Here is a 57,671-nt window from a genome sequence, read left to right as displayed (position 1 = left end):
GGACGGGAGCGCAGCAGGAACGGAAGTAATTATAGAAATACCTGTTTCCTATTTTTGATTAGGTTTTCATTAACCCCCTCCGCCATTTTACCCTTTTTACTGCCCTGTCCCACTACTGGCACTTCCCAAGCCAGTTCCTGACTTTAGCGGAAACGGAAAAAAAACGGCAAACAGACGGCAGACAATCGAAAAAAAATAATTTGTATATTAGGAAAAAATATCCTATGGCCATCGATAAGAATAATAGGAATGCACTTACCCGCTACTATAGCGGCAAATTCGGGGACCAGTTCGTTCTGAAAGTTACCAGGAGCGGGAATTCAATGCTCACCAAATATGCTGACCGGAGCGGGGTTGTTCTTTCCGTAACACAAAAAGCCCGTAACCGTCTTTTCCGTGAAGCGGTGGCTTATGCAAAGGCGCTTATCGCAGATCCGGTACGCAGGAAGGAACTCCTGCTTCGCCTCAGTAAAAACAAGAAAACCCGTACCCAGTCTGCATATAACGCCGCGATCAGGCAATATATGAAGGAGAATTCCCCGAAAGTTAAACTGAAGAAAATCGCAAAGATCCTTCAAAACTACCTCGATACGTTTACTGTCTCAGAACGACAACTGGAAGCAGTCAGTTACATGCTGAATGATGAACTCATGACTAATGCCTTGTACCAGGAAATAAACAAAGTGTCGAAACCTACTGCTACCCGCGACCTGAAGGAAATGGTAGGCAAGGGCATCATCCAGGCCACTGGAAGGGGAGCGGGTGCAAAGTATTCACTGATCCCACTACCAGGGGAAGTCGGGGAATAATTGGCTCACCGACCCCGAAAAATTGGCTCAGGAAGGTAAATAATTGGCTCAGCAACGAATAATTGGCTCATAGCCGGGCATAAGCGCTCATCGTATATTAAGCCTATTTTAATGTCGATTCTACGAGTGCAATTGTAGGTTTGCCCCCATGGTAAATGTTGCGACTATATTGATTGTAGGAGAGGACGAGCCAGATATGCCTGATTTCAGGCAGTCACTTGAAAAGATGAAATTGATCTGTCACCTTGAAACAGTCAGGAGCGGGAACGATGCATTTGACCTGCTTCGCGAAAAAACCAAGACCGCGGCAAATTTGCCCGACATTATACTGGTGGAAAACAACCTGCAGGAGGCGGGCGGACTTGAATTCATTTCCAGGCTCCGGAACGAAGATGCATTCAGGCACCTGAAATGCTACCTGATCGCGTCTCCCTCGGATACCGTGGACCGTCAGACGGCTGCGAATCTCGGTGTATCCGGCTACCTGCCTAAACCCCTGAAGCTTAACAGGCACCAAAGCATGGATTCCTTTAACCTGATGATCGACCTGATGAACCTTCAGTCCCGGTCTTAAAGTACTGCCGCAATTCTATCTGCCCATCGCGCATAATCGGCTCCTGATGGATGTAACCCGTCTGCCGCAAGAAGTAATGGATTTTCTGCTGCCTCCCTGGTTCCCGCAGTTATGTCAACATACCTGGCATTCGCCATGGCTGCTATGTTGCGGTTGATCCCGTTAAATGTATCGATCTCCAGGGCGATCAGTTTCCGGTTCTTGCCCGCTGCAAATGGTGTAACCCCCCAGTCGGGGATAGAAACGACAACCACCCTTTCCGGCCGGTTGCCCGCACAATTGATTGCTGTGGCCATCAACGCACGAAATTCAATTTCATAAGCTTCGGTTGTATATCCCCGGTACTGGTTGTTCACTCCTGCAAGCAGGGTAACAAGATCGTATTCAGGCAACAGCTGTGTTTGCCCTATCCCCCTGATCAGCTCACCTGTAGTCCAACCGGTTTTTGCGATAATCTCTGGCGCAGAAAAGGGATAACCTGCGTTCCGGAGACGCTGTACCAGCTGGTAAGGAAAGCTTTCGTATATAGGCACCTGTTCGCCAATGGTATAGGAATCGCCAAGGGCCAGGTAACTGTTCACCTGCATGATTGATTTTTTAATTTATAGACGGGGCAAAGTCGACAAAATAGGAGACAAGGTTGACTTCCGTGGCAAGCTCCAGTTTCTTTCTCAGGCGGTACCGTGCAATCTCCACGCCACGTACAGAGATGTTCATGAGTTGCGCAATTTCCTTTGTGGTAAGGTTCATCCGCAGGTAGGCACATAACTTCAGGTCCGTAGCAGATAATTGCGGATGCTTTTCCTTAACCAGTTTCAGGAAATCACTGTGCACATTGTCGAAGTGACCGGAGAACTGGTCCCAGTCCTTGTCCACTTTCGCTTCATCTGTCAGCAACCTGAAAATCTTTTTCGTTTCTTCCTGCTCCTTGTCAACGTCCAGCTTTTTCAACAACTTCGTTAACTCTGATTTAATGCTGTTCAGCATCTCTGACTTCTGTACCAGGTGCATGGCAGTTGATGCCAGCTCGCTGTTTTTGAGCTTGATGTCAACCTCCAGCTTCTCATTGCGTAATTTAATGATCTCTTTCTCATTTTTATCGAGTTCCAGCTGGTGCAGGTACAACATCTGTTTTTGTTCCTGCTCATATTTCTGCTGCTGTTCGATAAACTTGTTTACCAGTCGACGATAGATGAAGTAAAACAGCAGGCCGGTAATAAGCACATAAATTGTTCTCGCTATCCAGTGACGGTACCAGGGTGGACTGATGGTAAATGAAAGACAGCTCACCGCCGATTCCCTGCCGAGGTTATTTCTTGCTTTCACATGAAAGGTGTACGTTCCCTCACGCAGGTTGGTAAATTCCTTTGTATGATTATTGGTCCACGGTGACCATCCCTGGTCATATCCTTCCAGCATGAAACTATATTCCACATTATTCGGCTGTCCATATAACAGGCCGGCATAGTTGATCCGGAGTGAATTGAAATCGTAAGCGATTGTCCGCCCCTGCATGCTGTCACTGAGCGCAAATCCACCAAAAAAGATACTGTCTTGTGCGCCGTTGCTGCAGGTTACCGAGCTTATCCTTACCCTAAGCGGATGCCGGCCCGCTTTGTATGCCTGGTAATCGATCAGGTAAAATCCTTTGTCGCCGCCGATCAGGATATTGTTCCGGTCCACAGGGTAGATATGTTCAAATCCCCTGACGAATTTGTTTCGAAGCTCAGGGAAATAAATGACTGCAGGCTGCTCACCCTGCATATCAAGCACACCCACTTCCTTTCCTTGCGTGAACCAGATATTCCCTTCTTCATCTTCACGCAGGTAGCTGATCTGCTTACATTTAAAATAGGGTTGCAGCAGCGTGCTGGGAAGGAATTTCCCTGTGGCACTATCATATTCAAGAAGGCCATCTTCGGTAGCAAGTGTTATGCGGCCCTTGACCCGGAAGATGGCATTGTTCAGTTCACTATTCACCCCGTCTTCCCTGCCGAATTTTTTTATAACGGTTTCATTGTTGTCATTGCTGGCAAGTCTGAAAACTCCCTTCAGCGGGTGCGATGTAAACAATGTTCCCGGTTGTTCCACCACAATGAAACGGGAACTTTCCGTAAAGCCGGTTAGTCGTCCTGCAGGCTCGACCCGGTTCCTGGTAAATGTGAGCCGAAAGATACCGGCATAGTTTCCGCCGGCAATTGTGGAACTGGGAAATACTGACTGCATGGGCCAGAAATTCCAGAATCCCTCTGTTCTCTCCGTGAACAGGGGAACAGCCTTTTCATTCTCCACGAGGAAGCCGCCTTCATGATGTGCCATGAACAGGCGATTATTGATATTGGCCAGTCCCCATACCTGCCCGGAAGAAGCTTTAACCTTTTTGAAATCTCCTTTTACAAGGCTCAGGTCGGAATAGCTGTCGACCGGGATACTGAATAAGCCCGTTGATGTACCCAGGTACAGGTTGTTGTGAAAGCGGATCGCCGCATAACCTGAGCCGGGATTGTTGCGGTCGGGACTGATATGCCGGATGGCGTTGTTGATCGTAATGCAATCAATGCCATCATCAAGGCCGAGCCAGAGATTGTTCCTGTCGTCCAGGAATACACTCCGGATATTCGTGTTTTGCAAGCCTTCCTTCAGGCCAAACTGTTGCAACAGTTCTCCTTTGTTGTCGATAACGAACAGTCCGCCCATGCTGGTTGCGAGTGCAATCCGGTTATTGCGGATCTCTACTGCCTTATAAATGTTGCCTGCGGCTGCTAAGTCGAGTCCCGGACTATTCCATGCCGTTACGCGGCTTCCCCGAAGCAGGAAGCAGCCATGGTTAAATGTGGTGATTAAAGTGGAATCAGCATTCAGGGTGACCATGTCTGTTATCAGGCAGTCCATCGGAAGGTCCCCCGGCGCCAGGAAGGTTTCCCAGTTCCCATTGACAAACCGCAGCAATCCCTGTTCAAGATCCTGGGCATAGGCGACCTGGTTACTTTGACCCATGAACCGCCAGTGGGAGCGGGGATGGTAGATATTGAACCGGTTCCCTGTCAGCACTATTATTTTAGCTGCCGAGCGAAAAAATACTTTATCGCCGATGATCGCAATGTTCCAGATATCGGAGAGGTTACGTTCGGCTTTGGGCAACTTTGGTACAAACGAATGATACAGCAGCTGGCCCGAAGCATCGGCGTCGAAGTACCCGAACTCATCTTCTCCGCCTGCATAGATCCTGCCGTGTTCATCGCTCGCCACAGAACGAAGCTTCGATCGGTTCGGGAGGGCGATGGTATGCCAGTTTACGCCATCAAAACTCAGCAGGCCTTCGTTGTTGGCAAAGAACATGGTACCATCCTCATGCTGGGTCATATGCCAGTTCTGGCTTCCCGCCAGGTATTGCTGACGGCTATAGTTGGTGATATCAGGCAGGCTGATAGCATTTTGCGCGCATACAGGAACAGAGCCCAGGCAACCGGATATAACCAGGAATACAAGCAAGCGAATCATCACAACAAAATACTGTGAAATGTGATAATAACGATTGATGTAGGGAAAAAAATTCTATGCTTGTTTTGTTGTAGTAATGACGTAGTGATCGTTCCGGCCGGATGTTTAGATTTGTTTTCCACTAAAATGTAACTATGAAAGGACTCAGCCGACTGGCGTTCGCCGTACTCTGCCTGGCACTTTTTTCTCTGCCCGGCCTGGCCCAAAAGAATAAGTTTGTCGGGGTGAAAGGAAAGGAAGTCGTTTACCCCGACGGCCGCCCGTTCATAATGCGCGGCACCAACCTGGGTAACTGGCTGGTCCCGGAAGGATATATGTTCGGGTTTAAATCCACCAACTCACCCCGCAATATCGACGAGGCCATATCTGAACTGGTTGGGCCCGATGAAGCACGCAGGTTTTGGCAGGGATTCCTTAAGGAATATATCCGGTATGACGATATCCGCTATCTCAAATCAACCGGGATGAATTCGATCCGCATCCCTTTTCATTATAAATTATTTACAAACGAACATTACCTCGGCGGAAATGACCCCGAACGCGGGTTCAGGTTACTGGATTCACTGATTGAATGGTGCCGGCGCGAGCAACTGTACCTGTTACTTGACATGCATTGCGCGCCTGGTGGACAAACCGGCGACAACATTGATGACAGCTACGGTTATCCATTCCTGTTTGACAGCAGGGAGAGCCGGGAACTGACGATCGGGATCTGGAAACGCATTGCAGCGCGTTATAGTAATGAACCAGTGATCATGGGTTACGACCTGCTGAACGAACCCATCGCCCATTATTTCGACAGCAGCCATTTCAACCCGTTGCTGGAACCGTTTTACGAAGAGATTACGAAGGCGGTGAGGTCGGTAGATAAAAATCACCTGGTCTTCCTCGGCGGCGCTCAATGGGATTCGAATTTTGGCCCCTTTGGAAAACCATTCGACGACAAACTGGTGTACACTTTCCATAAATACTGGACCGATACCACCCAGGATGTGATCCAGCAATACCTGGATTTTCGCGACAGGCATAATGTACCTATCTATGTTGGGGAGACGGGAGAAAATACCGACGAATGGGTTGGCGCGTTCAGGCGATTGATGGAAAAGCACCGGATCGGCTGGCATTTCTGGCCGTATAAAAAAATGAAGAACACGAGGGGTATCGTCGACTATCCACAGCCCGAAGGCTTTGAACAAATCATTGAGTACACCGAAAAACCACGCAGTAGTTTCGAACAGGTAAGAAAAGCGGCTCCGGCAGATCGCCAGAAGATCCTGCAAATATTAAATGAGGTATTAAGATTGTGCCGCTATGAAAATTGCCGTCCTAATAAGGGATATATCGAAGCCCTCGGACTCACGGCAAAGCCAATCTAGTTTTCGCGCCAGTTATCGCGTTCATCGGGGCTGAATTTCCAGGGAGCGAAGTTGTTCTCCACATTGCTGAACATGGCGTTCCACTCCTGTGGTGAATTGCTTTCTTCCATTACGAGCGAACGGCGAAGTTCGAGGATGATCTCGAGCGGGTTGATGCTGACAGGACAGGCATCTACACAGGCATTGCAGGCTGTACATGCGCGAAGTTCTTCCACACTGATATAATTGTGAAGGAGGGTCTTGCCATCTGGCTCGAATTTGCCATTGGTATTGATAACCCGGCCAACTTCTTCGATCCGGTCGCGCGTATCCATCATGATCTTGCGGGGCGAAAGTTTCTTTCCCGTGAGGTTTGCAGGACAAGCTGCAGTGCATCGACCGCATTCTGTACAACTATAGGCGTCAAGCAGGTTGCGCCAGGTAAGGTCCTGCACATCTTTGGCGCCAAAGGAAGGCGTTTCACCGGCCTCTGTCGGTGCAAGCTCGGGCTGCATGGCATAAAGCACTTCGTTCTGGATCGCCGGCATGTTTTTCATTTTTCCCGGCGGATCAAGTCTTGTATAATATGCATTCGGAAACGCGAGCAGGATATGCAGGTGCTTCGAGTATGGCAGGTAGTTGAGGAAGATGAAAATCCCGGTGATGTGCAGCCACCAGCAGGTTCTTTCGAGGGCAATCAATGCGTTGTCAGACATTCCTGCGATCAGCGGTTTGATCGATTGCGAAATGGCGAAATCTCCGGTCAGGTGATTGGTATAATGGGTCACGCCCCTTTCCTGCAACGTGGTGTCTGCTGCGTTCAATGTAAGGAAAAGCAACATCAGGATGATCTCGGTGATCAGGATATAATTCGCATCACTCCTTGGCCAGCCGTCGAGTTCACGCATCATAAAACGGCGCAGCTTAATGATATTTCTCCGCGCAAGGAAAACGACGCATACGATCAGCACACCCAATGCCAGCCATTCAAATGCATTGATCAGGAACGTGTAAAATGAACCTGGCATGCCTGCAAAAATTCGGTGAGTGCCAAAGATCCCATCCAGGATAATTTCAAGGACTTCTATATTAATAATGATAAAGCCTGCATAGATCACGAAGTGCATCACCGCAACCAGCGGGTTCGCAAACATCTTTTTCTGTCCGAATGCAAGCAGCAACATGTTGTTCCACCTCATTCCCGGGTTGTCATTGTATAATGCATCTTTTCCGAAAAGGATATTTCTCCGGATCTCCAGGATCTTTTTCCTGAAAAACCAGATCGCAGCTACAGTTAACAATACAAAAGCGGCTTGTTGCACATATTGCATAGAGCGTGAGATTGTGCGACTAAATTAAGCGTTTTCAGATTGGCTCAATGTTTTGTTGTAATTTTTCGGCTTCAATTCGCTGTATGAATACGGAAAGAAAGTATATACTGGACAGGCAGACTGCTGCTATGAAGCTCGAAAGAATGGCATATGAAATGGCGGAACAACTCGTTGGTGAGAAAGAACCGATCATCCTGGCGGGCATTAAAGATAATGGCGTCGTAATGGCGCGCGCACTTGCGAAACTGGTGAAATCCATTGCAGGAATTGATTCCCAGATCATCGAAGTCGGACTGGATAAACGCAACCCGGGTCCGGTTGAGCTGAATGGTCATTCTGATTTCAGCGGCCGCACAGTTGTGATGGTTGATGATGTTACCAATAGCGGTAAGACGCTGTTATACGCATTGCGTCCTTTCCTGGACGGCTACCCGAAAAAGATCCAGATCCTCACATTGATTGAACGCACACATAAGGCATTCCCGGTTAAAGCGGATTATGTGGGCGTAAGTATAGCAACCACATTACAGGACCATATTTATGTGGAAGTGGAAGGAGATGATTTATCGGGGGCGTACATGGAGTGAAGTCGCCTTACTGGTGAATAGCGTGCAGGCGGAATTTTCCATCCGAGTTATATTCTAAAGCAGGTGCGGGGATCTTGATGGCGTTAAGAGCAAAGAAGACGGTACGCAGGAATTTACTGCGGGTAGGGATCCGGGTGAGGTCGACATCGGCCGACAGGTAGAACCGCCTGGTCCGTGGAATGTCGGTACGGTCTACTTCGGTGCCATCGGCTTCCGTCCATTTGTTTTCCATACCACCGAGCATAAGGTCACTGCTGTAACCCAGGGAAACATTGAGCCAGCGCGGGATCTTACTTTGGGGGAAGAAGCTGCGTAGGTTGGCACTTAGCCAGTATGCCTGGCTGTTATAGTCCTTCAGGATCCTTTCCATACTTCCTTCTCCAAATAGTTCGTTCCTCCTGGCGACCAGGTCGCTGGGGTAGTTATAGGGCCAATAGCCCATTTTTATTTGGATCCGCTGTTCTTTCCAGCCGAGTTCCTGCGCGATAAATGCACCTGCACCCGTTAGATTGGCTGCCATATCCCACCAGCTAAAGCCCCACTTCTCTGAGAAGCCATCCTGGATCTCAATAATACTCTGGAAGGCCACAGCGCTGCCGCCGCCGAGCCAGACTGAAGTCTTGGGATTGAGCCCGGCCCATTTCCAGGTCGCTGCAGAAGCCCGGGAAAGCTGGTAAGTGGTCCACACATGTCCCGCCTTATCCATCTGGTTCCATTCCTTTCCGTCGTTGAAGGTGTGAAAGGATTGCTTGTCGTAATCGGAATACCAGGCTTTATCGAGGGCGATGTATGAGACGGTCCAGACCGCTGCATGTCCACCTGCCACCAGCCAGACCTTTTTTTTGTTCGGACGCGGAATGGAGTCCTGCGCATCCACACGGCATGAAAGGACGATGCAAAGAAATAAGACTGTAAGGTAACGGGCTATGTTCAACAATAATGGTTTGAGAATGACAAAAATACGTTTTGCACAAACAATCAAATTCGCAAACTGAAAATGTATAACTTCAACGCCGATATAAACCTGAAATTATGGATGCAGCAATTCAAGAAAAAGTGAACCAGTGGCTGGAAGGCAATTACGATGCCGAAACAATAGCAACGATCCGTGAACTGGCCGCGTCGAACCCCGGCGAACTGGCAGAATCGTTCTACCGCAGCCTGGAATTTGGTACCGGCGGTCTGCGTGGAATCATGGGTGTGGGCAGCAACCGGATGAACAAGTATACGGTGGGAATGGCTACGCAGGGCTTCGCCAATTACCTGAAGAAATCATACCCCGCCGGCACGGAGATCAAAATAGCGATTGCGCACGATAGCCGGAACAACAGCCGTTTCTTTGCAGAAACCACGGCAAATGTTTTTGCCGCAAACGGGATCAAAGTATTCCTTTTTGAAGCACTCCGGCCGACACCTGAACTGAGCTTTACCATCCGCCACCTCCAGTGTCATGGCGGAGTGGTTTGTACTGCTTCACATAATCCCAAAGAATATAACGGTTATAAAGCATACTGGAGTGATGGCGGTCAGCTCGTACCACCGCACGATGTAAATGTGATCCTGGAAGTAGAAAAGATCTCATCCGTTGATGAAGTGAAATGGTCAGGCGGAGATCAGAACATTACGATCATCGGCAAGGAAATGGATGAAGCTTTCCTTAAGATGTTGCAGGGATTAAGTGTTTATCCCGACGTGATCAAACGCCAGCATGACCTTAAAATAGTATATACCCCGATACACGGTACAGGTATTACCCTGGTTCCTGAGGTCCTGAAGCGTTACGGCTTTACCAACGTTCATATCGTGGAAGAACAAAGTGTTCCTGATGGCAATTTCCCTACCGTGAATTACCCCAACCCGGAAGAAGCGGATGCAATGGCCCTGGGCCTGAAGCTGGCAAAGGAACTGGATGCCGATATCCTGCTTGGTACGGATCCGGACAGCGACAGGGTAGGCATTGGCGTGAAGGACAATAAAGGTAACTGGGTGTTGATGAATGGCAACCAGACTGCGGTGCTCGCATTCAACTATATGATTGAAGCGCGCAAGGCAAAAGGCATTGCACAGCCGAATGATATGGTGGTAAAGACTATTGTTACTACCGAGATGATCGATGAGATCGCCCGCCGGAATGACATCAATTGTTATAATGTACTTACGGGTTTTAAATGGATCGCAGAACTGATCAAGGAAAAGGAAGAAAAAGAGCATTATGTGATCGGTGGTGAAGAGAGCTACGGCCTGATGATAGGATCACAGATCCGCGATAAAGATGCGATAGGCGCAGTTGCCATACTTTGTGAAATGGCCGCCTATGAAAAGGATAAAGGACGCAGCCTGTTCCAGAAGCTGCTTGATCTTTATGTGGAAAATGGTTTTTATAAAGAACACCTGATTTCCATTACCAAAAAAGGAATGGATGGCCAGCAGCAGATCGCAGCAATGATGGAAGGATACAGGTCCGCACCTCCTGCATCGATCAATGGCTCTGCGGTTGTTCAATTGCTGGATTATGAAACCCAGCAGGGAAGAAACCTGCAGACCGGCGGGGAATGGAAAATTCAACTTCCCAAAAGCAATGTGCTGCAATTCATCCTGCAGGATGGCAGCAAGATCTCGGCGCGACCCAGCGGCACCGAACCGAAAATCAAGTTTTATTTCAGTGTGTTCAGCAGCCTGGCGGATGCCGCATCATTTGAAACGGCACAGGCTGAGCTTGAGGCGCGGATCAAAGGAATTATTGCCGACATGAAATTATAGGGCATCATCTTTTCCCTATATTGCGGCCGATTATGAGAAAGTTCGAGGACACATACAGGCACAAGGGGTTAAGAAAGAAACTGGTTGATCATTTGCGGAGCAAGGGAATAACGGATGAACGGGTTCTCGAAGCCATTAATAATATACCGCGCCATTATTTCCTTGATTCCGCCTTTGACGAGAAGGCTTACGAAGACAAGGCATTCCCAATCGCAGTGGGTCAGACCATTTCACAGCCATATACGGTGGCCTACCAGAGCCAGCTGCTCGAGGTGAAGCCGTTCGACAAGGTACTGGAGATCGGAACCGGCAGCGCCTACCAGGCATGCGTGCTCGCTGAAATGGGTGCGCAGGTCTTTACGATCGAACGACAGAAGGCTTTGTTCGATCATAACAAGCAATTTGTGCACCTGCGAAAATACCCGAACATCAAATACTTCTATGGCGACGGGTTTGAAGGACTACCCACTTTCGCGCCATTCGATAAAGTGATCATTACAGCAGCCGCACCATACATTCCCGAAAAGCTCATAGGCCAGATGAAGGCCGGTGCCAAGATGGTGATTCCCTTAGGTGAAGGGGCTGTGCAACGGATGATCAGGCTTACCAAACGTGCCGATGGCAGCTGCCTCGAAGAAGTCTTCGCCAATTTTTCCTTCGTCCCCATGCTCGGAGGCAGAGAAGGAATGTGAAATGTATGATTTATAGAAATTCAATCACCCTCTTCACTACTTTGTTTTCCCTGTAGATCTTACGATGACCAAGTTCTTTGGTGATCATGAATTCTATGTTGGGTAGTGATTTTTTGATGATAGGTTTTACATCGTCAAGCGGGGTTACGTCGTCGTCTTCGTCGTGGATCCACAGGATCGAAGCATGTAAGTGTTTAAGTGCCCTTGCAATCGAGTAATGAGATGCGCTGACGCCGCCGCGTTCCACTATGATCTTTTCGAATTCTTCCCGCACTTTTCCGTCAAGCTGCAGCATTTTAAAAAGTGAATCAATCGCAGTAACTGTTTCTGTGGCCGGTGCGATCAATGCAATCCTGACATTATTGTCATGCGTCACAGCTTCCATGAAATGGGTAATGGCGAGTCCACCGAATGAATGCGCCATAAAGCTTTCGATTGGACCGAACTCCTTATAAACAGCAGCTATGGTTTTCACATACAACGGAAGGTTGATCTGGCTGCCCTCAGAAGCGCCATGCGCCGGGGCATCCGCGGCGATCACTTCGTAGCCCTTCTTCATCAGCGGAACGATATAACGGTCAAAGTTCCACGAAGATGATTCGAAACCATGGAGGATCATCACCTTCCTGGTTCCACCTTTATTCCACCTGTACACGGCGACCCTGTTTCCTTCCACCTGCACATAATTGCGGTCTGCCTTATCGAAGACCGGCGGGACCTTCTTTTTTGATTTCCTGAATGGAGTGCAGAAGATCTCAAATGCCTGTTCAGCAGCTTTGCGGTTCGAAAACACCGAAGTGAAATTCAATTTTGCCCGCAGATAATTGATGGCCAGCTTTTGTGCTAATTTCATGGCATCAAATTTAATGCATGAAAATCGTATTGATCGGAACCGGAAATATAGCCCGGGTGCTGGGAGCGGAGTTGAAGGGGGCCGGACACGAGATCATGGAAGTTTATGGAAGAACGGCTGAACATGCCCGCGAGCTGGCTTCCGGGCTGGAAACAGTTTCCATAACAGATGTCAATGCCATTACAAAGGATGCAGACCTGTATATCGTTGCGGTTACGGATACTGCACTCGGGCAATTGAATGAATCACTGAGACTTCCCGGGAAATGGGTCGTTCATACAGCAGGTGCTGCACCTGCCAGTGCATTGGCGAAGGTGACTGAACTTAACGGTGTGCTTTACCCGTTGCAGAGCATCCGGGGACAGCTTCCTTCCACAAAAAAGATTCCATTCCTGTTAAATGCAGTAAACCCGGAAGGGCTTGATATCCTGATTTCGCTTTCCACTTCACTTGGTTCATCCTGGCAGCAATGCACTGATGAACAAAGATTGCACATGCACCTGGCTGCAGTGTGGGTGAATAATTTTCCCAACCTGATGTATTCGATCGCATTCGGGATCTGCAGGGAAAAGGAACTGGACTTCGGACTACTTCAGCCCCTGATTGCCGAAACTGCTGCGCGGGTCCACAACAGTGATCCCTGGTTATGGCAGACAGGGCCTGCCATCCGCAATGACACAGTCACCATTTCACGGCACCTTGAACTGATGGAGGAAAAAGAATTGAAGGAATTATATGTTGCGCTAACGAACGAAATAAAGCGTCGCCAGTAAGTGCACACTCGCAGTTCATTCGATCGGTTGTATTATGTCCGTTCTTACTTCGTACATTGATTTTTTTGTAGTGGGGTCATCCACATATACATCATAAGGCGCGCCTTTGGCTTTGTTGCCACTGGATTTCAGCCACTCACGGATATGGTCATGGGCCAGGTAGGATTTTTCATATGGGCCATAATAGTGTACTACCACTGACCTGGTTGGCGGAACATTGCGGAAACGGATCCTGCCTGAAGTTGTTTTGGGTAACCTGTTAACGGCAATGGCGGCTTCCAGCACATAGGGTTCTTTACCGGTGTAGTACCACGATAATGGCATGCCGGTTAAATCAAGCTGCTGGTTTTTAACCAGCTCGCCGATCTCACCATAGGCCTGCTGCAGTGTCGGGCCAACATCCGCCATAGTTCTCGCCGTATCCATAATGGTAAGGACCTGCATAGCCGGTGCCGTGATCTCTTCGAGTGATAATTTTGGTTCCGCCGGTTTCAGTGTCCCGTTCTCTATCTTTTCCTTCAACTGCTTCAGGCCATTTTCGAAATCCGGACCAAGCATCCGGTCGAAGAACAAACCAAACCACCTGTTCAAGGGGTTATGTCCCATGTTGGCATCCATTCTCCAGGTTACTTCCGTTACACCGTTCTTCGGTGAAAGCTCCCAGCCGCCTACAGATGGTTCATCAAATCCTTCAAAAAGCAGGCTGGTAGTGACAGTCTTGCCCGGTATGGATTCAGTGATGGTCAGTTGTCCTTCCCCAACTTCACGGTGGTTGCTTTTCCATTTGTACCAGGCGCCTTTTCCTTCCGTTACTGGTGCATACTGAACCTGCATGTAAGGGTCTTTCTGGTTCCATGGCATCCAGGAATTATATGTTTTCAGATCGTTCAGAACACCATAAACCGTGCTTGCGGGTGCATTGATCGTTATGGAGCGGGATACGAACGCATTTCCGGGCAGGAAGGCACCTATTATGGCAAGTGCCAGGATGATACCACCGATCCAGAGGATGATCCGCAAGGCTTTTTTCATGTATTGAAAATAATAAAATCCCTTAAAACTGCCGCTTTGGCCTATTTTTGCAACCCAAAAGGAAAAACAACCCCCAAAAAGAAAAGATGTATTCGATCACGTTTAAGTTTGAGCAGAAGGGACTTGAGCCTGTAACCCTTGAAAATATCGAAGCAGATCAGAGTTTGCTGGAAGTAGCCCTGCATAATAATATCGAATTGCACCATAACTGTGGTGCGGTTTGCGCCTGCAGCACCTGCCACCTTTATGTTGAACAGGGGGAAGACCTGGTTGAAGAGATCAGCGATCGCGAAGAGGATTTCATCGACAGGGCGGTGAATCCACGACTGAATTCAAGACTGGGTTGCCAGTGTATCCTGTTGCCTGGTAAAAACGGGCATGTTGAAGTTACCCTTCCTGACCAGACCCAATTCCTCGGTGAATAATTTCTAAAAGCATTTCAAATTCATATATGGCGCATTTTGAACCACCCATCCACTGGAAAGATTATGAAGATATCGCGTTGAAGCTTTATGAGCGTTTCGGCGATGAGTTCAATGAAGGTAAAATTTACCGGATCAGGTTCACAGAGTTGATTGAATGGGTGTTGCAGATCCCTAATTTCGAAGGAAAGCGTGAGGAATGCAATGAAGGGCACCTGGAAATGATCCAGAGTTCCTGGGTTTACGAATGGCGCGATAACCAAAAATAAACTTCCGTCCCATGGTCCTGAACCTCTTTAAAGACATAGATACTTTTGTGTTCGATGTCGACGGTGTGCTTACTGATGGCAGCCTGCTTTTGCTCGACGATGGACAGCAGGTCAGGAGAATGAATATAAAGGATGGCTATGCGCTCCAGCTTGCCATCAAAAAAGGATATCGTATCCTGGTTATTTCCGGGGGAGCATCCGAAGCGGTTCGCACGAGGCTCAATAAGCTGGGAATAATGGATGTTTACCTGAAGGTAACAGACAAAATAGAAGTGCTGGAACAGTACAGGGTAGCAAACGGTCTCCAGTGGCCGCAGATCCTTTTCATGGGCGATGATATTCCTGACTATGGTGTGATGCAACTTGCCGGTATGCCATGCGCACCTTCAGATGCCGCACCGGAGATCAAACGCCTGGCGAAGTATATCAGTCCCGTTAAAGGCGGCGAGGGCTGCGTTCGCGATGTAATTGAGAAAGTAATGAAGCTGCGGGGCGACTGGGCCATAGATACTTCCGTTCCAAGCAAATAAGAATTACATATTTTAGCGCATCAATACAACGGAGTGAAACTTATTGGTGCATTTTTCAGGCTCATCAGGTGGCCTAATCTTTTCTTTATTATAATTACGCAGGTGCTGTTCTATTACTGCATCCTGCTGCCATCGATGGGCGGCGTAGTGAAGCTGGATCCCGTTCATTTCTCCCTGTTGATCCTGTCGTCAGTACTTATTGCCGCGGCAGGTTATATCATCAACGATTATTTTGACCTGAATATTGACCAGGTGAATAAACCTGACTCTATTGTTATACAAAGGGTCATCCGGCGCCGATGGGCAATCGCCTGGCACCTGCTGCTATCATTAGCCGGCGTACTGCTTGCATTTTACCTGTCGTGGAAACTCCGCAACCCGATCATCGGCTTTGCCAATTTCGGTTGTGCATTGCTGCTATGGCTGTATTCCACCACGTTTAAAAGACAATTGCTGATTGGCAATGTGCTTATTTCATTGCTCACAGCCTGGGTCATTCTTGTAATTTATTTCGCAGAACTGAGTGTTACCAGGATGGGTGAACCTGCCTACAGGAACAGCATGAATACCGTGTTCAAATTCACCATTATCTACAGCAGCTTTGCTTTTATTATTTCCCTCGTAAGGGAAGTTGTGAAGGACCTGGAAGACCGGATCGGGGATGAGCGATATGGCTGCCGGACCATGCCTATAGTGTGGGGTGTGCCTGCAACCAGGATGTTTGTGGGAGTATGGATGTTTGTGATGGGGGCCGCACTGCTGATCATGCAGGTATATGGACTGCTGAAAGGGTGGTGGATGGGAGCCGTATTCTGCCTCTTCACGGTTATTGTTCCCCTCGTTACCACAATGCTGAAATTAAGGCAATCCAATACCCCGGACGAGTTTCACCGCCTTAGCAGCAACATCAAGTGGATAATGCTGGCCGGCATCCTTTCGATGGTGTTCTTTAAATTTTATTTGTGATGGAAAGAATAGTCCTTGCTTCCCAGAGTCCGCGGCGCAAACAATTGCTTGAATGGGCGGAAGTTCCTTTCGATGTTATTGTAAGGCCCACAGATGAGTCGTATCCGCCTGGCCTGGATATCAGCGAAGTGCCGGTACATATTGCACGCGGTAAGGCACAGCTGGTCAGGGAAGAGTTAAGTCACGACCGGCTGGTACTTGCAGCAGATACCATTGTTGTGCTGGGCGACCGGATCATCGGGAAGCCGGTCGATCGCGATGATGCCATCCGGATCCTCAGTGATTTATCTGGTCAGCAACATAAAGTGATCACTGGCGTGGTAATGATCAAGGGCAGCCAGGAAGTCGCCTTTTCAGATACCACGGCAGTGGATTTTCACGAACTTACTGCTGACCAGATCGCGTTTTATGTAGACAAATACAAGCCCTACGACAAGGCGGGTGCCTATGCGATCCAGGAATGGATCGGGGTGGTAGGCATCCGGACAATTAAAGGGGATTTTTATAACGTTATGGGACTGCCGGTCAGCAGGGTGGTGCAGACTCTCGAAAGCTGGTCCTGATTTCCAGGTGATTTCACGCTTGACATCGGCAGTCGCGCACTAGTATTTTGCGAAAAAGATGCAGGAGCGGTTGTTGCAGTTCATCTGGAAGGAAAAGTATTTCAATACGGCTGATCTTGTGACGGAGTCCCGCGAAAAACTGGTAATCCAGGATGCCGGTACCTTCAACCCTCACCAGGGGCCTGACTTTCTCGACGCGCGGATAAGGTTAGGTGATACAACATGGGCGGGGAATATCGAACTGCATATCAAAAGTTCAGAATGGAACCGTCATCGGCATAATGATGATCCCAACTACCGTAATGTGATCCTTCATGTCGTCTGGGAAGACGATGAGCGTCGGTTGTCGGAAATAATTCCGACTCTTGTGCTTGCGCCACGGGTATCTTCGGTCATGCTAGACCGTTATAAGTTGCTTATGGATCAACGCAATGTCATTGCCTGTGAGGGGAGTATCGGTGAGGTTCCCGAGGGGATATGGTCAGCCTGGAAAGAGGAGCTGCTCGGGGCCCGTTTGAAGCGGAAATCCAAACTGATCCTGGAACTGCTGAAAGAGAGCGGGAGTAACTGGGAAGAGTGTTCCTGGTGGTGGCTGGCCCGCAACTTCGGCGGAACGGTAAATGCGCAGTTTTTTGAGCAGGTGGCGAGGTCTGTACCGGTAAAGTCTCTCGCCCGCCATCGCAACCAGGTTATCCAGCTGGAAGCCATACTACTCGGGCAGGCAAATTTCCTGAAGCCGGCCAACGCAGATCCATATGTGCAGTTGCTGCAAAGGGAATACAGGCATTTGCAGCATAAGTACGGGCTGGTGCCGGTACATGGACAAGCCCAGTTGCTGAGAATGAGGCCTGCTGGTTTCCCGACGGTGAGGCTTGCCCAGCTCGCCATGCTCCTCCATAAGCTGCCATCATTACATCATTTGCTGGTTGAGGTCGAAACGATAAGGGAAATGGAACAGATGCTGGAGATCACGGCCAACGATTTCTGGCATTATCATTACACGCTCGGGGAGGCAGCGCCTTACCAGCCTAAACATTTAGGCAGCGACATGCGGACCTACCTGATCATTAACGGTATTATCCCCCTCGTATACACGTTAGGTGAGCGGCTGGACCATAGCGGCATGAAGCAAAAAGCAGCGCGGTGGATGCATAGTCTTCCCCCGGAAAGAAATAGCCTGGTAAGAAGCTGGGAGCGTGTAGGCCAGGTCTGCGAATCTGCAGCCGGCACCCAGGCACTGACGGAATTGAAGAAAAACTATTGTGGTGTGAAGAGATGCCTCGATTGCAGGTTAGGCCATCACCTGCTGAACAGGTGATGGCTTGTTGGAATTACCATTCGTATACAATGCTCACCTCTGTATCTGGTGAAAGACTTTTAAATACGGGGCAATTGTTTCCGATCCTTTCAAGAATGGTCTGATCTTTTTCACTAAGGTTTAACGTTTTCGGAAACCTCAGGATAACATCGATCTTTCCGATCCTGCGGGGATCACTTACCATGTGCTTCTGGATGTCTATGGTCGCACCTGCCAGGTCGATGTCCATATCCTGTGCTTTAATACCCATAGTAGTGATGGCACAGGTTCCCAGGGCAACGCATACCATGTCCGTAGGGGAGAATCTTTCACCTCTGCCACGGTTATCAGTAGGCGCATCTGTTTCAACCACTGTTCCACTCTGATTGTGTGTTGCTTTGCAACGGAGTTGTCCTTCATAAACAACGGATGCTGTCATGCTGTTATTTTTGCTAAATTTACGGCAGCTGCTCTAAAATCATTACCGTGAAAAAAATACTGCTATTGTCACTCGGTTTGTCGATCGCCTTTCTGGGATGGTCACAATCCAATCCGGCCCCTCCAAAAAAAGACAAGAAATCCGAAAAGAAACAGCGGATAAATGCACTTGTAAAAATGGAAGAAGAGGGCGAGCTGATCTTCAATAAACATAATCTCTTTGGTATCAAACTCAATACAGATGGTTACGGGATCTCATTTGAAAAGGGGAAATTCATAACTCCGCGCAGGACCCGGATCATCCAGATCGAACTCAATGAAAAGAAACATCCTAAAGAGGACAAGGATGCAGGAAGTATAGATTTTTTCGGTAATGTGAACCAGTTCGTATTTGGCAAGGCCAATAATTTTTACCAGCTTAAGGGAGCTTATGGCCAGCAGTACCTGATCGGCGGAAAATCCAATAAAAACGGCGTTGCAGTATCTGCGTTGTGGGCAGGTGGTATTTCCCTCGGAATGGAGAAGCCGTATTACGTAGATGTGCAGGATCGGGATACCGAGGAACGCACCAGGAAAAAATTCACTGAAATTGAGGATATAAACAAGTATAACTACCTGGGGGCCTCAGGTTTTACCGTGGGATGGGGAGAAGTTAAATTTAACCCCGGAGCCCATCTCAAAACCGCACTCCGCTTTGATTATGGCCGTTTTAACGAAGTGGCGTCTGCAATTGAAGCCGGTGTGAATATTGAATATTACGCAAGTGAAGTGGAGCAGATGATCCAGAATAATCAGCACAGGCTCTTTTTCAATGCGTATGTGTCTCTGCTTTTTGGTAAGCGGAAGTAACGTAATTTTGTCCATTATGCATGAATTACCAGTAGTATCAGCAGTAAAGGAAAGTGAGTCAAAAATAAAGAAGCCGTCCTGGCTACGGGTGAAACTTCCAACAGGAGAAAACTACAAGCACGTAAGGGGACTGGTCGATACACACAAGCTGCACACCATCTGTGAGAGCGGTAACTGTCCGAATATGGGTGAGTGCTGGGGAGCAGGAACTGCGACCTTCATGATCCTGGGAAATGTATGTACCCGGAGCTGCGGATTTTGTGCCGTTGCTACCGGTCGTCCTGAACCGGTTGACTGGGATGAACCACAGCGGGTTGCTGAGGCTATTTACCTGATGAAAGTAAAGCACGCGGTGATCACATCCGTTGACCGTGATGAACTGAAGGATGGAGGTTCCACTATCTGGCACAATACCATCAAAGCGGTTAAGTTGCTCAATCCCGACACCACACTGGAAACACTGATTCCTGACTTCAAAGGTTATAAGGACCAGATCCAGGCAATTATTGATGCCGCTCCGGAAGTCGTTTCCCACAATATTGAAACAGTTGAAAGACTTACCAAAAGGGTTCGTATCCAGGCAAAGTACTGGCGCAGCATGGAAGTGCTTCGTACCCTGAAGGAAGGAGGGATGAGGGTGAAAAGCGGGATCATGCTTGGACTTGGCGAAAAGAAGGAAGAAGTGATCAGGACGCTGGAAGATCTGCGTGACAATGGAGTTGACGTGGTAACGATCGGTCAATATCTTCAGCCAACCAAGAAGCACCTACCGGTTGACAGGTTTGTACACCCCGACGAATTTGCTGAATACCGTGAAGCAGGTTATAACCTTGGTATTGACTACGTGGAAAGCGGTCCGCTTGTACGTTCGTCATACCATTCCGAAAAGCATGTTATTCCTGGTTATGGTAAGGCAGCCTGGGAACAGGAGAAACTGAATATGGTATTGTAATAATAGAGCAATCATATGAATAAAAAGCTGAAGGCCTTCACAGGCCTTTTCTTATTGCCCCTGTTTTGTGCAGCACAACTATCCTGGGAGAACGCAGAATCCGTAACCGGTCCTCTGCCGGAAGGGATCCATGTCTACCACACCAGCACTCCTGTTAACGGAAAACCATTCAAGGCCTGGTATGCAGAAATAGATCTAAGGAACAGTTCCCTTGAATGTGATACCGACACGAGTTATAAAAGACGATTGACTCCCGGAGATTTTTACAACAAGTCCGGGCAACCTGCCATCGTCCTGAATGCAACATTCTTTTCCTTTGGCACGAACCAGAACCTGAACCTGGTGATGAAGAAAGGAAGGCTGATCAGTTACAATTCAACCGGTGTTAAAGGAAAAGGTGAAGACAGTATGATGTACCTGCATTCGTTTCCTTCTGCAATTGGCATTGATAAGAAACGCAGGGCAGATATTGCCTGGACATTCACGGACAGCAACAGCCGAAAACCGTTGGCAACACAACTGGCGGTACCTCCAGTAAAAACAGAAAGCAGGAATATAGATCGGGAACTCGCAGTTACGGGCACAACAATCGTTGGCGGAAGACCGCTCTCATTGCTTGAAAAATGGAACATGAAAACTGCCATCGGTGGAGGACCGGTACTGGTTCAGGATGGCAGGGTGTATATCACAAACAACGAGGAAATTAAATTTACCGGCAAAGCGATCAATGACGCGCACCCCAGGACTGCCATGGGTTATACCAAAGAGGGAAAACTGATTGTACTTGCAGTCGAAGGCCGGAATCCCGGTACAGCTGAAGGCGCCACACTTACTGAACTTGCAGAAATTTTTGTAGCACTCAACTGTGTTGAAGCGCTTAACCTGGATGGAGGAGGCAGCAGTTGCCTGCTTGTCAATGGGAAGGAAACAATTAAGCCATCAGATAAAACGGGTCAGCGGCCTGTGCCTGCAGTGTTCGTAGTTAGAACCAGGCACTCAAGTCGCCAGGTCAATAAGTAAATTCAAAAGGCACTCTTTACGGAGTGCCTTTTGAATTTAAGTTTGAATTTTGACTTTTTACAAGCTTGCATGCGATTGTTTCATTTCCCAAACCAGTGCACTTGCACCAAGGATCGCTGCGTCTGCTTCATGGAGGTCGCTCTTGATCACTTTCACCTTATTTTTAAAGATGGGCAGAAGGTTCTTCTCCATGTGCTCGATCGTGGGTTCAAAAATCAGTTTACCCGCCTTGATGAGACCACCGAAGAGGATAATTGCCTCAGGGGAAGAGAACATCACGAAATTGGCAAGTGATTCACCCAGGATCTGGCCGGTGAACTTGTAAACTTCCTGTGAAATTTCATCACCCTGCATGGCGCAGTCGAATACATTTTTGCTGGTGAGCTCTTCAAGTTGATATTTCCGCAGGATACTCTGTTTTTCAGGTTCCTTCTGGAGCATTTCCCTTGCGGTCACTGCAACGCCCGTAGCAGATGCATAGGCCTCAAGAGAACCGTAAAGATCGGTAGACCAGTGTTTCCTGCCACCCGGACGAATGATTGTGTGCCCGAGCTCGCCTGCAAATCCATCGTGACCATAAATGATCTGGCCATTGGCAACAATGCCGCTTCCAACTCCTGTTCCAAGCGTAATGGTAATGAAATCACGCATTCCTTTTGCAGCACCGTATTGCATTTCGCCGACAGCTGCAGCGTTCGCATCATTGGTGAGTGCTGTAGGCAGGTTCATCCTTTCAGAGACCATGTCAGCCAAAGGAACAATACCTTCCCAACGCAGGTTTGGTGCGTATTCAATGGTTCCCGTGTAATAGTTCCCGTTAGGCGCTCCGATTCCGATACCCTTGATCAGTTCATCACCGCCAACTTTATCGATCATGAGGTTAAGGCGCACACACATGGCATCAACAAATGCCTGCGGTGTTTCATATTCTGGGGTTGACAAAGCTTCATACTGCAAAACTTCTCCCCGGCGGTTCACAATCCCGCATTTCGTGTTGGTGCCACCAATATCAACACCAATCGCATACTCAAGTGGTATCTTACTCATACTTATCTGTTCCTGGTAAATAAAATTATTAGTGTCCGCCTGCGATCTCCTGGTCAAAATCAAGTCCCTGAGCTTTCAGTACGCTTCTTTGTTTTAGTGCAAGGTATGCAAGGAATGCAAAACATCCGGCAGCAACCAGGTAAGACCTATGCAGGTCGCCTGTCATGTCGCCAATAGTGCCCTGTAATGGTGGAATAACGGCACCGCCGAGGATCATCATGATCAGGAATGCGGATCCCTGGCTGGTATACTTACCAAGTCCGGCAACACTGAGGGAGAAGATACATGGCCACATAACGGAGCAGCACAATCCACCCGCCATCAATGCATACACGGAAACAATACCCGTGGTGAATACGCCGACCAGCATTGCCACTGTGGCCAGAACGGCCATGGTGAGGAGCGTCTTTACCGGCTTTTCCTGGCCATAAAAGAATGCCATGATCATCAGTACGATCACGCCTGCATATGCATAAAGATCTTTTATTTCATTGCCTTTCAAATGGTTGGCAAGCAATACTACGGCGAAAGCGATGAACGGAACCACAATTGTTGCGATGACCCTGCCCTGGCGTGAGAGGTTAAATACGCCGATGGCACCTGTCCAGCGACCGATCATCAGGCTTCCCCAGTAAAGGGAAATGAAATGCGAGATTTCGCTTTCGTCGAGCCCGGCTGCATTGAAATATCCGGGTACCTTTAAGAGTGCACCAAAGTTGTTATCGATAGTAACCTCCACCCCAACATACACGAAGATGCCGAGCATACCATAGATCAGCTGCTGGTAGCGCATAGCACCCCAGCCATGTGGTTCTTTAACGGCCGCGGAGTTTGAATAAAAAAGGATACCTACAACCAACGCAATCGTGATAAGTAATAAAGGTAGTTTGTCAAGCTCCGTAAACTGTCCGATCAGGATCACGGCAAGGATGCCACCTGTCATCAACAATAAAGCTCCCTGGGCCTTGTTCGCCTTTTCGAAATGTTCTTCGTCCTTACCTGCAGGCAGCTTGGAGAAAGTGAAAAACAGGGCAACAGCTGCAAATACGGCAGCAACTATAATATAAAGTGTATTGATATTGGTGATGGTCGCATCTTCTGCCCGTCCCTTTGCTGATCCAAACAGGAATACGCTTACGATAATGGGACCTAATGTAGTTCCCAGCGAATTGATACCGCCGCCGAGGTTAAGGCGGTGTGAGCCGGTTGAAGGATCGCCAAGGGAAATGGCGAAAGGCTGCGCCGCTGTTTGCTGAAGTGAAAACCCGAGTGCAACAACAAAGAGTGAAGCGAGGATTGCCCCAAAGGAATTGGCGTTGGCAGAAGGAATGATCAGCAATGCGCCAAGTACTGAGATCCACAGTCCATATATAATACCCTTCTTATAACCTATCTTATTGAGGATATCGCTGCCCGTGATGTTCGAGATAATAAATAACAACAGCGAGCCGATAAAATATGCCCCGTAAAATGCTGAACCGATCAGCTGGCTCTGGAACTGGTTCAGGTGGAAGTGTGATTTACAGAAAGGGATCAGGATGCTGTTGGATGCAGCAATGAATCCCCAGAAAAAGAATACGATGACAAGCGTGGCAAGGGCGCCTGTGTTAGTTGGCTGTTTTGTCTGCGACATAAGCGATCCAAGGGGTTTTAAATAATTAAAGCATAGTTATGCGAACCGTTGCTCAATCAGTGAAAATATGAAGGAATTCCGTTTGACTGAAATTTTTTAAGACATAATACTGCACAATACAATTTCTTATTATATTCAATTGCAATTTTTTCTATGGAAATTCTTCACGTATCTGCTGAATGTTATCCTGTTGCAAAGGCTGGCGGATTGGGGGATGTGGTAGGCGCACTTCCAAAATACCTGGCGGAAGCCGGGCACATAGCCAAGGTGGTAATGCCGATGTACAGGACGAAATTTTTATATGAGAACAAGTGGGACGTTGTTCACAAAGGAAGCGCCTATCTTGGGAATACCTGGTTCGACTACACGGTAATAAAAGAAACTACCAATAAGCTGGGTTTTGACCTGTACCTGCTGGATATCAACGGCCTGCTCGACAGGGAAAAGATCTATTCCTACCCTGATGATGTAGAACGGTTCACGTCGTTCCAGATCGCGGTGGTGGACTGGCTGAGTTCCTGGCAACACCATCCCGATATCATCCATGTTCACGATCACCATACGGCGCTGATCCCCTTCATGATCAAATACTGTTACCAGTACCAGATGCTCGCCGATATTCCAACGGTGATCACTATCCATAATGCGCAGTACCAGGGATGGATGGACTGGGACAGGTCCGATTATATTCCGCACTGGGACGGCTGGAGATGGGGAATGCTGGATTGGAACAATAACATAAACCCGCTTGCAGCAGGAATCCGTAGTGCGTGGAAAGTGACTACGGTCAGCTGGAGCTACCTGCACGAACTGCGGCAGGAAAGCAACGGCCTGGAAGCCCTTTTCGAGTATGAAAAGGGGAAAAGTGTGGGTATCCTTAACGGGATTGACACCAAAGTGTGGGACCCGGCGACTGACAGCTACCTCACTGATCATTATACAATTGACACCCTGGCCGCTGGAAAAAGGTCCAACAAGGAGGCCATTTGCAAAGAATTCGGTCTCAATCCTGACAAGCCACTGTTCGTTTTTATCGGCAGGCTGGTGGGAGAGAAGGCGGCAGACCTTCTGCCCGCAGCGATTGGCGATTCTTTATACTATATTGACCAGCGGATGAATTTTCTTGTGCTGGGCAGTGGCGAAGCTCATGTGGAGCAACAACTCGACGATATGCGCAGTTACTGGATGGGGTACTACAACTCGAAAATCGGTTATAACGAAAAACTCAGTCACCAGATGTACGCGGGTGCAGACTTCCTGCTTATGCCCAGCCGGGTTGAACCCTGCGGTCTCAACCAGATGTATTCCATGCGTTACGGAACCGTGCCGGTTGTGCGAAGAACAGGCGGGTTGAGAGATACGGTTATTGATTTTGGTGAACCAGGTGGCTATGGCATTTGTTTCAACAATGCATCTGTCGGTGATATTACGCATGCTGTTTACCGTGGGGTTGAGTTGTACGAGGACCAGATGCATTTTGATAACATCCGGCGACAGCTGATGGAGAAGGACTTCAGCTGGGATACCAGCACAAACCAATATCTGGATGTTTATAAATCTTTATTAACTTAATACAGCCTACACTAATCCAAAACCATCGATATGTCTATAAGTAAAGAGATTCTTGCCGTTATCCTGGGAGGTGGTGCCGGTACCCGTTTATACCCGCTTACTGCCAGCAGAAGTAAGCCGGCAGTACCTATTGCCGGAAAATACAGGCTGGTGGATATTCCTATTTCCAACTGTATCAATTCCAGCATCAACCGGATGTTTGTGCTGACCCAGTTCAATTCGGCCTCGCTGAACCGGCATATCAAGAACACCTACCATTTCAGCGCTTTCAGCGCTGCTTTTGTGGATATCCTCGCAGCAGAACAGACGCCTGATAACCCGACATGGTTCCAGGGCACTGCAGACGCGGTTCGCCAGAGCCTCAGGCACATTAACCCGTTCGACAGTGAATATGTGCTGATCCTTTCCGGTGACCAGCTTTACCAGATGGATTTCAGCGCTATGCTTGATAACCATAAAAAACACGGCGCAGATATCTCAATTGCTACTATTCCTGTAGCCGACCGCGAAGCTCCCGAGTTCGGCATCCTGAAAACTTCGGGTGCATTTATTTCCTCATTCATTGAAAAGCCGAAAAAGGACCAGTTGCCTGACTGGATCAGCGATACTGGCGATGAAATGCGTGCTAAAGGCCGCAACTACCTGGCTTCGATGGGGATCTATATTTTTAACCGGAAGCTGTTGTTCGAGCTGCTGGAGGACGAAAAGAAAGACGCCACCGATTTCGGTAAGGAGATCATCCCGGAATCGATCGATAAATACAAGGTCTGCAGTTACCAGTATGATGGTTACTGGACGGATATCGGGAACATCTATTCATTCTTCGAATCGAATCTTGACCTGACAGCAGATATTCCCGACTTCAACCTGTTTGATAACAATAATGCGATCTATACCCGTGCGAGGATGTTGCCACCGGCCAAAATCAGCGGATCCACACTGGAGAAAACAGTGATCGCAGAAGGGTCGATCATCAATGCATCACGAGTGGAAAAAACTGTTGTAGGCATCCGCTCGCGCATCGGTCATGGTACAACTGTAGTAAACAGTTACCTGATGGGGAATGACTATTTCGAGACGATCGCAGAAATGAATCATGCCCGTCAGCATGGGCAGCCAACCCTGGGTATCGGCGACCGCTGTTACATCAAAAATGCCATCGTGGATAAGAACGTCCGTATTGGTGATGACGTGCGGATCAATGGGGGAAGCCACCTCGAAAACGCCGATCATGCGCTGTATACGGTGAAAGACGGAATTGTGGTGGTGAAGAAAGGAGCGGTGATTCCGAATGGATTCGTGATATAATGTGGCAGGACTACAATAAGTGGTCTGGTCAATAAGTGAATAGGTCAATAAGTGAATGAGCAAGTCTTAGCCTTATTGACCTATTCCTGTATAAAGTCATTTCACTTCCATGCACCTGTTCACCCATTGACTTATTCACTTATTGAAGTATCCTGGGCAACTACCAGATTTTTTATTTACTTTAGTTCCTGTGTACTTTGTACACATTGATAACCAGCTATAAACTGCTTTTACAAACGATTGCTATGGCCTCTACTTCAGTTCTCACTGCGCCAGAAATTGCTGTTCCCAAAGCTCGATTATCATTCTGGCAGATATGGAATATGTGTTTTGGATTTTTCGGAATTCAGTTTGGCTGGTCGCTCCAGATGAATAATATGAGCGCCATTTATGAATATTTAGGGGCAAGTCCTGAAGATATTCCCGGACTCTGGCTGGCAGCACCAATGACAGGATTGCTTGTTCAGCCAATTATTGGTTACCTGAGTGACCGAACCTGGCATCCCCGCCTGGGTAGAAGACGACCTTTTTTTCTGATCGGAGCAATATTGAGTTCAATCGCGCTGTTTTTCATGCCCAATTCGCCGGTTATTTGGATGGCAGCCGGTTTGCTTTGGATACTTGACACCAGCATTAACATCAGCATGGAGCCATTCCGTGCTTTTGTTGCCGACAATCTTGATGAAAAACAACGCCCATTCGGTTTTGCCATGCAAAGCATGTTTATCGGGCTCGCATCTTTTGTAGCGGGATACCTTCCTTCATTATTAGTTAAGTGGTTTGGTTTCTCCCGCGAAAAAACTGGAGGAAGCATACCAGAAAATATTCAGTGGTCATTCTACATTGGTGGATTTGTATTCTTCTTTGCGGTTTTATACACAGTGATTTTCAGTAAGGAATATCCTCCTGCGGATATTACAGGTTGGAAACAGAAAGCAAAAGAAAGCAATAAAGGATTTGGTGGGGGACTCAGGGAAATAACTCATTCCATTAAAAATATGCCGCTGCAGATGAAACGGCTCGCAATTGTAAACTTTCTTACCTGGCCGGGATTGTTCCTGATGTGGTTCTATTACAGCACAGGGGTGGCTGCAGATATTTTCAAAGGCGATCCAATAAATGACAGCGAAACTTATACAAGGGGCCTTGAACACGCCAATACTACTTCCGCCATTCTTAACCTCGTTACATTTTTATTTTCGTTTACATTGCCTTTCTGGGTAAATGTTGCTGGAAAAAAATGGACGCACGTTGCCTGTTTGCTTGTTGGTGGTGCAGGTTTGATCTGGGTAAACCATATCAGCGATCCACGATTACTTTTTGCGGCAATGAGTATGGTTGGAATTGCCTGGGCTTCAATATTGTCGATGCCTTATTCGATGTTAGCTAATCACCTGCCTGCTGACAAGATCGGGATCTATATGGGGATATTTAATTTTTTTATCGTATTACCGGAAATCATCGCTTCATTATTCTTTGGGAAAATTATGATCCATTTCCTCAATAATGACAGGTTACTTGCAGTCCAGATCGGTGGATTCCTGCTCATTCTGGCTGCAATTGTTTGCATTTTCGTGGTCAAGGAAGTAGTGGATGATAAGAAACCTGTACTGTCTTAACGATACCAGAAAAATATGTTCAAAAAATTTATTGCGTTTTCATTTCTTATGACGATTACACTGGCTGTTTTTTGTCAGGAAGTGAATGTATATCCCTCCAACTGGTGGGTTGGGATGAAGAACCCGAAAGTACAGCTGATGCTGCATGGTACCGGCATCGGGAAAAATACAATAAGCATAACTCCATATACAGGTGTACGGCTCGAAAAAGTCCACAAACCTGAGAATGCCAACTATGTATTTCTTGACCTGGTTATCAGCAACACGGCAAAGCCGGGAAATCTTGAAATAAAAGTATCATCCGGGAATAACATTAAGTTTCCCCTGAAAGCACGACGCCCAGGGAAAGGCTCGGCTTATGCACAGGGAGTTACTTCTGCCGACCTGGTTTACCTGGCAATCCCCGACAGGTTCAGTAATGGTGACCCTTCCAACGATCGCATTCCCGGGCTAAGGGACCAATCACTGAACCGCGATTCCATCTTTCACCGGCATGGTGGCGACCTGAAAGGCGTTTTGAATCACCTGGACTACCTGCAGGACATGGGCGTTACGGCGTTATGGCTTTTACCGGTTTGGGAAAATAATATGCCTGACAGGACAGAACATGGATATGCCATTACCAACCATTACCGCATTGAACCACGGCTGGGGACAAACGAAGATTATGCAGCCCTGGCAGATGCCCTGCATAGTAAAGGGATGAAGCTTATCCAGGATGCTGTATATAACCATACCGGGCTTTACCACTTCTTTGTCCAGGATAAGCCAATGAAAGACTGGCTGCATGAATGGCCTGCGTATACCAATACGAATTATAAGGACCAGGTGTTGTTTGATCCCTATGCCGCTAAAACTGACAGGAAGAAAATGCTGGACGGATGGTTCACCCCGATGATGCCCGACCTGAACCATGGCAATCCTTTTTTGGCGAATTTCCTGATTCAACATGCCATCTGGAGCGTGGAAGAATTCGGGATCGACGGTTACCGCATTGACACCTACATGTATAATGACCTGGAGTTTATGAACCGCTGCAACAAAGCGCTCCTGGATGAATATCCCAGGCTCAGCATCTTCGGTGAAACATGGGTGCATGGTGTTCCAAACCAGAGTTATTTCTGTGAGAACAATCTCCAGGTTCCTTTTAAAAGCAATCTCCCGGCAACAACGGACTTCCAATTGCTATTTTACGGAATCCAGGAATCACTGACCAAGCCATTCGGTTGGACGGAAGGCGTAAACAAATTATACACGACGACTGCGCAGGATTTTATGTACAAGGACCCAATGCGGCAGGTCATCTTCCTGGATAATCACGACCTGGCCAGGTTCTATTCTGTAGTTGGGGAAGACACGGCGAAGTACAAGGTGGCTTTTTCCTGGTTGCTCACGTTCCGGGGCGTTCCGCAGATGTATTATGGCAATGAGATCCTGATGACAGGATTTACCAATCCTGATGGCTGGGTGCGCCTCGATTTCAAAGGAGGATGGCCTGGTGATCCCGAAAATAAATTCACAGGCCAGGGCCGCTCCGAAAAAGAGAATGCCATTTTCAATCACATTCGCAATCTCGCCCAGTTCAGGAAACGCTCATCGGCCATCAAGTCGGGACAGCTGACCCAATTTGTTCCTGAGGATGGCGTTTACGTTTATTTCCGGCATGATAATAAACAAACAGTGATGTGTATCATGAATACAAATCCGGCGGAAAAGCAGGTTGACCCTGCACGATTTGCCGAACGCACGAAAGGATTCAAAAAAGGAAGGGACATTCCAACTGGTGACCTCATGGATCTGCAGCAAAAGATCAGCCTGCGTCCAATGAGTATGCTGGTGATGAACCTTGAATAAATTTTTAAAGCATCGACCACCAGATAAATTTCTTTCCACGTTTCCCCCAATCCGTAAACGATGACGTAAGCACCGGTTCAAGCTCGGTGCTTTTTACTTTTTTGCCTTTGCTGTTATTGACAGTAAAGCTGGCCGGCGGCGGTTCGTTCAGTTCCACTTTGGTTGCGAACCAGGTAGAATAAAGCCTGGGGACAGCAAGGCCCAGGATCATGCCGGGCAGGCCGCCAAAAGACTCAGGACCGGCGCTTACGGGAATCTCTTCGGTATAAAATGCAACCACATAAACGGAGTCGCAGATCACACCCACAGCCTTGCGGCATTCGAATCCCGCGATGACACGTGTCTCATTACTGATCTTCCATTTTACCTTGGTCGTGGTATCAGTGACAACAAACGTCTCTTCAAAAACTTTTTTCCTGCTGGTATAAACCTGGCTGTTAATGTCGGTAAGTACGATGTTCTGTTTGGCAGGACCGATCATCCACGGTTCTACCTTGACATCCGATTCGCGTCCGGGCTGGTAAATTGCTTTCTCCTTGTTGAATGAGAGGTTAAAATAGCTGTTATGAAAACGTGGTTGTTTCGCGATAAAATCCTTGAACCAGTCGCTCTGTTCATCATCGGATTCGAACTGCCTGTGTATATTTATTTTCCGCTCGTATTCTATGTTTCCGCTGAAAATAAATATTTGCTGTGCCGAAAGCTTTGCCCCGGCTATGAGTATTAATGCAAGAATGAAAGTTTTTTTCATTACGATTATTTTGATCCGGGGTTACGGCTGAAGTTCCAGGTAAAGCTCAGCAGCCAGTAACGGCGAAGGTTGATATAGGTGTTTTCAGAAATAATGTTGGAAGTGGCATTTCTCCTGAATCCGACATTCTGATTAAGGATATCATTAATGGAGAACCGTAGTTCACCGCTATTATTCTTCCAGAATTTTTTGGCAAGCGAGGCGTTCCATAACCATACATTGCGGTCTTCGCCAAATACATCGGTTTTCTGGCGCCAGCTGTATGTCATGTTGGTATTCGCTTCCAGCTTGTACGGAAGTTTATAGATGCTTCCAGAGAATTCATTGTCGATGGTCCAGTATTTTGTTATGAGGTCAGGATTGATACTGGATTTGCTTTTTGTACGTGATGGAGAAGTTTCCAGCGAAAGGCTGTAAACTTTGTCTTTCTCTTTCCACAGGGAAAAGTTAGCGCCGACAGTTGAATAGGTACTCGTATTCTTTTGACCGTTCACGAAATTGTTATTCTTTCCCCCATTGGCATTAAGGCCCGTATTCACATTCAGTTTTAATTTTTTGAACTGCCGCCAGTAACCGGTATAGATCCAGTAATTCATGTTGCCGTCTACGTTTACTGAGCGGTAATAACGTTTGCCTGCTGTATCAGTCACGTTCTGGGAAATGGCATTGTCAACAAGGTTGAGGCCGCCATTGAAATAAAGGTTCCGTCCATTTAATACTTTATAGTCATTGTAAAATGCATTTATCGAGTGGCGGAATTCCTGCTTCAGGTCAGGGTTACCTAACTGGATATTCCTGGTATCAGTATTGTCAACAACGGGCTGGATCTGCTGGATGGATGGTTGCCTGGTGCTTCCGTTGTAATTGACGGTGAGTCCGCGTTGCGCTCCCATCTTGAACCGGATATTTGCTTTCGGGAAGAAGTTCACAAAATTGTAGCGGGTGGTGCTGTCCCTTACCAGGTCCTCCTGCAGGAAACGGGCGTTCGTAATGTTTGAACCAACCGTTGCATTTATTTTGTCACTGTTAAACCTGAAATTCAGTCCACCGCTGTGCGTGTTGAAGTCATATGAATAGTTGTTGCTGTAAAGACTGTCGAGCTGGTCGTACTTGCCACCACTTTCATCCTTGTTGTAAGAACTTCTCAGAGCCTTGCTGTTATTGAGGCGGTAACCGTAATTAAGTTCGACAAACCATTTTTTACTCAGTGGCTCGGTGTAAGAAATCTTACCGCCGAGTACGTTGCTTTGCTGGTAATTATCCTTCTTCTGGTCGGTGGTGTCGGAACGACTGAGGCCGCCGGTGAAGTCGTAGTCGTTGTTGATTGCCTTCAGCAGTCCGTTCGTTTCATTGCTGTTGTATTTCTGGTCGAAGCTCACCGACATGGTACGTCCTTTTTTGGCAAATCGCTTCCGCCAGATGGCATTGACGCTCATGAGCTGCTTTTCTCCCGTAGAATATAGACTGCGGCGGGTATTGTTCACCATTTGTCCTTCTTCATTTAACGATTGCTGCAGGAAATCTGATTCGTTCTGTGCACTTGCCTGGCTGCCCTTGACTGTGATTTTGAGGTTTTGAAATGAATCCAGTTTCAGGTCATAGAACCCACTGAGCTGGTGACGGGTATTCTGTGTGAATGTTTTCCGGAGGTCTTTGGTATAATAAAGGGTATCCGGAAAGATATACTGGGTTGTTGTGGTTCCTTCGTTATTGATATCCTGCTTGTAAAACTGGTAGTTGCCGTTTATATGTTTGTTGTCATTTGACCATTTATTGGAAAAATGCGCGCCGGCTGTCCAGGCCTTAGGCAATCCCTCACCGCGGTAAGTTCCTCCCCAGGTATTGAACTCATCAGATTCGTTGTACGAAAAGAAATAACCTTCCTCCTCATTGAATTCCATGTTACTGCCGCCTCCGAATTTGTTGTTGTCCTCCCAGTTGAGTCCAGCCTTCCCTGTATTAGCCATGGTGCCGTAAACAGCCGCCTTTCGTTTGCCTTTGAACATGTTAACCATTGCCTCGTTTTCATAGCTGGATGGCAGTCCCCCTGCGATTTTTGCCTTACCGAAATATCCCTTCTTGCGGTCTTCCTTCAGTGACAGGTTAATGGTCTTTTGTTTTTCGCCATCGTCAATTCCCGTAAATGCAGCCTGGTCACTTTTTTTATCAAAGACCTGTACTTTATCAATGGCATCCGCCCTGAGGTTCTGCGTCACCACTGCGGGGTCGTCACTGAAAAATTCCTCGCCATCGACAAGCACTTTCTGGACTTTTTCACCCTGGGCAGTGATCTCGCCTTTTTTATTTACCTGCAGTCCAGGTAATTTTTTCAGTAATTCTTCCACATTTGCGCCTTCCCTGACAGCAAAACTGTCTGCTTTAAATTCGAGGGTATCACCCTTCATCCGGATGGCACCGATCTTCTGGGATACGATCACTTCCTCGAGAAGGACTGATTTTTTGATCAGGTTAATGCGCCCGAGATCCAGCTCCGGAGAGGTCTCACTGACCTGGTCAACGAAATCGGCGAATTTGGGATAAGTGACCATCAACAAATGGGGTTTTCCCCTGTTTGAAGTGATGCTGAATTTTCCACTGGCATCAGTGCGCGTGTGTTGAAGTAAGACGGAGTCCTTAGTGAGCAGGGCTATTACAGCATTTGCCAATGGTTTTCTCTCCGATGTGTCTACGACTTGGCCCTTGATGGTTACCGACTGCGCATGAAGCGTTACGGCCAGCAGGAGGCTACAGATAAGGTTTAACAGTTTTCTCATATATCAGTTGCCTGAAGGAGATGTAAAATCAAAATAATTCAACGAAGTGCAAAACCATTCATCCCTAATATATTGTTAATGCATTAATTTTAATATAATATACCACCTATGTCTACTTCATCACCCGGCACATATGAATCCCAGCACTTCATTGACACGACCAAGAAAGTGTGGAACTATTCGTTGCTTACGGATGAGGATATCCGCAATTTCCAGCAGGGAACTCACTATACCTTGTACCGTAAGTTTGGTTCACATTCCATCCAGGTGATGGAACAATGGGGGATGTACTTTGCCGTGTGGGCACCCAACGCAACGAGCGTATCGGTGAAAGGCAACTTCAATGACTGGAAGAACTTTGATTATGAATTGTTTCCCCGGTGGGATAACAGTGGAGTATGGGAAGGATTCATTCCCGGCTTCAAGCTGGGGGAAGTATATAAATACCACATTAAAGGGTTTATGGGAATCGAGGTTGACAAGGGAGACCCCTTTGCCAATTTCTGGGAGAAGCGCCCGCTGACTGCTTCTATAACATGGGACCTTTACTATGAGTGGAAGGACCAGGAATGGATGGGCAGCCGGAAAAAGCATAATGCCCTCGATGCACCCTGGAGTGTTTACGAAGTCCACCTGGCAAGCTGGATGCGACCCGACCCGAATGATGAGGAGTCGTATAATAGTTATGGAGAGATTACAGAGCGAATGGTCCCATACGTGAAAGAGATGGGATTTACCCACGTTGAATTCATGCCGGTAATGGAGCACCCTTTCGATGGCAGCTGGGGATACCAGGGGACAGGTTACTTTGCACCCACTTCAAGATTCGGGTCGCCGCAGGATTTCAAAGCGATGGTGGACGCTTTCCATGATGCTGGTATCGGCGTGATCCTTGACTGGGTGCCTTCACATTTTCCGTACGATTCGCATGGTCTCTTCATGTTTGACGGTACTCATACTTACGAATATGCGGATATGCGTAAGGGATATCACCCGGACTGGAACTCCTATATTTTCAACTATAAAAGGGGAGAAGTTAAATCATTTCTCATCAGCAGTGCCCGTTACTGGCTCGATGAATACCATATAGACGGAATGCGGGTTGACGCCGTAAGCTCCATGCTGAAACTGAATTACTCTCGTGGCGAAGGCCAGTGGGAACCAAATGAATTCGGTGGTGACGGCAACCTGGAAGCCATTGCTTTCGTGAAAGACCTCAATGAAACAATTTTCCGCGACTTCCCTGACGTGCAAACAATAGCCGAAGAAGCGACTGACTGGCCAGGCATTTCGAAACCGACTTTCGAGGGCGGACTGGGATTTGGAATGAAATGGATGATGGGCTGGATGCACGACACGCTTCGCTACTATAAGCAGGATCCCATTTACCGGCAGTTCCAGCAGAATACTTTCACCTTCAGTATGATGTATTTCTTTGATGAAAATTTCATGCTGCCATTGAGCCATGATGAGGTGGTGCATGGAAAGAGCCCGATGATCTATAAAATGCCGGGTGACGAATGGCAGAAATATGCCAACCTGCGACTGTTGTATTCTTATATGTTCACCCACCCCGGCGGCAAGCTGCTGTTCATGGGAAATGAATTTGCTTCAACCCAGGAGTGGAATTATAAAAGTGAATTGCCCTGGGACCTGCTGAAACATGAAAGTCACAGCGGGATGAAAGAATGCGTAAAGGATCTCTGCCACCTGCTTCGCGGCCAGCCTGCCTTATATGAAAAGCAATTTGACCCGGCCGGCTTCGAATGGGTTGACCTCAATCACCGTGCAGAATCAGTGATTTGTTACCGGCGTAAAGGGAATAATCCGGAAGAAGACCTGCTGATCATCCTCAATATGACACCAGAAGTCAGGCGCGACTGGAAAGTTGTTACACATGGTAAAAAAGAGTGGAAGGAGGTTTTCAACAGCAATGATTCCCGATACTGGGGGACAGGTGATGTTTTTAACCCCACAATCACGGTTCATGCCCAGGAGAAAAACAACGACATGTATGAAATAAACGTACACCTGCCGTCGTTAGGAGCTGTTGTATTGCGTTGACAAATCCGTTATCTATGAAACAGCTGTTGATGATCGCCCTGGGGTGTAGTTTCTTCTATTGTGGCAATGCCCAGACCGAAACAGTAAAAGACTATCTCAAAAAAGGGGAGGAGGCGTTGTCCCGCTCCCAGGTTCTTCCCGCCTACCAGTATTACAAACTTGCAGTTGAAAAAGATGCAGCCAACCCGGATGCATTGAAAGGCATGGCCCGTACCGCTGATGAACTGCGTTATGTTGTAGTTGCCCGCGAAACATATAAGAAATTGCTGGACATCACGCCACGTGATACAGCCGCGCTTGGGCGACTGGTGCAATTGAATTTCGCTACCCGCCAATACCAGGAGACCATCGACCTGGGAAAACAGGTTGAAGCAATGGGCGCCGGTTCCAACAACAATTATTATATCGCAAAATCCTTCTTCGAACTGGGGCAGTTTCAAAGCGCCCTTATGTATATTGAAAAATCCTGGAAGAAAGACAGTTCGCAGGCAGAACTGCCATTTCTTGCAGCACGCAGTTATATTGAGCTGAACGATTACAGGAAGGCGACGGTTGCCTATGAAAAGGCACTTCGGCTGGCCCCTTCAAATGTAAGCTGGATGTATGAGGCGGCCATGACGTATTCGGCGATTCCGGATGAAGCGAAAGCTGTGTTGTGGTTTGAGAAGGCACTTGCAGGCGGACTTGAAATGACTCCGGATGTGGCCAGGAGTCTTGCCGAATCCTATATGGGTGTACAGTCTTATGGTAAAGCACTGCAACTCCTGAATGAATTGCTGGAACAGCTGCCACGTGATCTCGAACTGTTGTACATTGCAGGTGAAGCTAACTTCCGGTCAGGAAAAACCGACGAAGCCATCAGTACTTTTGAAAAAATGCTTGCAATAGATCGGAACCAGGCAAGGGCGGTATATATGATCGGGATTGCGTTAATTAAAAAAGGCGACCGCAGCAAGGGTGAACCCATGTGTGAAAAGGCCATTGCCATGGATCCTTCATTGGCATCACTCAAGCACAAACAAAATAGCCTCAGGCAATAATCACATCTTTTCCGGTACCCGGATTCCCAGGAGTTTCATGCCGGAGGAAATAGTATTGGAAGTCATAACGGCAATGGCAAGTCGAAGTTGTCTTTTCTCTTCCGATTCTGCCCTGATGACAGAAAGCTCTGTCAGGAATGAATTGAAAGTTTTAGCCAGGTTATAGATGTAGTTGGCAACTGACGATGGACTATGCTCCTTTGCAGCCTGCTCAATTATTGTCGGGAATTGTTCGAGCGAAACTACCATCTCCCTTTCAAGAGGCAGCAGGGTAGCGCCTGCGATCTGTAATGACAATTTCGAAAGATCTTCCGGCAGGGCCGATTTCCTGAGGATAGATTTCGTCCTGGCATAACTGTACTGGACAAATGGTCCTGTATAGCCATGAAAATCGATCGATTCTTCGGGATTGAAGACCATCCGCTTTTTAGGATCAACACGCAGGAGGTAGAATTTCAATGCCCCTAATCCAATGGTATCGTAAAGGGATTTCAGTTCTTCCCCGGTAAAGCCTTCCACTTTTCCCAGTTCACGGGTATGTTGTTCTGCGATTGCAACCATTTCATCAACCAGGTCATCAGCATCCACAACAGTACCTTCCCGGCTTTTCATTTTCCCGGTCGGCAGTTCCACCATGCCGTAAGAAAGATGGTAGATACCGTCGGCTTTGGGTAAGCCGAGTTTTTCTGCGATCAGCTTCAGTACTTTGAAATGATAGTTCTGCTCATCACCAACCACGTAAATGCTCTGGTCGATTTTATACTCTTCATACTTCTGCTGGGCGAGCCCGATATCCTGGGTTATGTAAACGGAAGTACCATCGCGGCGCTGCACCAGTTTTTCATCGAGTCCGTCAGCCGTCAGGTCGATCCACACGCTTCCGTCTTCCTTTTGGGTAAAGACGCCCTTTTCGAGTCCTTCCTGCACTGTCTTCTTTCCAAGCAGGTAGGTATTGCTTTCATAATATACGATTTCGAAATTGCTGCCGATTCGCTTGTAGGTTTCATCGAAGCCAGCATATACCCAGCTGTTCATTTTCTTCCAGAGTGAAATAACCGTTGGGTCACCCGCTTCCCAGTCAACCAGCATCTGCTGCGCGGCCTTCATGATCGGCGCTTCCTTCTCAGCTTCTTCCTTCGACAATCCACTTGCCATCAGCTGGTCCAGCTCGGCTTTATATGCGTCGTTGAATTTTACGTAATATTCGCCTACGAAATGGTCGCCTTTTTGTCCTGTAGTGGCAGGAGTGGCACCGTCTGCAAAACGCTGCCATGCGATCATGCTCTTGCAGATATGTATCCCACGGTCATTCACGATGCAGCTTTTAATCACTTCATAACCGCTGGCTTCGAGGATTGAGGCAATACTCCAGCCCAGGAAGTTATTCCGCAGGTGACCAAGGTGAAGGGGCTTGTTGGTGTTGGGCGAGGAATACTCCACCATTACTTTCTGCCCATTTGGCGAATGGTTGCCATATGAGGAATTTTTATACTGGCTTTCAAGAAAACCGACCCAGTAATTGTCAGAAACTACCAGGTTAAGGAAGCCTTTAATAATATTATAAGCGCTTATCCTTCCTTCAGACTGTTCAATCAGCCGGTCGCCGATCTCTTTTCCCAACTGATCAGGTGATTTTTTCAGCAGTTTTACCAACCCGAATAATACTATCGTATAATCTCCTTCAAACTCCGGTTTGGTCTGGTTGATCTGAAAACTCTCTGCTGCGGTTGTGTCTGGGTACAAACCATTGATCGCTGCTTTAACATCTGCCTGTATCTGTTGAACTATCGCCATAGGGCGCAAAAATAGCAAATGCTTTCAGTTTTATTATTTTTGCGCGATGCCGAATTACTTTGTTCGACTTATTACTGCCATTATAGATTTCTTTTATCCTCCTTTCAGGAGATTTATTCCGATCCAGACGTTTCGTTATATCGCCTGTGGTGGTGGTAACACGGCGCTCGATATTGTTCTGTATGCCATCAGTTATTACCTGCTGGCAGACCGTGAAGTGATCCATCTGACAAACCTGCCGCTGGTAAATACGATTGCCGTCACACCACATATCCTGGCCTTCATTATTGCCTTTTGTGTCAGTTTTCCAACCGGCTTCTTCCTGATGCGTACCGTGGTGTTCCATGATTCCAACCTGCGGGGCAGGGTGCAGCTTTTCAGGTATATATTACTGGTAGCAGCATGTGTTTTCCTGAATTATATCTTCATTAAACTGTTTGTGGAACGATTTGGCCTGCAGGCGGTCATTGCCAAAATCCTGACAACCTGCATTGTGGTCACCTTCAGTTACCTCGCCCAGCGCAATTTTACCTTCAAGAAATCGGCCGCCTGAGCCGGCAATTTGTCCACACGTCGGGTAAAGGCGACGGGTAAAGGCGACAATTCGTGCTATTTCTGCCAATTTTTCACCCATGGCAGTGGTTGGCATATCAATTGAGAATCAAAAGGGTAATCATTTATATAAAAGGAAAATTTAGAATATGGGAAAGATTATAGGAATTGACCTGGGAACTACCAACAGTTGCGTTGCCGTAATGGAAGGTAACGAACCAGTGGTAATACCTAATGACGAGGGCCGTCGTACGACCCCCTCGGTAGTTGCCTTTCTGAAGAACGGTGAGCGCAAGGTAGGGGACCCGGCCAAACGTCAGGCTATCACAAACCCGCAGAACACCATCATGTCTGTAAAGCGTTTTATGGGACGCCGTTTTGACGAGGTGACCGAAGAGATCAGCCACTGGAGTTACAAAGTAACCAAGGGTGATAACAATACAGTAAGAATTGACATTGATGGCAGGCCGTATACGCCGCAGGAAATCAGTGCAATGGTGCTGCAGAAAATGAAGAAAACTGCTGAGGATTACCTCGGACAGGAAGTAAACGAAGCGGTGGTAACCGTTCCGGCATACTTTAATGATGCCCAACGCCAGGCGACTAAAGAGGCAGGTGAAGTTGCCGGGCTGAATGTTCGCCGGATTGTAAACGAGCCTACAGCTGCTGCGTTGGCATATGGCCTTGACAAAAAAGGGAAAGACCAGAAAATCGCGGTATTTGACCTCGGTGGTGGTACATTCGATATTTCCGTCCTCGAACTTGGTGATGGTGTATTTGAAGTGAAATCAACCAATGGTGATACCCACCTTGGTGGTGACGACTTCGACAAAGTGATCATGGACTGGATGGCCGATGAATTTAAGAAAGACGAAAATGTCGACCTCAGGAAAGACCCCATGGCATTGCAGCGCCTGAAAGAAGCCGCTGAAAAAGCCAAAGTGGAACTGTCTTCTTCATCCGAGACCGAGATCAACCTTCCATATATAACCGCAATAGACGGAGTGCCGAAGCACCTCGTGAAAAAGCTCAACCGCTCGAAGTTCGAGCAGCTTGCAGACCGCCTTTTCGAGCGTTGTCTGAGGCCATGTGAGCAGGCACTGAAAGACGCGGGAATGAACGTGTCACAGATCGATGAAGTGATCCTTGTGGGTGGTTCAACCAGAATCCCGAAAGTGCAGGAGATCGTTGAAAAATTCTTCCAGCGTAAGCCGAACAGGAGTGTGAACCCGGATGAGGTTGTGGCAATAGGTGCGGCTATCCAGGGTGCGGTACTTACCGGCGAAGTAAAAGATGTCTTGCTTCTTGACGTTACGCCGCTGAGCCTTGGAATCGAAACCATGGGTGGTGTTATGACCAAACTGATAGATTCCAACACGACGATCCCAACCAAGAAGTCTGAGGTGTTCTCAACGGCCAGCGATAGCCAGCCTGGAGTACAGATCCATGTTTTGCAGGGTGAGCGTCCGATGGCTAACCAGAACAAGAGCCTGGGTGTATTCAATCTCGACGGCATTCCGCCGGCACCACGTGGTGTACCGCAGATCGAAGTGATCTTTGATATCGATGCGAACGGGATCCTTCACGTTACTGCGAAAGATAAAGGCACGGGCAAGGAGCAGAAGATCAGGATTGAAGCGGGTTCCGGTCTGACCAAGGACGAGATTGAGAAAATGAAGGCGGAAGCAAGGGCCAACGAAGCAACAGATAAGGAAGCACGTGAAAAGATTGAAAAGATCAACCAGGCAGACAGCCTGATCTTCCAGACAGAAAAACAACTGAAGGAATTCGGCGATAAGATCCCGGCTGACAAAAAAGCTCCCATCGAGCAGGCCCTGGAAAAACTGAAGGAAGCCCACAAGAGCCAGGATTCTGCTGCCATTGATGCTTCGATCGCAGAAATGAATAATGCATGGACAGCTGCTTCAGAAGAGATCTATAAAGCACAACAGGCCGGTGCAGGTCCGCAGGGCGGCGCACCCGGAGCTGATGCAGGCTCACAGGCTGGAACAAGTGGTGAAAATGTGACCGATGCAGAGTTTGAAGAAGTAAAATAAATCCTTACTTTCGCTCAAATTTTTCAAATCGCATGGAAACACAAAAAAAGAGTACCGGTATATGGTGGTTGGGTTTCTTCGTATCCACCGCAGCTTTGATTGCAGCAATCGTTCTGCATTGGGAATACCTGACAATGATCATTCCTTTCGTTTGCACCAGCTTCGTTAAGGCAATGGACATCATCTAACCGATCTCTCGAATTATAATAATGGCCCCGCAATTCTGCGGGGCTTTTTTTATATCGTTGTCTCAACAAAATAGTAACTTTCAGTACGAAAATTATTTCCCGCAGCCCCTAATAGCTGACGTCCGGATGCCAGTTGCGTTTCTTACAGCTGGCATTCATTTTATACTTCCGCATTGTTTCCACCTGTTATGTAATTAAATTTTCATCCTTGTTTGTGTAGCATGTACACAATTGCAACTATTTTTGGTCTATATTAGCCACGAAACAACGATTGATGAAAATTCACTTTTACCTCCGGTTTCACACCAGTTTTGGCGAACAGTTGCAGATAACAGGTAATCTTAAGTCATTAGGAGCAGCGATGGGGCAGCCATTGCCGATGAACTACCTTAACGATGAATTCTGGCAAGTATCGATAGATGTTGATCCTGCAGAGGAACCGGTTTGCCGTTATCAATACCAACTGGTTTCAGCAGACGGAACCGTTGTGTCTGAATGGGAGAACGATCGGGTAATCCAGTTACAGGACGGTGCTGTTGAAGAACTGCAGGTTGTGGACACCTGGAATCATTCCGGTGAATTCGAGAATGCTTTTTATACGGCCCCATTCCGGGAGTTGCTGCCGGTTGCAAGAGGCAGTAAGAAACTCAAGATCCCGAAAAATCATTCGCATATCTTTCGGGTAAAAGCACCGTTACTGTCGAAGAATGAAGTGGTTTGCATGGCGGGAAGTATCCCTGCGCTGGGTGAATGGGACGAAGACAAAACGGTGTTGTTGCAGCCGGATGGCAACTGGTGGGCTGCCGTACTCGATCTTCCAAAAGAAGGATTTCCCTTATCATATAAGTACGGTGTTTACGACACACATAAAAAGACGTTCCGCGAATTTGAAAGTGGTGCAAATCGCAGCCTGTTCGGCGATGCACTTCATCACAAGCATACCATAGTGCACGATGGCTTTGTTCATCTCCCAAATAATACTTTCAAGGGAGCGGGTGTGGCAATTCCTGTTTTCAGTCTCAGGAGTAAAAAGAGCTTTGGCGTGGGAGAGTTTACTGATATTGAGTTGCTGGTCGATTGGGCACGCTCGGTGGACATGCAGTTGATCCAACTCCTTCCCATCAATGATACCACGGCCACGCACACGTGGACCGATTCCTATCCCTATGCGGCGATCTCCGCATTCGCCCTTCATCCGATTTATGTGAACCTGGAAAAAGTAGCGGGGAAACGGCATACAGCTTTGATCAAGTCACTGAAGAAAAAACAGAAACAGCTGAACGAACTGGCTGAAGTAGATTACGAGGAAGTGATGAAGTTCAAGCTGGCTGTGTTGAAGGAGATCTACATGGCAGATAAGGAAGAGTGGCTGAAGGATAAAGAATATGCTGAATTTTTCCAGCAGAACAGGCATTGGCTGGTGCCATATGCAGCGTTCTGTTTCCTGCGTGATAAACATGAAACTTCCGATTTTACCCAATGGAAACAACATAGTGTATATGACGCTGCTGCCATTGAAAAGTTTGTTTCGCCAAGGCTTAAACACCACGACCAGTTGCGGTTTCATTACTATATACAATTCCAGTTGCATAAACAGCTGAAAGCTGCTGCTTCGTATGCGCATAAACGGGGGATCGTGCTGAAGGGGGATATTCCCATCGGTATTTACCGGTACAGTTGCGACGCATGGATGGCGCCGCAGTTGTATTACATGGACAGGCAGGCAGGAGCGCCTCCCGATGGATTTGCCGTAAAAGGACAGAACTGGGGATTTCCTACATATAACTGGCAGAAGATGGAAGAGGACGGTTACCTCTGGTGGAAGCAGCGGTTCAGCCAGATGAAGGAATATTTCGACGCATTCCGGATTGATCACATCCTTGGTTTTTTCCGGATCTGGTCCATTCCCTGGAAAGCAGTAGAAGGCATTATGGGACATTTTGTGCCGGCTATTCCTGTTCATGTGAACGAGTTCTATGAAAGAGGGATCTGGTATGACTATAACCGGTATACACGGCCTTATATAACCGAAAAGATCCTTTTCGAAACTTTTAGTGAACACGCACAATACGTAAGGGACACCTTTTTTGAAACTACGGGTTTTGGGCAATTCAATTTTCATGAAACGTTCAGCACCCAGCGGAAGATAGAAGCATGGTTTGCAAAACAGGAAGCAAGTGAGGCAAATGCAATCATCTGCCAGGGACTATATGACCTGCACGCCAACGTGATCCTTTTTGAAGAAGAGGGTTCAAAGGGACTGCAGTTCCATTTCCGCTTCGGCATGGAAAATACCAGTTCATACCAGGCACTGGAAGCAGCAACCAAAAAGGGATTATACGATCTGTATGTAAACTATTTCTATCACCGCCAGGATGATTCCTGGAAAGAGGAAGCGCTCAGGAAACTGCCGGCATTGAAAGCATCAACAGAAATGCTTATCTGTGGAGAAGACCTGGGTATGGTGCCGCACTGTGTTCCTGATGTAATGAAACAACTGGGTATATTAAGCCTCGAGATCCAACGGATGCCCAAGAATCCTGCGCAGGAATTCTTTCATCCGGATGATGCACCTTACCTGTCAGTAGTTACGCCATCTACACATGATATGAGTACTATCCGTGGCTGGTGGGAAGAGGACCGCGACAAAACACAGCGATTCTTCAACAATGAACTGGGACAGTGGGGTGAGGCTCCTGAGTATTGTGAAGCCTGGATCAACAAAGCCATTGTGATCCAGCACCTGTATTCACCTGCGATGTGGAGTATCTTCCAGCTTCAGGACTTGCTGGGGATGGATGACCAGCTTCGCAGGAAGGAACATATTGATGAAAGGATCAATATTCCATCAGTCGCAAAACATTACTGGAGATATCGCATGCATATGACGCTGGAAGAGCTGGCAAAGGAAAAAACGTTCAACCATGATCTGCGCGAATATATCCGGGCAGGAGGTCGTGCATAATTTAGTAGTATTGCAGCATGCAAGTACGTTCATTCATTGCTGAACTTCCTTTCAGTCATCCGTTCACTATTTCGAAGGGAACCAAAACTCACCAGCCGACATTTGTTGTTGAACTGGATTTTAACGGCATCAAGGGATATGGCGAAGCTCCTGCCATCACCTATTACAATATCCCGGTAAGCAAAATGCAGGAAGACCTGGCGGCAAAGAAACAGTTCGTCGAAAAGTTTGCGCTTACCACTCCCGATCGTTACTGGCATTACCTGCATCACCTGTTACCGGCGAACGGGTTTCTTGTCTGTGCACTGGATATAGCTGCGTGGGATATTTTCGGCAAGATGAAGCGTCAGCCATTGTATAAATTATTCGGCGCAGATCCTGCAAAGATGCCGCTCACAGACTACACTATCGGAATTGACAGTACAGACACGATGATTTCCAAAATGAAGGAGACGCCATGGCCGGTATACAAGATCAAGCTGGGTACCGACCATGATATAGAAATCGTAAAGGCATTGCGCGGACATACTGATGTGCCACTGCGGATCGATGCCAATGCAGCCTGGAAAAAGGAAGAGGCGTTAGAGAAGATCGAAGCCTTTGCCGCACTGAATGTGGAATACATCGAGCAGCCGCTGGCGAAGGACGACTGGGAAGGAATGAAGTGGCTCTATGAACGTTCGCCATTACCACTCATTGCCGACGAAAGCTGCGTATTCGAATCCGACGTGGCGCGTTGCGAGGGCCACTTTCACGGCATCAATATCAAGCTGACCAAGTGTACCGGCATTACGCCAGCCCTGAGGATGATCAAAGATGCGCGTGATCGTAACATGAAGATTATGCTCGGTTGCATGAATGAAAGTACTATTGGTTCTGCGGCGCTCGCACACCTGGCACCGCTCGCAGACTACCTTGATATGGACGGACCGCTGTTGCTTGCAGAAGACCTGGCCACAGGCCTGCACTACGACTTTGGCAAGGTTACCTTACCTGAAGCCCCAGGTCTCGGAATCCAGTTAAACCCCCTTTTCTGACTCTGGCAACCGTTCTTTCACCCCACTTCACCCGACGGGTGGTACCCGACGGGTGAGTCCCGACGGGAGAAGAGAAAAGGTTTTGAAAAAAATGCAAAGGAAATTATATTTGTTTTCCAGGAATTATACCTCGGGATGTAGCGCAGCCCGGTAGCGCGCTTCGTTCGGGACGAAGAGGCCGCTGGTTCGAATCCAGTCATCCCGACAAATAAGTAACCTGCAGTGTAAGCTGTGGGTTTTGTTTTTTTATGGTCGTTCTTAGCTTGAGGAACTCGTTATTCCCGGAAGCAGCAATTACTTTGAAATTGTGTTCAACAGATCAACAACAACCTGGGCTGTTCCGGTTTTTCCTTTGGCGCACGGTGAAGACAGGGTGGAACTTTACTTTCAGGATGATCAACCGCCAACCGCCACAGGTTACCAAGGCCTAAGCTGATTGGATGAGCATCAGATTCGGCCTGGTAGTGCAGGTCAAAGAAATGATCACTTAAAAATGATTCAAAATCTTTCGCTGCTCCTTGATATAGTTTTTTGAGCTCATCACGTATTTCCGGAACATGTATTTTCTGCCGACCTTTCGAATTTGGCAATATTTCGCTCGACTCACCATAATACGTGCATAAATAGGTATCGGTGGGTACAGGAGAGCGATCTACGTGAAAAGAATAAACATCGGTTGGAAAAAACGGGAAGGAATCGTCCCGATCGTAGTATTGAATCAAGTTAAGAACTGGCGATGCGCCATGTGCTTTCAACACGTTCACGTCGTTTAAAAGAATTTCACGGGCGAGTTGCCCTTGTTCACTCAACTGCAACGCACAAAGTTCTTCTTCTTCAATTACCGTTATATTTCCGCTTAGCGAAATCTTTTTAATAATCTCAGCAAAATCGCCTGTTAAATCACGCTCCCAGCAAATTGCATTCACTATTCCACTAAATGGTGTAGCAACAAGGTCTTGAAAACTGGTGACACAGTGAATTTGGTTTTCAGCATGCGTTAAATCTATCATAGCGAACGTAAAAATCAGGTCATTTGACAACGAAGTACGGGAATACCCAACATATTTCGGGCAAATATTGACAACCACAGTTTACATCTACATTGTCCGGGTTTTCTAATCATTCCTTAGATTAGCCTCCTTAAACCTTATCAGATGAAGTTTACCGCGCACAACGTTCTGCTCGACAATGGACAAAAAACAATGGGCAATGACCAGGTCCTGATTGCAGACAGTCATGTCTGGAAGTCCGTTGAAAAAACACTTAATCTCCTGCTTCCCCTGATGGGTAAGGAAAAAAGAGATATGCGGGTTGTGGACCTTGGATGCCTTGAAGGCGGCTATACTGTGGAGTTTGCCAGGATGGGATTCCAGGCAATTGGGATTGATGCAAGGGAAGAGAATATAGCGAATTGCAATTATGTCAAATCCCATTTGAACCTGCCCAACCTTAGTTTCGCAAAAGATGACGCCCGAAACGTACAGAATTATGGAAATTTCGATATTACCCTTTGTTATGGTTTGTTGTATCACCTCGACAACCCGGTTGAATATCTCAAGACCCTCGGCAATTGCACTTCAAAGATCCTGTTTCTCCATACACACGTGGCTCCTGAAAGGGATATCCGGTATGATTTTGATTTTTTGAACAGGAAATTGCTTGTTCCACTGCACAACCGCTTTAAGTCGCTTCGCTACCGTGAGAATTACCGGTTATCTCCAATAGTTGAACATGAAAATTGCAAGGGCAGGTGGTACCCGGAATGGAATGAAAATGAGAATCGCGAGAAAGTTGAAAAGGAAGTCTGGGCTTCATATAACAATTACAGGTCATTCTGGCCGTTGAAAACGGAACTGGTTTCTGCACTGCACAAGGTTGGATTTGACAGTGTATTTGAGCAATTTGATTTTACCGGGGACATTTACAGGCGCGATGCTACAGAATACAATAACAGGTCCATGTTCGTTGCTGTGAAACATTGACCCCTGGCAAACCCCGGCTAACCTGCAACTGCACAATAAATCCGCTGGAAATGTTAGCATTTTAGAGTTATTTTGGGTATATTTCTTAAGGCCATCGTGACAAGTTGAAAGTGTGCGTGTTCCAGCACCCAATGAATTGAGTCCATACCTCGTATTCTCCCAACCTATTTTTCTAAATAAGTATTCTTTCAACTTAAACTCAATCTTATGGCACAGGGTATTGAAATTGACCGTTCCACACTGGATGAATGGATCAACAATTTTCGTAACAACACCAACCTTCCCTTTTCTACAAATTTTGGGGCTTTCACCAAGGAACAGGTGGGCGAATTTATTAAGGATGCAGCGCCGACCTATGATGGGGTAGAGCCGGGTGCTTTCAGGATCTATCCTGTCAGGTACCCTATTGCATCGACAGGACCGGCAGACCCAAATATGGAATTGGAGCCGGGAAGCACGTATTCAAGGCCGGCATTTGTATTCGTGCCGGCAGATAATGACTCAGGCGAAATCCTGGAGAATAAAGACCGTAAAGTGTATGTGCTTCCCTTTGGTTATGGTGGTTCCGCCGATCCGGCGACACGAAGTGCAACTGCAGGCTTCCCAAGCAGTGGGCCTAAGCTTTGTCCACCTAAATGTTGAGGAAACACCTACCTTTCCGCGTCCCTTTGTATGACGTATTTTCAGTTTCTTGTCAAATATTATCCACTTGTATTTCTTTGGATATCCGCTATCACGGTTGTAGCGGTATACAGGAACTCATGGCCATTATCATATAAGATACTGGCCTTTTTTATTTTATTCTATACACTCAGCGACACCATTGGAGGCATCATGGCTTCGTTCTATAAAATGAACAACCACTTCATTTATAATTTCCTCTATAGTGTCCAATTCCTGGTACTATCCTACTTCTATTATCACCGGTTAAACAGCAGGTTGTTGAAGAAAGCAATCATAATATTCGTTTTTACTTACCTGTTGCTGGATATTGTCAGTGCAATCTGGCTATATAGGGCAGACACCCTGCATACCTACAATTATGTTTTGGGGGGATTTTTTGTGGTCATATTATCACTTGCTTACCTGTTGCAGATATATGCCTGTGCTGAGTCGAATAATATTTTTCATGACCCGGTATTCTGGTTTAGCCTTGCCTGGCTTTTATTTTTTTCCCTGACGGTGCCGTTTTTGGGAATGATAAACTACCTGAACACGAATTATCCCGTTTTGGCATTAGACTATTATGTTCTTGTCATTGATATTACCGATTGCCTGCGGAGTATCCTTTTAACAATCGGTTTTCTGCATACGAGATCAGCGAAGAGGTTGTGCTGACCCGATAAGCCCGGTACCCTTCAACTCCGTGCTGCAGCTTGATTTATCAGTAAAACGATCCATTTCACAGCCGTTTTATGTACCTTATTACTGAACCTGGATTTGTTTAGGCCATTCTCAAGCCTCATCATGGCACAATGAAAACAGCCTTTCGCAATATTCTTTTACTGTTGCTTATCACCGGTACGCTGGTAGTTATCTATTGGTTGATCATTAGCTACTACGATGAGAAGAATCGCACTGATGATGCCCAGGTGGATGGGAATATTGTTCCTGCACTGGCCCGTACCGACGGATTTGTAGATTCGGTATATGTGGAAGATGACCAATACGTACATGCCGGAGATATATTGGTGCAACTCGATACAACTGACCTTTACCTGCAACTGAAGCAGGCATTAAACTCTTTGGCCATTACCAATACCACACTCAAAAGATCGGAATTTGGTATTCACGTCGCGGAATTAGACAAAAAAATTGCAACCCAAAGTATCGAGGCGCAGAAAGTTTCCCTTAAAACTGCAGAAAGCAATTATGAACGGAATAAGGTACTCGCAGAAAAGGGGGTAGTCTCCAAACAGGTATTTGAATTTACCGAAGAAGGATTTAAAACAAATGAGATCGCTTTAGGGAAAGCTTATGATCAACAAAGCCAGGCAACTACCCGGATTAATGATGCGAAAGCTCAACAGGTACTTGCTCGCCAAAATATAGCCGCGCAATCAAACCAGATTGAAATTATACGACAGAATATTCAATACGCAACAATCAAAGCTCCTGTAAGCGGACTTGTTTCAAAACGAAAAATACAAAGCGGGCAAATGGTGCGAACCGGTGCACAATTATTTTCGATTGTTCAGTCAAATGATTTGTGGGTCACTGCCAATTTTAAGGAAACACAGGTGGCCGCATTTCCCGTGGGCAAACGGGTGAAGATAACTGCAGATGCTTACCCCGACGAAGCATTTTATGGGATTGTAGAATCAGTTGGCGGCGCCACAGGTTCCAAGTTCGCATTGTTGCCTCCCGATAATGCGAGCGGAAATTATGTGAAAGTAATCCAGCGAATACCTGTAAAAATAAAGTTTGAAGATTCTGTCCGTGCACACAGTTTATTAAGGCCCGGCTTTAGTGTGGTTGTAAATCAATGATCATTACCGTGAACCTTATTACAAGCAAAAACCTGGTTCGTTTTTTTTTCTTCACGTCATTGCTGATGGGAAGTTTCAATTTCATGGGCCAAAGTTTGTCGTTTGGTTATGTGCAGGGCTATTTTGGTGTTACAGCACAGGATGCTGCCTGGTTGTTGCGGGGATTTCAGTCAGGAACAATAATTACCAGCATTGCCGGGATAGTGTTTATCAAATGGGTGGGGAACAGGAATTTATTCCTTGGTTCCGCATTTCTTTTGCTCATTGCTACGGTGTTCTCATTTACTTCCGATGCATTTAATTTACTGCTAGTTTCAAGAATTGCAGCAGGAATTGCCAATGGTTTTATTATCGCCGTATCCACCCAAATGTATCTTTCTACGTATGAAGGAAAAGCGAGAATGTTCGGGACTTTAAACACGGTTGCCGCCAACATAAGCGGAATGTGTCTGGGAATTCTCAGCAATAGCCTGTTCACCGAAGATTATGGTTGGCAGTTTAATTATTACCTGGCTGTTCCGGTACTTGTTTTCATCATTGTTTTCTCATTTTACTTTGTTCCTGACGCACAAAGAAATGAGGAGGTAGAAGAAGATTGGATAAGCCTGATCCCTTTTTCCATATTGATCATCTCAGTTTTTTTTCTTGTTATGTTCAGGCAGCAATACCAGGGAATAAGCAATCTGAAAATATTAATATCAGCCATACTCGCAGTGGTTGCTGTAGCCATTTTGGTAATACGAGGTTTTACACACAGTAAGCCTTTGTTCGATACAAGGCTATTGCAGTATCCTGGATTTATTCTTGCAATTATTATTTCTTACCTGAGTGGCGCAGCTTTCGTTTTTAATATTTCCCTGCTGACAAAACTGCTCGGGGGTATTTTGCAAATGCCCATGCGGGATGTTTTTCATTTTATCAATTTCCTTTTTCTTGTGGTGTTTCTTTTGCTGGTTATTACAATCATACTAATAGCAAAAAAATTCAACCCTTATTGGTTGATGATCTCAGGCTTGCTGGCAGTGGCTTACACAGCTTTTAAGCTATCCAGGTTAAACCCGCAATTCAGCTTTGATAATGTAATTGCGCCTTCCCTCATAGGAATGGCAGGTGCCGGAATCATTGCAACAGCTGTTATTATGATTGCGGTAAAAAGCGTGCCCCAGCACCAGGTTGGTAAAGTGGCTAATTTCAGAAGTGTTGCATTTACAATGGGTATTGCACTCACCGCAACTGATCTTGGAAGACTGCTCGATTTTGAAAGAGTACGAAACTTTAACCTGATGATCAGGTACACTGATCCGGGTAACCCATTGATACAGGAAAGGCTTAACGGCTTAGTGGCTTTTTACCAGGCAAATGGCTATGATGCAAACGAGGCCTATGATGCTGCGATAAATGGTATAACGGGAATGGTAAAGTTGCAGTCGTTTTTCCTGGGAGTCAGTGAAATACTATTAATCGGTTGTATTATAAGTATTGTTCTTGCCTTATTACTTTTTGTGCTTTGGGTCGCCCGCAACTTCAAAATGAAACTGAAACTGGCGAAGCTTAGTATATGGCTGCTTGTATGTGCCTGTTTTGATACAACGAATATAAAAGCACAGAAAACATTTACACTCGCTGAATGCATTAATTATGCATTTGAGCACAACCCGTTGCTCAATGCTGCCGCAAAGGATACATCTGTTGCTGCAATTGGCGTTCAAAGAGTGACCGGGCTATACCTGCCAAGGGTAAATTTTGTGTCTGCATTCCAGTACTATATATCGAAACGTAATTTGCTGGTGGAAGGAGGGTCGGCCCTGGCTCCTTCAACATTACCTGAAGGTGATCCCCTTGCAATAAAAACGGGCTTCACCAACTCCTGGTTTCCCGCATTGAATGTTAACCAGCTCATTTTCGATCCTGCTTACCGCAACAGTTACAATATTGCGTTACAGAACCATCAGCTGCAGGCACAATACCTTGCCAGTTTTAAAATTGACCTTATTACAGGTATTTATAAAGCCTTTAATACATGCAGGCTCCTTGAAGTGCAGGCTCATTTTCTTGAAGAAAATATTACCCGAATCGATACATTGATCGGGCTTGCACGTACAAAATATGAAAAAGGAGCCGGTGTAAAGATCGAAGTAAACAGGGTTGAAGTAACAGGTAACAGGATGAAAAGTGAACTGATTAACGTGAGGAACAACTACAGCGAAGCATTGCTGGCATTGCAGTTCCAGATGAATTATCTGGAGAGGGACAGTATGATCCTTGAAAGTGATTTTACGATTGCGCAAGTTGTAGGTAAGACAGATTCACTTATGCAGCAGCTGTTGCAAAGTAATCCATCCATGCGCATTGAAAGTCAGTTGTTGCAAACGCAGATCATATTGGCAGATGAATCTGTAAAGTTGGAGCAGGCAAGAGCTAAGCCAATTTTTGGTGCAGATGCAGTGCTTGGATTCACACCTGCTGCAAATACACTGGGAAAGATCTTCCAGGGAGAAAGATGGAAGCCTTACTCATACATTGGCGTCAACCTGGGTATTCCAATTTTCAATGGGCTTGACGTAAAGCGTGCCGTGGAGCAAAAAAAAATACAGGCTTCCCAATCACGAAATTACCTGGATCAGTTTACAAACGAATTCGAGAATGAGAGAAGGACAACTTATATAAAAATCAAGAACGCATATGAACGATACCGGTATGCCGATGCAAATTTAAAACTTGCAAATAGCAATATTGAACTGCTACATGAAGCTTTTATAAATGGTGTGGCAGACAACCAGGACCTGATACTAGGTGAAAACGACCTTTATGAAAACCAGGCGAGATATTACAATGATTTATTGGAATTAATGTTAAGTGGAATTGAAGGGTTAAGAGTAACAGGTTCGTTCAACACACAGGCAGGCTGGTAGAAAATGATCTGTTGTCATTTAAAATATTTTCAAAATTGTTGTTTATGGAAAGAATCAGATTACAGGAGGCCGAGGAGAATAAAAGTCAATGGAAAAAATGGGGACCATATTTAAGCGATCGCCAATGGGGAACCGTCAGGGAGGATTATAGTGAAAACGGTGACGCCTGGAACTTCTTCACCCATGATCATGCCCGTTCACGTGCTTACCGGTGGGGAGAGGACGGTATCGCCGGCATTTCAGATGACAAACAGTTCCTGTGCTTTGCACTGGCACTTTGGAATGGAAGAGATCCTATTCTGAAGGAGCGTTACTTTGGATTGACCAACAGCGAAGCCAATCACGGGGAAGACGTGAAGGAATATTATTTCTACCTCGACAGCACACCTACGCATTCTTACATGAAAATGCTTTACAAGTACCCGCAGGCGGCTTTTCCTTATAGAGACCTGTTGCAAACAAACAGACAGCGTACACGGAAAGAGATGGAATATGAATTACTCGACACAGGGGTATTTAACGAGGACCGGTATTTCGATGTTTTTGTAGAGTATGCCAAAGCTGGGCCGGAGGATATTCTGGTAAAGATCACCGCAATCAATAGGGGACCTGACGCGTCTGAATTGCAGCTGTTGCCGACGCTCTGGTTCCGGAATAACTGGTCACAATGGATCGCTGACTCAAACAGGGCTGACACGAAACCGAACCTGCGGCAGATTGATGGAAATGCAGGTATGAGCGCCGCTGTGGCCACGCATTCAATTTTGGGGGAATTTATTTTTTCCTGCGAAGGCGACGTACCACTGTTATTCACCGAAAACGAAACAAATCACGAACGACTTTTCCTGGATATTCCAAATGAAAGCGCCCATGTAAAGGATGGTATCAACGACTTTGTCGTCCAGGGTAAACAGGAGGCCGTGAATCCGGAAAAGCAGGGTACAAAGGTTGCCGGCCATTACCGGGTAAATATTGGTGCCGGGCAGTCTTCGGTTATTCGCCTGCGACTTGCCAGGAAGGAACCTGGACAAAATGAAAATCCATTTGGAGAAAAGTTTGACAAAGTCTTTGCCGACAGGTTAAGCGAAGCTGATGAATTCTACAAATCGGTTACACCTCCTTCAGTCGGCGAGGATAAGACCAATGTGATGAGGCAGGCACTTGCGGGCATGCTGTGGAGTAAGCAGTTTTTCTTCTTTGACGGCTACAATTGGCTCACCGAACACAACTCCAACCCACTGCACAAGGGCTATCGGTACGCCCGCAACTCAGAGTGGTACCATATGCTGAATGAAGACATCATTTCCATGCCAGACAAGTGGGAGTACCCCTGGTATGCGGCCTGGGACCTTGCTTTTCACGCACTCCCGCTTTCCATAGTGGACCCTGATTTTGCCAAGAATCAAATGCAGCTGATGCTTCGAGGTGCTTACCTGCACCCTAACGGGCAGCTACCAGCTTATGAGTGGAATTTCAGCGATGTGAATCCACCTGTTCATGCCTGGGCAACTTTGTTCCTGCACCGCACGGGGCTAGCCCTGACGGGACAGACTGATATGGAGTTTCTCAAATCTGCTTTCAATAAGCTGTTACTGAACTTCACCTGGTGGGTCAACCGGAAAGACCGGTTTGGTAAGAATTTATTTGAAGGCGGTTTCCTGGGCCTGGATAACATCGGTGTCTTTGACCGAAGCGCTCCACTACCAACTGGTGGCTACCTGGAGCAGGCGGATGGTACCGCCTGGATGGCCCTTTTCAGCCAGAATATGCTTGAGATCGCCGTAGAGATCGCCGCCCATGATCCTAACTATGAAGACATGGTGTTCAAATTCGTTGAGCACTTCTACTTTATAGCGTCAGCTATGAATCAAACAGGAAATGACGGCATGTGGGATGATGAGGACGGGTTCTACTATGACCTGTTACGCTTGCCTGATGGTAGTGCGCGACGGCTCAAAGTGCGCTCAATGGTAGGACTTCTCCCATTGTGCGCTACAACGATCATAGAAGAGTGGCAGCGGGAGCGCATACCCGGCGTGTTGGAAAAGGTGTCTGAACGTATGCGCCGTATACCTCAACTTTTTGAAACCATTCATCCTACGGGAGCCGGCTATTTTGGAAGAGCTAATCGAGGGATTCTTGCTTTGGTGAATCAGGAACGGCTACGTCGGATACTGACAAAGATGCTTGACGAGAATGAGTTTTTGGGAACACATGGGATCCGGGCACTCTCCAAATTCCACCAGGATCATCCTTTTATCTTCCACGTGAATGCTGATGAGTACCGGGTGGATTACCTTCCGGCCGAGTCCGACACCGGCATGTTTGGTGGAAATTCCAATTGGAGGGGACCGATCTGGATGCCCGTCAACGTTATAATCATCCGGGCACTCCTGAGTTATTACCTTTATTACGGCAATGATTTCAGGATCGAGTGTCCGACAGGTTCGGGTAATCACATGAACCTCTTCGAGGTTGCAAAGGAAATTGCCAACCGGCTCAGTAGCATTTTTTTGCGGGATGAAAATGGAAAACGACCCGTCTATGGTGGTTCAGAAAAATTCCAGGATGATCCGCATTGGCGTGACTATATCCTCTTTTACGAATATTTTCATGGCGACAATGGTGCAGGGCTGGGTGCCAGTCATCAAACTGGCTGGACCGGTGTCATTGCTAAAATCATTGAACTTTTTGGGCGACTGGATGCAGAACAGATGCTTACAGCCGGCATTAAGGAAGTGTTTGTTCAAGATAAATCAACATCTAATAAAACCAAATGAAAAAGGTAAGATACCCCTCGCTTTACCAAATTAATACCAGGGTATGGATTACAGAATTATCAGGACAGCTCGGCCGGCAAGCTACGCTCGATGATATCCCCGAAAACGAACTGGATCGCCTGGCTGAAATGGGTTTTGACTGGATCTGGTTGTTGAGTGTATGGACCACAGGCGAACCCGGACGAAAGATTTCAAGGGAAAATCCGGTTTGGCAACATGAGTTTGCAGAAACTTTACCTGACCTGAAAGAAGAGGATATCGGGGGATCAGGTTTTGCAATTGTGGATTACCAGGTTCATCCACAACTGGGAGGTGATGAAGCGCTGAAACGGCTCCGGGAAAAGCTCAGAAAACGTGGCCTTAAATTAATGCTGGATTTTGTACCAAATCACATTGGGCCAGGCCATACCTGGGTGGAAGAGCATCCAGATTATTTGGTCTCAGGTTCGGAAAGTGACCTGGAAAATTTTCCTCAGAATTACACCCTGGTCAAACGTAAGGAGGGCGAGATGATTTTCGCATACGGTCGTGACCCCTATTTTTCAGGATGGCCGGATTCGCTACAACTGGATTACAGCAATCCCGCAACTGCAGAGGTGATGACCAGGGAGTTAGTACAAATATCCGGCAAATGCGACGGTGTGAGGTGTGATATGGCAATGCTCGTGTTACCGGAGGTTTTTGAAAAGACCTGGGGCCGGAAGTCTCACCCTCTCTGGTCCTTAGCCATAAAAGCTGTTCGTAAAACATCGCCAGATTTTTGTTTTATGGCAGAGGTTTACTGGGATATGGAATGGATCCTGCAGCAGCAGGGATTTGATTATACCTATGACAAAAGGTTGTATGATCGTTTATATGAAGGGGATACAAGAGCAGTGCACGAACATTTTTATGCAAGCCTTGATTACCAGGATAAACTGGCCCGATTCCTCGAAAACCATGATGAACAACGGGCTGCATCAGCTTTCGAAACAAACATGCATAAAGCCGCAGCAGTAATAACTTATTTGTCACCAGGTTTGCGGTTTTTTCACCAGGGTCAGTTTGAAGGAAGAAAGAAACGCATCTCGCCGCATTTGGTTCGTGCGCCACAGGAAGCTCCCGATTCTGAGATACAAAAGTTTTACCTGGAACTTCTGACCATAATCCGGAAACCAGTTTTTCGTGACGGCCAATGGCAACTGCTTAATTGTGTGCCCTCCTGGGACGGGAATGATAGCTGGAATAGTTTCCTGGCATTTGCATGGGAAGGAAAGGATAATGAACGGGTGGTGATTTCTATTAATTATGCGCCACACGATAGTCAGTGTTTTGTCCGCCTGCCCTTTAATGACTTATCTGGCTTATCTGTTCGGTTCAGGGATATGATGAGTTCTGCGCTTTATGATCGCGATGGTGATGACCTGCTGTCAAGAGGACTTTTTTTAGACATGCCGGCGTGGAGTTATCATGTTTTTGAAGTTAGTCATACAGGGTGAACGTTCACTTGTTTTCCCTTTTCCAGCTTGATGATTCAAATTCCATAGATAACAAGCGTGCAATTAGAATTGCAGGATATAATTGTCCGATTAGTGCATCCAGGTTAGCCAGCGAGCGGGCTATGGGGTGAACAGGTGTAATATCTCCATACCCCGTCGTTGTTAAGGTGATGAAACTGAAATATAGAAATTCTCTAAGGTC

At 47.0% G+C, this 57,671-nt stretch carries 49 protein-coding genes and 1 tRNA gene (1 of these 50 running past the window's edge); 36 read left to right on the top strand and 14 right to left on the bottom strand.

Annotated elements, in window-relative coordinates; genetic code table 11:
• The 3 genes from OI18_RS23865 to OI18_RS14725 all read left to right on the top strand — a co-directional run.
• Positions 1-58 carry the 3' end of a tetratricopeptide repeat-containing sensor histidine kinase gene (locus OI18_RS23865; protein ID WP_160290243.1) on the top strand. It extends 2,048 nt beyond the left edge of the window, so 58 of the gene's 2,106 nt are visible here — the last part of the coding sequence; the start codon falls outside the window, past its left edge; the stop codon is at positions 56-58.
• Positions 59-224: 166 nt separating this feature from the next.
• Positions 225-809, top strand: coding sequence for a Fic family protein (locus tag OI18_RS23860; RefSeq protein ID WP_052273262.1), 585 nt, complete (start codon positions 225-227; stop codon positions 807-809).
• Between the two features lie 148 nt (positions 810-957).
• Positions 958-1,383: a response regulator gene (locus OI18_RS14725; RefSeq protein WP_039141101.1), complete on the top strand. Its 426-nt coding sequence runs from the start codon at positions 958-960 to the stop codon at positions 1,381-1,383.
• Here the strand turns inward: OI18_RS14725 and OI18_RS14720 are convergent.
• A complete protein-coding gene (locus OI18_RS14720; RefSeq protein WP_240312779.1) occupies positions 1,380-1,970 on the bottom strand; it encodes an SGNH/GDSL hydrolase family protein in 591 nt (196 codons plus the stop codon). The two genes, OI18_RS14725 and OI18_RS14720, sit on opposite strands and share 4 nt — an antisense overlap.
• A 10-nt stretch (positions 1,971-1,980) precedes the next feature.
• The gene (locus OI18_RS14715) at positions 1,981-4,884 is read right to left on the bottom strand and encodes a triple tyrosine motif-containing protein (protein WP_039141100.1); all 2,904 of its coding nucleotides are present in this window, start codon (positions 4,882-4,884) and stop codon (positions 1,981-1,983) included.
• Between the two features lie 134 nt (positions 4,885-5,018).
• Between OI18_RS14715 and OI18_RS14710 the strand changes: the two genes are divergently transcribed.
• A complete protein-coding gene (locus OI18_RS14710) occupies positions 5,019-6,260 on the top strand; it encodes a glycoside hydrolase family 5 protein (protein ID WP_039141098.1) in 1,242 nt (413 codons plus the stop codon).
• Here OI18_RS14710 and OI18_RS14705 read toward each other — a convergent pair.
• Complete coding sequence (locus OI18_RS14705; RefSeq protein ID WP_039141097.1) at positions 6,257-7,570, bottom strand: 4Fe-4S dicluster domain-containing protein; 1,314 nt, start codon at positions 7,568-7,570, stop codon at positions 6,257-6,259. The two genes, OI18_RS14710 and OI18_RS14705, sit on opposite strands and share 4 nt — an antisense overlap.
• Before the next feature lie 83 nt (positions 7,571-7,653).
• Between OI18_RS14705 and OI18_RS14700 the strand changes: the two genes are divergently transcribed.
• Positions 7,654-8,157: a phosphoribosyltransferase family protein gene (locus tag OI18_RS14700; RefSeq protein ID WP_052273260.1), complete on the top strand. Its 504-nt coding sequence runs from the start codon at positions 7,654-7,656 to the stop codon at positions 8,155-8,157.
• A gap of 7 nt (positions 8,158-8,164) precedes the next feature.
• Here the strand turns inward: OI18_RS14700 and OI18_RS14695 are convergent, their stop codons facing one another.
• Positions 8,165-9,091, bottom strand: coding sequence for a DUF2279 domain-containing protein (locus tag OI18_RS14695; protein WP_152616836.1), 927 nt, complete (start codon positions 9,089-9,091; stop codon positions 8,165-8,167).
• Between the two features lie 98 nt (positions 9,092-9,189).
• Between OI18_RS14695 and OI18_RS14690 the strand changes: the two genes are divergently transcribed.
• On the top strand, positions 9,190-10,917 hold the full coding sequence (locus tag OI18_RS14690) for a phospho-sugar mutase (RefSeq protein ID WP_039141093.1): 1,728 nt from the start codon (positions 9,190-9,192) through the stop codon (positions 10,915-10,917).
• A 32-nt stretch (positions 10,918-10,949) separates the two neighbouring features.
• Complete coding sequence (locus OI18_RS14685; RefSeq protein WP_039141091.1) at positions 10,950-11,609, top strand: protein-L-isoaspartate(D-aspartate) O-methyltransferase; 660 nt, start codon at positions 10,950-10,952, stop codon at positions 11,607-11,609.
• 10 nt (positions 11,610-11,619) lie between these two features.
• On the opposite strand, the gene OI18_RS14680 is transcribed toward OI18_RS14685, so the two are convergent.
• Positions 11,620-12,462 (bottom strand): alpha/beta fold hydrolase, encoded by an 843-nt coding sequence (locus tag OI18_RS14680; RefSeq protein WP_039141090.1) that lies wholly within the window; start codon positions 12,460-12,462, stop codon positions 11,620-11,622.
• 17 nt (positions 12,463-12,479) lie between these two features.
• Here OI18_RS14680 and OI18_RS14675 point away from each other — a divergent pair, with 17 nt between their 5' ends.
• Entirely contained in the window at positions 12,480-13,235 is a 756-nt protein-coding gene (locus OI18_RS14675) for a Rossmann-like and DUF2520 domain-containing protein (RefSeq protein WP_039141088.1), read from the top strand.
• 15 nt (positions 13,236-13,250) lie between these two features.
• Here OI18_RS14675 and OI18_RS14670 read toward each other — a convergent pair whose 3' ends face one another.
• Positions 13,251-14,267, bottom strand: coding sequence for an SRPBCC family protein (locus OI18_RS14670; protein WP_039141087.1), 1,017 nt, complete (start codon positions 14,265-14,267; stop codon positions 13,251-13,253).
• 86 nt (positions 14,268-14,353) lie between these two features.
• Here OI18_RS14670 and OI18_RS14665 point away from each other — a divergent pair, with 86 nt between their 5' ends.
• The 6 genes from OI18_RS14665 to OI18_RS14640 are packed head-to-tail and all read left to right on the top strand — an operon-like array spanning position 14,354 to position 18,335.
• Positions 14,354-14,692 (top strand): 2Fe-2S iron-sulfur cluster-binding protein, encoded by a 339-nt coding sequence (locus OI18_RS14665; RefSeq protein WP_039141289.1) that lies wholly within the window; start codon positions 14,354-14,356, stop codon positions 14,690-14,692.
• Between the two features lie 26 nt (positions 14,693-14,718).
• Positions 14,719-14,958, top strand: coding sequence for a Fe-S cluster assembly protein IscX (iscX, locus tag OI18_RS14660; RefSeq protein ID WP_039141085.1), 240 nt, complete (start codon positions 14,719-14,721; stop codon positions 14,956-14,958).
• 11 nt (positions 14,959-14,969) lie between these two features.
• On the top strand, positions 14,970-15,488 hold the full coding sequence (locus tag OI18_RS14655) for a KdsC family phosphatase (protein ID WP_039141084.1): 519 nt from the start codon (positions 14,970-14,972) through the stop codon (positions 15,486-15,488).
• A 33-nt stretch (positions 15,489-15,521) separates the two neighbouring features.
• The gene (locus tag OI18_RS14650) at positions 15,522-16,454 is read left to right on the top strand and encodes a geranylgeranylglycerol-phosphate geranylgeranyltransferase (RefSeq protein ID WP_039141082.1); all 933 of its coding nucleotides are present in this window, start codon (positions 15,522-15,524) and stop codon (positions 16,452-16,454) included.
• A complete protein-coding gene (locus OI18_RS14645; protein WP_082037986.1) occupies positions 16,454-17,017 on the top strand; it encodes a Maf family nucleotide pyrophosphatase in 564 nt (187 codons plus the stop codon). Before OI18_RS14650 ends, OI18_RS14645 begins: the two co-directional genes overlap by 1 nt.
• Positions 17,018-17,075: 58 nt before the next feature.
• Positions 17,076-18,335 (top strand): DUF2851 family protein, encoded by a 1,260-nt coding sequence (locus tag OI18_RS14640; RefSeq protein WP_039141079.1) that lies wholly within the window; start codon positions 17,076-17,078, stop codon positions 18,333-18,335.
• 13 nt (positions 18,336-18,348) lie between these two features.
• On the opposite strand, the gene OI18_RS14635 is transcribed toward OI18_RS14640, so the two are convergent.
• On the bottom strand, positions 18,349-18,753 hold the full coding sequence (locus OI18_RS14635; protein WP_039141078.1) for an OsmC family protein: 405 nt from the start codon (positions 18,751-18,753) through the stop codon (positions 18,349-18,351).
• Between the two features lie 47 nt (positions 18,754-18,800).
• Here OI18_RS14635 and OI18_RS14630 point away from each other — a divergent pair, with 47 nt between their 5' ends.
• From OI18_RS14630 to OI18_RS23855, 3 genes are read left to right on the top strand one after another with little or no spacing between them, the layout of a single operon-like run.
• The gene (locus OI18_RS14630) at positions 18,801-19,601 is read left to right on the top strand and encodes a hypothetical protein (RefSeq protein ID WP_039141077.1); all 801 of its coding nucleotides are present in this window, start codon (positions 18,801-18,803) and stop codon (positions 19,599-19,601) included.
• A gap of 16 nt (positions 19,602-19,617) precedes the next feature.
• A complete protein-coding gene (gene lipA, locus OI18_RS14625; RefSeq protein ID WP_039141075.1) occupies positions 19,618-20,553 on the top strand; it encodes a lipoyl synthase in 936 nt (311 codons plus the stop codon).
• A 15-nt stretch (positions 20,554-20,568) separates the two neighbouring features.
• Positions 20,569-21,573: a phosphodiester glycosidase family protein gene (locus tag OI18_RS23855; protein ID WP_052273258.1), complete on the top strand. Its 1,005-nt coding sequence runs from the start codon at positions 20,569-20,571 to the stop codon at positions 21,571-21,573.
• Between the two features lie 57 nt (positions 21,574-21,630).
• Here the strand turns inward: OI18_RS23855 and OI18_RS14615 are convergent, their stop codons facing one another.
• Positions 21,631-22,620, bottom strand: coding sequence for an ROK family protein (locus tag OI18_RS14615; RefSeq protein ID WP_205410054.1), 990 nt, complete (start codon positions 22,618-22,620; stop codon positions 21,631-21,633).
• 28 nt (positions 22,621-22,648) lie between these two features.
• On the bottom strand, positions 22,649-24,253 hold the full coding sequence (locus OI18_RS14610; protein ID WP_039141073.1) for an MFS transporter: 1,605 nt from the start codon (positions 24,251-24,253) through the stop codon (positions 22,649-22,651).
• Positions 24,254-24,406: 153 nt separating this feature from the next.
• Here OI18_RS14610 and OI18_RS14605 point away from each other — a divergent pair, with 153 nt between their 5' ends.
• The 4 genes from OI18_RS14605 to OI18_RS14590 all read left to right on the top strand — a co-directional run bounded on the left by OI18_RS14605 (position 24,407) and on the right by OI18_RS14590 (position 30,606).
• Entirely contained in the window at positions 24,407-25,825 is a 1,419-nt protein-coding gene (locus OI18_RS14605) for a glycogen synthase (protein ID WP_039141072.1), read from the top strand.
• Between the two features lie 30 nt (positions 25,826-25,855).
• Positions 25,856-27,133, top strand: a complete 1,278-nt coding sequence (locus OI18_RS14600; RefSeq protein ID WP_039141070.1) for a glucose-1-phosphate adenylyltransferase — start codon at positions 25,856-25,858, stop codon at positions 27,131-27,133.
• A 245-nt stretch (positions 27,134-27,378) separates the two neighbouring features.
• The gene (locus tag OI18_RS14595) at positions 27,379-28,752 is read left to right on the top strand and encodes an MFS transporter (RefSeq protein WP_052273257.1); all 1,374 of its coding nucleotides are present in this window, start codon (positions 27,379-27,381) and stop codon (positions 28,750-28,752) included.
• A gap of 15 nt (positions 28,753-28,767) precedes the next feature.
• Positions 28,768-30,606, top strand: a complete 1,839-nt coding sequence (locus OI18_RS14590) for a glycoside hydrolase family 13 protein (RefSeq protein WP_039141067.1) — start codon at positions 28,768-28,770, stop codon at positions 30,604-30,606.
• A 4-nt stretch (positions 30,607-30,610) separates the two neighbouring features.
• On the opposite strand, the gene OI18_RS14585 is transcribed toward OI18_RS14590, so the two are convergent.
• Positions 30,611-31,357 (bottom strand): GLPGLI family protein, encoded by a 747-nt coding sequence (locus OI18_RS14585; RefSeq protein WP_039141065.1) that lies wholly within the window; start codon positions 31,355-31,357, stop codon positions 30,611-30,613.
• Positions 31,358-31,362: 5 nt separating this feature from the next.
• On the bottom strand, positions 31,363-34,131 hold the full coding sequence (locus OI18_RS14580) for an outer membrane beta-barrel family protein (RefSeq protein WP_039141064.1): 2,769 nt from the start codon (positions 34,129-34,131) through the stop codon (positions 31,363-31,365).
• A 108-nt stretch (positions 34,132-34,239) separates the two neighbouring features.
• On the opposite strand from OI18_RS14580, the gene glgB reads away from it, so the two are divergent.
• A complete protein-coding gene (gene glgB / locus OI18_RS14575) occupies positions 34,240-36,195 on the top strand; it encodes a 1,4-alpha-glucan branching protein GlgB (RefSeq protein WP_039141063.1) in 1,956 nt (651 codons plus the stop codon).
• A 14-nt stretch (positions 36,196-36,209) separates the two neighbouring features.
• Entirely contained in the window at positions 36,210-37,235 is a 1,026-nt protein-coding gene (locus OI18_RS14570; RefSeq protein WP_039141062.1) for a tetratricopeptide repeat protein, read from the top strand.
• Here OI18_RS14570 and argS read toward each other — a convergent pair whose 3' ends face one another.
• Positions 37,236-39,029: an arginine--tRNA ligase gene (gene argS, locus OI18_RS14565; protein ID WP_039141061.1), complete on the bottom strand. Its 1,794-nt coding sequence runs from the start codon at positions 39,027-39,029 to the stop codon at positions 37,236-37,238.
• 46 nt (positions 39,030-39,075) lie between these two features.
• On the opposite strand from argS, the gene OI18_RS14560 reads away from it, so the two are divergent.
• The 6 genes from OI18_RS14560 (at position 39,076) to OI18_RS14540 (ending at position 46,033) form a co-directional block, all read left to right on the top strand.
• Positions 39,076-39,582, top strand: coding sequence for a GtrA family protein (locus OI18_RS14560; protein WP_039141059.1), 507 nt, complete (start codon positions 39,076-39,078; stop codon positions 39,580-39,582).
• A gap of 148 nt (positions 39,583-39,730) precedes the next feature.
• Complete coding sequence (gene dnaK / locus OI18_RS14555) at positions 39,731-41,638, top strand: molecular chaperone DnaK (protein WP_039141058.1); 1,908 nt, start codon at positions 39,731-39,733, stop codon at positions 41,636-41,638.
• A gap of 32 nt (positions 41,639-41,670) precedes the next feature.
• On the top strand, positions 41,671-41,826 hold the full coding sequence (locus OI18_RS24810) for a hypothetical protein (protein ID WP_162836158.1): 156 nt from the start codon (positions 41,671-41,673) through the stop codon (positions 41,824-41,826).
• Positions 41,827-42,100: 274 nt separating this feature from the next.
• The gene (locus OI18_RS14550) at positions 42,101-44,791 is read left to right on the top strand and encodes a 4-alpha-glucanotransferase (RefSeq protein ID WP_039141056.1); all 2,691 of its coding nucleotides are present in this window, start codon (positions 42,101-42,103) and stop codon (positions 44,789-44,791) included.
• Positions 44,792-44,808: 17 nt separating this feature from the next.
• Positions 44,809-45,828, top strand: a complete 1,020-nt coding sequence (locus OI18_RS14545; protein ID WP_039141054.1) for a mandelate racemase/muconate lactonizing enzyme family protein — start codon at positions 44,809-44,811, stop codon at positions 45,826-45,828.
• Positions 45,829-45,959: 131 nt separating this feature from the next.
• Positions 45,960-46,033: transfer RNA gene (locus OI18_RS14540), tRNA-Pro, on the top strand.
• A gap of 106 nt (positions 46,034-46,139) precedes the next feature.
• On the opposite strand, the gene OI18_RS14535 is transcribed toward OI18_RS14540, so the two are convergent.
• Positions 46,140-46,838 carry a hypothetical protein gene (locus OI18_RS14535; protein ID WP_039141051.1) on the bottom strand — a complete coding sequence of 233 codons (699 nt, stop codon included), beginning with the start codon at positions 46,836-46,838 and terminating at the stop codon, positions 46,140-46,142.
• 144 nt (positions 46,839-46,982) lie between these two features.
• Here OI18_RS14535 and OI18_RS14530 point away from each other — a divergent pair, with 144 nt between their 5' ends.
• From OI18_RS14530 to OI18_RS14500, 7 genes are all read left to right on the top strand, one after another.
• Positions 46,983-47,810, top strand: coding sequence for a class I SAM-dependent methyltransferase (locus OI18_RS14530; protein ID WP_039141049.1), 828 nt, complete (start codon positions 46,983-46,985; stop codon positions 47,808-47,810).
• A gap of 207 nt (positions 47,811-48,017) precedes the next feature.
• Positions 48,018-48,452 (top strand): hypothetical protein, encoded by a 435-nt coding sequence (locus OI18_RS14525; protein ID WP_039141047.1) that lies wholly within the window; start codon positions 48,018-48,020, stop codon positions 48,450-48,452.
• 30 nt (positions 48,453-48,482) lie between these two features.
• A complete protein-coding gene (locus OI18_RS14520) occupies positions 48,483-49,148 on the top strand; it encodes a hypothetical protein (RefSeq protein WP_039141046.1) in 666 nt (221 codons plus the stop codon).
• 137 nt (positions 49,149-49,285) lie between these two features.
• Complete coding sequence (locus OI18_RS14515; protein WP_039141044.1) at positions 49,286-50,299, top strand: HlyD family secretion protein; 1,014 nt, start codon at positions 49,286-49,288, stop codon at positions 50,297-50,299.
• An 8-nt stretch (positions 50,300-50,307) separates the two neighbouring features.
• Positions 50,308-53,211, top strand: coding sequence for an MFS transporter (locus tag OI18_RS14510; RefSeq protein ID WP_160290242.1), 2,904 nt, complete (start codon positions 50,308-50,310; stop codon positions 53,209-53,211).
• Positions 53,212-53,255: 44 nt separating this feature from the next.
• Positions 53,256-55,991, top strand: a complete 2,736-nt coding sequence (locus tag OI18_RS14505) for an MGH1-like glycoside hydrolase domain-containing protein (protein WP_039141041.1) — start codon at positions 53,256-53,258, stop codon at positions 55,989-55,991.
• Complete coding sequence (locus tag OI18_RS14500) at positions 55,988-57,469, top strand: alpha-amylase family glycosyl hydrolase (RefSeq protein WP_039141039.1); 1,482 nt, start codon at positions 55,988-55,990, stop codon at positions 57,467-57,469. The genes OI18_RS14505 and OI18_RS14500 overlap by 4 nt, the downstream gene beginning before the upstream one ends.
• 4 nt (positions 57,470-57,473) lie before the next feature.
• Here the strand turns inward: OI18_RS14500 and OI18_RS14495 are convergent.
• Positions 57,474-57,671: potassium channel family protein (locus OI18_RS14495; protein WP_039141036.1), on the bottom strand; the 198-nt coding region annotated here is incomplete at its 5' end.

The organism is Flavihumibacter solisilvae, from assembly GCF_000814475.1.
GTDB lineage: Bacteria > Bacteroidota > Bacteroidia > Chitinophagales > Chitinophagaceae > Flavihumibacter > Flavihumibacter solisilvae.
This window is presented reverse-complemented; position numbering and strand designations above follow the sequence as displayed.

Coding starts and splice junctions, on each gene's coding strand:
- OI18_RS23860 (WP_052273262.1), top strand. CDS start 225: ATGGCCATCGATAAGAATAATAGGAATGCACTTACCCGCTACTATAGC.
- OI18_RS14725 (WP_039141101.1), top strand. CDS start 958: ATGGTAAATGTTGCGACTATATTGATTGTAGGAGAGGACGAGCCAGAT.
- OI18_RS14720 (WP_240312779.1), bottom strand. CDS start 1,970: ATGCAGGTGAACAGTTACCTGGCCCTTGGCGATTCCTATACCATTGGC.
- OI18_RS14715 (WP_039141100.1), bottom strand. CDS start 4,884: ATGATTCGCTTGCTTGTATTCCTGGTTATATCCGGTTGCCTGGGCTCT.
- OI18_RS14710 (WP_039141098.1), top strand. CDS start 5,019: ATGAAAGGACTCAGCCGACTGGCGTTCGCCGTACTCTGCCTGGCACTT.
- OI18_RS14705 (WP_039141097.1), bottom strand. CDS start 7,570: ATGCAATATGTGCAACAAGCCGCTTTTGTATTGTTAACTGTAGCTGCG.
- OI18_RS14700 (WP_052273260.1), top strand. CDS start 7,654: ATGAATACGGAAAGAAAGTATATACTGGACAGGCAGACTGCTGCTATG.
- OI18_RS14690 (WP_039141093.1), top strand. CDS start 9,190: ATGGATGCAGCAATTCAAGAAAAAGTGAACCAGTGGCTGGAAGGCAAT.
- OI18_RS14685 (WP_039141091.1), top strand. CDS start 10,950: ATGAGAAAGTTCGAGGACACATACAGGCACAAGGGGTTAAGAAAGAAA.
- OI18_RS14680 (WP_039141090.1), bottom strand. CDS start 12,462: ATGAAATTAGCACAAAAGCTGGCCATCAATTATCTGCGGGCAAAATTG.
- OI18_RS14675 (WP_039141088.1), top strand. CDS start 12,480: ATGAAAATCGTATTGATCGGAACCGGAAATATAGCCCGGGTGCTGGGA.
- OI18_RS14670 (WP_039141087.1), bottom strand. CDS start 14,267: ATGAAAAAAGCCTTGCGGATCATCCTCTGGATCGGTGGTATCATCCTG.
- OI18_RS14665 (WP_039141289.1), top strand. CDS start 14,354: ATGTATTCGATCACGTTTAAGTTTGAGCAGAAGGGACTTGAGCCTGTA.
- iscX (WP_039141085.1), top strand. CDS start 14,719: ATGGCGCATTTTGAACCACCCATCCACTGGAAAGATTATGAAGATATC.
- OI18_RS14655 (WP_039141084.1), top strand. CDS start 14,970: ATGGTCCTGAACCTCTTTAAAGACATAGATACTTTTGTGTTCGATGTC.
- OI18_RS14645 (WP_082037986.1), top strand. CDS start 16,454: ATGGAAAGAATAGTCCTTGCTTCCCAGAGTCCGCGGCGCAAACAATTG.
- OI18_RS14640 (WP_039141079.1), top strand. CDS start 17,076: ATGCAGGAGCGGTTGTTGCAGTTCATCTGGAAGGAAAAGTATTTCAAT.
- OI18_RS14635 (WP_039141078.1), bottom strand. CDS start 18,753: ATGACAGCATCCGTTGTTTATGAAGGACAACTCCGTTGCAAAGCAACA.
- lipA (WP_039141075.1), top strand. CDS start 19,618: ATGCATGAATTACCAGTAGTATCAGCAGTAAAGGAAAGTGAGTCAAAA.
- OI18_RS23855 (WP_052273258.1), top strand. CDS start 20,569: ATGAATAAAAAGCTGAAGGCCTTCACAGGCCTTTTCTTATTGCCCCTG.
- OI18_RS14615 (WP_205410054.1), bottom strand. CDS start 22,620: ATGAGTAAGATACCACTTGAGTATGCGATTGGTGTTGATATTGGTGGC.
- OI18_RS14610 (WP_039141073.1), bottom strand. CDS start 24,253: ATGTCGCAGACAAAACAGCCAACTAACACAGGCGCCCTTGCCACGCTT.
- OI18_RS14605 (WP_039141072.1), top strand. CDS start 24,407: ATGGAAATTCTTCACGTATCTGCTGAATGTTATCCTGTTGCAAAGGCT.
- OI18_RS14600 (WP_039141070.1), top strand. CDS start 25,856: ATGTCTATAAGTAAAGAGATTCTTGCCGTTATCCTGGGAGGTGGTGCC.
- OI18_RS14595 (WP_052273257.1), top strand. CDS start 27,379: ATGGCCTCTACTTCAGTTCTCACTGCGCCAGAAATTGCTGTTCCCAAA.
- OI18_RS14590 (WP_039141067.1), top strand. CDS start 28,768: ATGTTCAAAAAATTTATTGCGTTTTCATTTCTTATGACGATTACACTG.
- OI18_RS14585 (WP_039141065.1), bottom strand. CDS start 31,357: ATGAAAAAAACTTTCATTCTTGCATTAATACTCATAGCCGGGGCAAAG.
- OI18_RS14580 (WP_039141064.1), bottom strand. CDS start 34,131: ATGAGAAAACTGTTAAACCTTATCTGTAGCCTCCTGCTGGCCGTAACG.
- glgB (WP_039141063.1), top strand. CDS start 34,240: ATGTCTACTTCATCACCCGGCACATATGAATCCCAGCACTTCATTGAC.
- OI18_RS14570 (WP_039141062.1), top strand. CDS start 36,210: ATGAAACAGCTGTTGATGATCGCCCTGGGGTGTAGTTTCTTCTATTGT.
- argS (WP_039141061.1), bottom strand. CDS start 39,029: ATGGCGATAGTTCAACAGATACAGGCAGATGTTAAAGCAGCGATCAAT.
- OI18_RS14560 (WP_039141059.1), top strand. CDS start 39,076: ATGCCGAATTACTTTGTTCGACTTATTACTGCCATTATAGATTTCTTT.
- dnaK (WP_039141058.1), top strand. CDS start 39,731: ATGGGAAAGATTATAGGAATTGACCTGGGAACTACCAACAGTTGCGTT.
- OI18_RS24810 (WP_162836158.1), top strand. CDS start 41,671: ATGGAAACACAAAAAAAGAGTACCGGTATATGGTGGTTGGGTTTCTTC.
- OI18_RS14550 (WP_039141056.1), top strand. CDS start 42,101: ATGAAAATTCACTTTTACCTCCGGTTTCACACCAGTTTTGGCGAACAG.
- OI18_RS14545 (WP_039141054.1), top strand. CDS start 44,809: ATGCAAGTACGTTCATTCATTGCTGAACTTCCTTTCAGTCATCCGTTC.
- OI18_RS14535 (WP_039141051.1), bottom strand. CDS start 46,838: ATGATAGATTTAACGCATGCTGAAAACCAAATTCACTGTGTCACCAGT.
- OI18_RS14530 (WP_039141049.1), top strand. CDS start 46,983: ATGAAGTTTACCGCGCACAACGTTCTGCTCGACAATGGACAAAAAACA.
- OI18_RS14525 (WP_039141047.1), top strand. CDS start 48,018: ATGGCACAGGGTATTGAAATTGACCGTTCCACACTGGATGAATGGATC.
- OI18_RS14520 (WP_039141046.1), top strand. CDS start 48,483: ATGACGTATTTTCAGTTTCTTGTCAAATATTATCCACTTGTATTTCTT.
- OI18_RS14515 (WP_039141044.1), top strand. CDS start 49,286: ATGAAAACAGCCTTTCGCAATATTCTTTTACTGTTGCTTATCACCGGT.
- OI18_RS14505 (WP_039141041.1), top strand. CDS start 53,256: ATGGAAAGAATCAGATTACAGGAGGCCGAGGAGAATAAAAGTCAATGG.
- OI18_RS14500 (WP_039141039.1), top strand. CDS start 55,988: ATGAAAAAGGTAAGATACCCCTCGCTTTACCAAATTAATACCAGGGTA.